This is a genomic window from Candidatus Accumulibacter similis (assembly GCA_013347225.1).
GTDB classification, from domain to species: Bacteria; Pseudomonadota; Gammaproteobacteria; order Burkholderiales; family Rhodocyclaceae; genus Accumulibacter; species Accumulibacter similis.
Genome location: CP054595.1, coordinates 287,615 through 345,285, shown reverse-complemented (window position 1 = coordinate 345,285; position 57,671 = coordinate 287,615). Strand labels below are relative to the sequence as shown.

Below are 57,671 nucleotides of genomic sequence, written 5' to 3'. Positions count from 1 at the left end.
AGAAGCAGGACCCCTGCGTGAATTGCGGTCGGGCCTTCGTAGCGGACAGGCGTAACGCGCGGCACCAGCGTTATTGCGGGGCGGCGGCATGCAGGGCGGCGAGCAAACGGGCCAGCCAAGCCGGATGGCTCGCCAAGAACCCCGACTATCACCGTGGACCGGAAGCGGTGGCGCGGGTCCGTGCCTGGAGGCAGGATCACCCGGGATACAGCCGGGGCACGCGTGCGCCGGCTGCCGAGGCCGCGAGACAGGCCACCTTGCCGTTCGAGCCCGACGCCTCCGCACCGCTGCCAGCAGAGGCCGAACTGCTGGTGAAGACATCTTGTAACGCTGCCGAGGCCGACCCGGCGCCCCCGCCACAAGATTTCTTGAACGCCCAACCGGCTGTTCTGATTGGCTTAATTTCTCATATCTGGGGGAGCACGTTACAAGATGACATCGCCTCGGCACTGACCCGGCTGCTACAACTGGGACAGGACATCCGAGGAGGCACACATGAACAGTCCGACGAAGCGGCCATTGAATCCGCAACGCCAGCGCCAGGTGCCCGCGCACTTCAGCTGGCTCGATCATCGGCTGGTGCGGGAACACTACATCGAGAAGGCTGACGTCTGCGCCTGGGCGCTGTACCTGTTTCTCGTCACCGTCGCCGACGCCTGCGGTCTTTCCTACTACAGCGAGGCCAGCCTCTGCCGTCGGCTGCAGATCGATGCCGGTCGGCTGGCCCGCGCTCGCCGGGACTTGATCGCCCTCGACCTGATCGCCTACGACGCACCGTTGTACCAGGTCCTGAGCGTGCCCGAGTGTGTGCCGGTCAGCACGCGTCTGGCGCGGCTGCGCGCTGTTCTGGAGAGCCGGCCATGATCGACTATGCCACGTGGTGTGCCATTCGCCAGGGGGTGGCCAGTCATCTGACGGCCCCACAGCTCGCCGCCAGCCTGAACCTGGACGTCAAGACCGTCCGCCACTGGATCGACCGCCCGTATGCTCCGCGGGCGCGCGTCCCGCGGACCAGCAAGCTCGACCCCTACAAGGGGCGCATCGTCGGCTGGCTCGATGCGCACCGGCTCACCGCCCAGCAGGTGTTTCAACGCCTGCGGGATGCTGGCTACGAGGGCGGCATCAGCATCGTCAAGGACTACGTCCACAAGATCCGCCCGCCCCGACGCGAGGCCTTCCTGACCCTGGCCTTCGCGCCTGGGGAAGCCGCCCAGGTCGACTGGGGAGAATACGGCACGATCGCCGTCGGCAACACCCGCCGCCGCCTGTCCTTCTTCGTCATGGTGCTGGCCTGGAGCCGGAAGATGTACGTCGAGTTTGCGCTCTCGCAAACGATGGAACACTTTCTGGCGGCACACATCAAGGCCTTTGCTGCCCTGGGGGTGCCGCGCAAGGTCATGGTCGATAATCTGCGCACTGCGGTTCTGCGCCATGTGCGTGGCGAGCCGGTGCAGTTCAATCCCCGCTATCTCGACTTCGCCCGCCATTACGGCTTCGAAATCGTCGCCTGTGCGCCCCGAAAAGGCAATGAGAAGGGACGCGCGGAAAGGAGCGTCGCCTATGTCAAAAGCAATTTCCTGGCCGGCCTGGAACTGCCCGACTTCAGCGTGCTCAATCCGGCCGTCAGGCTGTGGCTGGAGACGGTGGCCAACGTCCGCCAGCATCGCGAAACGCAACGCCGGCCGGAAGACCTCTGGGTCGAGGAACGCGCTCTTCTGCAGCCGGTCAATCCCCGGCTCTTCGATGTCGGCCGCGTCCTGAGCGTTCGTGCCAACCGACAGTTCCGGGTCACGCTCGAGAGCAATCGCTATTCGGTTCCCGCCCGCCTGGCGGGACGACCGGTGACGATGAAGGTCTATCCGGATCGCGTCTGTGTCTATCACGACGGCGAACTGGTCGCCCGCCATGGCCGTTCGTTCGAGCGCCATCAGGACATCGAGGATCCCGATCATGCGAAGGCCTTGATCGCTCAACGTCGTCATGCCCGCGATGCGCTGGTACTGAAGCGCTTTCTCGGTCTGACGCCACTGGCCGGGAAGTATCACGCCGGCTTGCTCGACCGCCGCGGGAATGCGTTGGCGCATGTGCGCAAGATCGTGGCGCTGGCCGAGATCCACGGCGACGATGCGGTCGTGCGGGCGATGACCGATGCCCTGGCCTTCGAGGCGTTCAGCAGCGAATACATCGCCCATCTGATTGACGCACGTCGTCGCCAATTGCCCGAAGCGAGCCCGCTGCTGCTCATCCGCCGGCAGGATCTCCTGGAGCTTGAACTGCCACCGGCAGACTTGTCGGCTTATCCAGACATCCCCACAGGAAGCGATCCGCAAGACGAGGCAGGAGGTCATCATGGCCATGACTGAGGCCATTCTCGCGAAGCATCTGGGTCGTTTGCAGTTGCCGTACTTCGTTCAGCACGCGCCGGACTTGATGGCTCAGGCGGCTCGCGAGTCGTGGTCTCATGGCCGCTTTCTCGAAGACCTGGTGGCCGGCGAGGTCGCTCGCCGCGACGAGGCACTGATTGCCCGCCGCATCAAGGCCGCGCGCTTGCCCGGCATCAAGACGCTCGACGGTTTCGACTGGTCATGGCCGAAGAAGATCAATCGGGCGCAAATCCAGCATCTGTTCCGCCTCGACTTCGTGCCGTCCCATGGCAACGTGATCCTCCTCGGCGCGGTCGGCGTCGGCAAGACCCATCTGGCCATCGCTCTCGCGCATGCTGCCTGCCTGCAGGGCCTGACGACGCTGTTCACCACCGCCGTCGACATTGTCAATGCGCTGGCCGCCGCCCAGGCCACCGGCGGGGTCAAACGCGAGATGGCCAGACTGCTCAAACCCGCCATCCTCTGCGTCGACGAATTGGGCTATCTGCCAATTGACAAGTTTGGCGCCGATGCCCTCTTCCAGGTGATCAGTCAGCGCTATGAGCGCGGTTCGACCATCATCACGTCGAATAAAGCCTACAAACAGTGGCCGGAGATCTTCAACAACGACAGCACCCTCACGGCCGCCTTGCTCGACCGCCTGCTGCATCATGCCGAGACACTGGTCATCGAAGGAACGTCCTACCGGATGCGCGAGCAGCACGACGCCTGACTCAGAACCCGTCCTCGCCCAAACCCTGCACCGACCGCCTCTGCCCACGGGCCGGGCAGCCCTCTCTTTGCGCGCTCTGACCAACGTTCCAGACGACCGCTCCTGCCTCCCTCGCACCAGATTTATGTCGGCTTGTGGACACCGCTTTGACTCCGGCGCCGACAGCTCGCTCAGGGTCCAGCCGTGCAGCGCCAGCAGACGGGAGGCTACGTTTTTCAACATTCGCGTACTGTCGCTCAGCATGCGATTGCCCGCATGGTAGCGGAGAAGAATCGTCACGTCCGAGCATCACCATGGCGATGCTATGCTCCGCTCTGCTCCAGCGTGCTCCGGCGGTGGCCAGCCGTCATGGCCTTCCGCAACCGGATTGCCAGACCAGGCCCCCAAGTGCACAGGAGTACAACCATGCCGCTTCGGCTCGCTCCCCCGCGAGCGGGCGCGCGGAAGGGCATCGGCAAGGCTTGGAATCGGGTTTGTGCCTTGCCGGGGCGATTTTCACCGTGACCGTCGAGTTATGCATGCCCACCCTGGGAATCAATCATTACAATCTGCGCGCCCCACGCCTACTCATGGAGGAGTTGCGCAGCTTCTACTGCGACGTCGTTGGCCTGATCCATGGCGCGCGACCGCCTTTCGGCAGCTTTGGCTACTGGTTATACGCCGGGGGCCAGCCGATCCTGCATCTCTCGGAGGCACGGCCCGGCGAGCCGCCCGGGACGGGGGCGGTATCGACCTTTGACCACGCGGCCTTCAGCTGCTGCGGGCGCACTGACTTCGAACGCAAGCTGACCGGGTTGGGAATCGCCTTCACGACGGCGCGCGTGCCGGGCACGACGCAGGTCCAGCTCTTCATCAGAGACCCGGCAGGCAATGGTGTGGAACTCAACTTCGCCACTGAAGACGCCTGAGGGGGCTCGCCAAGGATTCCTTGCTCCGCGTCACGCTGTGGGCGCGGCGACCGGCTGCCTTCGAGTCCGCCATGCCGTTCGCCTGCAACGTCGCGCAGCGTGCGGCAAGCGCGGCGCTCAGCTCGGCATGGCTTCTTGCCTGGTCCCGCCCGCCCGACCGGACGGAGCAAGACAGCACAGGCATTGCCGGAGGGCTTGCAGGTCACTCTTCTTGTCGTAGAAGGCATGGGCTCCGGCTTCCAGGCACCGCCTGCGGTAGACGTCCTCTGCGTGGTTGGTGAAGACCAGCACTTTCGTCTCCGGATGGCTTGAGCCCACCGCGCGCAGAATCTCCAGACCGCTGCCATTGACGAGTTGGATGTCGAGCACGACGACATCCGGCGGGCTGCTGCGAATGCTTGCGATCGCCGGACCCGGACTGGCAAACTCACCGACCACATCGGCACCCTCGACATTCGCGAGCATCTCGCGCAGCATCCGTCGGACAACGGCTGAATCATCGACAATCAGGATTGACAGCATGGTCACGGGAAGAAATCGACAACGGTCTCGCGAGAGATGGGCGTCACCGGAGTGGTTTCCGTCCGCCAGCCCGCCAAAGCCACATTGCCACGGTCGGCAGGAGCCTGCGCCGGCGACGGCGGCGTCAGTGCGGCAGCCCGCGGGAGTCGGCAGATGCTCGCCGGAGCAGCAGCTTTGCGACCTGGTCATGCACCACCAGTGCGACGTTCGGCAGTAGGCTGAGGGAGATCAGCCCCGGAACGCTGGTGATTCCCCGGCGCAGCACGATGACCACCAGCGGATCGGGCACGCTCGCGGATCGGTTGGCCAGGGTGGCATGGACAAAGGCTCGCGACGCCGTGCTCCAGCCAATGACGATGACATCAGGTGTGTGCCTTGCCGCACAGTCGTAGGCATCTTCGATCGAACGAGCGGTCGCCACGACGACGAGTCGTTCATTCGCGCGCAGGGCACTGTCGACGTCGGCCAGAAACAGGTCGTCGGTGTCGACCAGGAGGAGACGGGTGCAGTCTTGCTGCAGGGGGGGCGATGCACAGGCGTTCATGGTGATCTCCGGCACTGGGCCGCGTGAGGAAGGGGCTCCTTCGTGCGCGGTACGATGTGCAGATAGGATCATCCTCCAGCGGCCGGAAATCGACCATCGGCGCCGGACGCATTCTTGCTGTAGGTGCTGGACGACATCGCCGCAGCAGGGGAATCCCTACATCACACGTCTGACGGTGCGTTGTCCGCCAGCGGCGTTGCCGGGCGAGGGTCAGACGGCGACACGCTCGCTGCTGCCAGGGCTCACCGACGGCCCGGTTGCCGGCTTCGGGTGTGCCCGGTTCAGGAGAGCATCCCCTTCTCGAGCGCGTGCCGCGTCAGTTCCGCGTTGCTCTGCAACCCGGTCTTCTCGACGATTCGGGCACGATAGGTGGTCACCGTCTTCGGGCTGAGATGCAGCGCCTCGGCGATGTGGTTCAGGCTCTCGCCGGCGGCAATCCGCCGCAGCACCTCGATCTCGCGGTCGGACAGTGCATCGGCCCCCGATTTCCTGCCCTGCCCCACCTCGAAAGCCAACCGATCAAGCAGCGCCGGGCTCACATGTTTGCCGCCGCCGGCGACCTTGGTGATCGCCGCCAGGAGCGTCGCCGGCGCGCTGTTCTTCGTCAGGTAGCCGGCAGCGCCGGCTTTCAGTGCGCGCACGGCATAGACCTCCTCGGCATACATGCTCAGCATGAGCACGGCGAGCCCGGGGCGCTCCGTCCTGATCTGCTTCAAGAGGTCGAGGCCGCCCTTGCCCGGCAGGCCGATATCGACCAGGGCGACATCGAATTCGTTCTGGCGGACCATCCTGATCGCCTGCTCGGCGCTCTCGGCCTCGCCCGCCACTTCCATGCTGCCGCTCTGCGCCAGCAGCAGCCGCAAGCCTCCACGGACCACGGCATGGTCATCCACCAGCAGGATCTGCAGCTTGCGTCCGCTCATAGCTCCTCAAACCGGCATGCGCAGAGCCAGGATGGTGCCCCCTGTGGCGCCGCGCGAAAGCTTGATCTCGCCACCGAAGCGGGCGGCACGTTCCTGCATTCCCAGCAGGCCCCAGGACTCCGTCTTCCTCAAGGCGCCTTCGTCGCTGCCCACACCGTCGTCCTCGACCGCAATCATAACGGTAGCCGCTTCGCAACGTACACGAATCTGTGCGTGTGTCGCGCGGGCGTGGCGAACGACGTTGTTCAACGCCTCCTGAACGATGCGAAACATCGCGGTTGCCCGCTCGGCGTCGACCTCGACTGTTGCAACCTCCGGGGAAAGGGCGACGTCGCATCGCAGACCGGTCCGTTCGCCAATCTGACCGGCGTACCACTCGATCGCCGTCCATACTCCGAGGTGGTCGAGCACGCTTGGTCGCAGATCGCTGATGATGCGACGCATCGTATCCACCGCCGAATCGAGCAACTGCGACGCGTGCGCAAGCTGAGCGTCGCCGGGCACTGCCGCCGCGTGCGCGCGCTCGATTGCCATCGCGATTGCCCACTTGACCCCCGTCAGGGTGCTGCCGAGGTCATCGTGCAGTTCGCGTGCGATCCGCACCCGTTCCTCCTCGCGTACCCGTTCCAAGTACCGGGAAAGCTGTCGCAGCTCTTCGTTGGACGCCAGCAGCGCATCCTGGCTGTGCTTCAGCGTCGTCATGTCGACCACGTTCACCAGGACGCCGTCGATGTCGCCATTGACGTTCCGATGTGGCGCGTACGAGGACAAGGTCCAGAAGAGACGCGGATCGTCGTGCCGCTCCGCCACCGCCTCCGCAGCAAGGAGTTCCGTCGTGCCGCGCAGGCGCGGCACGAACTCGTCGGCGACGACCACTTCTCCTGCCAGCGCGCGTTCCAGGTGAGCGTGTATGCCGAGTCGTCGTGCGTTGGGAAACAGGTCATCGAGGGGCCTGCCGATCGCCGCGGCGCGCGGTAGACCGATGGCGCGTTCGAGGAAGCGATTCCAGACGACCACCCGCAGCGCCCGATCATAAACCACGAACCCTTGATTGACATTGTCCAGAAGTTCCTGGGCGAAACCTTCGGCCTGCAGCCTGGCCGTGATGTCCTGGACCGTTGCGACGAAGAAGTCCACGCGGCCATCCTCGTGCCGCACCGTCCTGACGTCTGCAGTGACGTTGACGACCCTGCCATCCTTGCGCACGAACCGCTTGTCGGTCTGAAAGCCGTTGCTCGTGCCCTTCAGCATGCGCTCGAACTGGATCCGCTCGCCTGCGAGGTTGTCGCGGTGGGTAAGCTCGATCCAGGTCAGCTCGCGCAATTCCTCGCGCGGGTAACCGAGGATCTCGCAGAGACGATCGTTGAAACGCAGCCAGCGCCTGCTGTCGGCCGCGAGGGTGGTCATGCCGACGAAGGGAAGATCGAAGAACAAGCGCACCAGGCGGTCCTTCTCCATGCTCTGGGCTTCCAGTTCGAGCTGGTGCGTTCGCAGTTGCTGCCTCCACAGCAGGACGATCAGGAGGGAGACGACCAGGATGGCGCAGGTGGCGACCAGGCTGACCCAGAACACCAGGTTGCGCAGCGGTGAGAGGACTTCGTCGCGATCGATCTTCGCCACCAGATGCCACGGCGTACCGCTGACCGGGCGCGTTGCCGCCAGCACGCTGACCCCGCGGTAATCCCTGCCCTCCAGGACCTGTGGGGTGCCGGCGACGACGGCACGGGCGGCCGGCAGATCGAGGTCATGGAGAGGCTGACTGAAGCGCAGTGCGGTGGCGGTACGATGACGCAGCTCATTGAGGTACAGCACGGTGTCACCCTGCCGGCGCACCAGCAGTGTCTCGGCACTCGGGCTCGGCGTCGGCCAGCTCTGGATCAACGGGAAGACGACCCGTTCGACGGGCGTATCGAGGATGACTGCGCCCACCGTGCGCCGCTGGCCGTCGATTTCCCTGACCAGCGGTGCAACCCAGTCGAGGTGGACACGGCCCGAAAGGCTGCGATAGAGATCCGTCGTTGTCACTTGGCTTGTTTCGAATGCCTTCCGCAGGGCTCCTTGCACCGGCGCTTCGGCGTTCGCTCCGTCCGCTCCGACGGCGAGGACTGGTTGGGCGCTGTTGTCCACCAGCACGAAGCCGTCGTAGGAGTGCGCCCGTTGCAGCGTTGCCAGACGCTCCAGGATGCGCTGTCGTGCACCCTGGTCCCCGCTGGGTGCCGTCGCTCCTGAGGCATCCTCAATGAGACCGGGGCTGGCACTGAGGACAACGGCGTCGCCACGTCTCTCGTCCAGCCAGGCTTCGATCTGGCCCGCCTTGAGGATGGCGATCGCCTGCAGATCAGAGAAGGCCCGCTCCTTGAGGCGCGGGGCTTCCAGGCGGTAGATGCCCACGGCAAGCAGCGGCACGATCGACAGCAGGCCCACGATGACGGCGGCGACGGCACGCAAGCGTGACTGGTGAAGCAGACCGGCTGCGGGGGAGTGGAGGTTCGCTGGCACCGGTCGAGAATAACCAGCCCCTCACCGGCGGTCAATCCAGCACTCGGCTCTGCAGCTGTCGTCGGAGGCGGATGAGGGTCTGTGCGGACTGATCCGGATGGTTCGAGTCCGCTCACAGGCCGGCTGCAAAACACTGCCCCGAAGCTGCAGGCGGGGCGGCTTGCCGGGGTTTCTGGTGGTGATGGGTGGAATCGAACCACCGACCTAAGGGTTATGAATCCATGCTTCAAACCATTTATCCCCGTTGATCGGGATGAATGACAGGCGCACAAATGTCGAGAAAACAGTACGTTGCGTCAAGTATGCGTTGCGCAACGTTGAAGGGCGTTGCTATAATCTGCTTACTATTCGCTTACTGGAGTCGTCGGTGAGCAAGCTTGGAGGGTGGGCGATGAGCATGAACAGGGTAAGCTTCACGGCGGGCAGAGTCTCGCAGTTCGCGTGCGAGGCCGGCAAGGCAGCATCCTTCCTGTGGGACACGACAACGCAGGGGCTGGGCTTGAAGGCGTCAGCAGGCGGGGCGAAGAACTACGTTCTGCAGAGTCGCTTTGGTTCTGGCGCGACGCTGCGCTTGACGATCGGCAGCACCAAGACGTGGACGCTGTCCGCCGCTCGCGAGGAAGCGCGCCGGCTGCAAGCGATGGTCGACCAAGGTGTAGACCCGCGCCAAGAGAAGCGCGACCGTATCGCCGCCGCCGAGGCCAAGCGCGAAGAGGAGAAGCGCATCACGGCGTCCGCAATGGAAGCGTGGCAGCAGTACATCGAAGCGCGCAAACCGCGGTGGAGCGAAAGCCACCTTGCCGACCATGCGACCGTGAGCAAAGAAGGGGGGAAATCGCGAACACAAGGGCGCCGACCGGGGGAAAGCGACAAGACCTTACCGGGTATTCTGCGCCCGCTGCTTGCCCTTCCTTTGAAGCAGATAGACGCTGACTGCGTGCGCGCATGGCTGCAAGTCGAGTCCGCCAGCAGACCCACACACGCCCGGCTTGCCTTCGGGTTACTGCGCGCGTTTCTCAACTGGTGTAGCGACCGCCCCGAGTACCGCGACCAAGTACATGCTGGCGCTTGCAGCACACGGCTGGCCCGCGACGAATTGCCGAAGAAATCCACCAAGGACGACTGCCTGCAACGCGAGCAGTTGGCGGCGTGGTTCGCCGCCGTGCGCCAGATCGGCAACCCCGTCATCGCCGCCTATCTGCAGACCGCCCTGCTGACCGGTGCCCGGCGCGAAGAAGTGGCCGGCATCCGGTGGGAGGACGCCGACTTCACTTGGAGATCGCTGACCATCAAGGACAAGGTCGACGGTGCGCGCACGATCCCGCTGACGCCCTACGTCGCGTCGCTGTTGGCCGGCTTGCCGCGCCGCAATCAATGGGTGTTCAGCAGCCCGACAGCAGCGTCTGGAAGGCTTCAGGAGCCGCGCATCATGCACAACAAGGCGTTGGCTGCGGCCGGCCTGCCAGCACTGAGCATCCACGGTTTGCGCCGCTCGTTCGGCACGCTGGCGGAGTGGGTTGAGTGCCCGGCCGGCGTATCCGCGCAGATCATGGGCCACAAGCCGAGCGCGACCGCTGAGAAGCACTATCGTGTGCGCCCGCTCGATCTGCTGCGCATGTGGCACACCAAGATCGAGTGCTGGATTCTGGAGCAGGCAGCCGTGCCGCAACCGGCGGAACGTGAGCCGGGCACCTTGCGAGTGGTCAAATCCGGCTGAACGCGCCGGCATCGACCGGCGTGGCTTCGTGTTGATGGCCGTTAAGTTACGGCTTACAATGTTGCCGTGATCAAGACCTTTCGCCACAAGGGACTAGAAGCCTTCTTTCGCACAGGCAGCAAGGCGGGCATTCAACCTCACCATGCTGGAAAGCTTCGTGTGCAGCTCACGACGCTGGACTGGGCGCGAAGTCCTGACGACATGAATGCATCAGGATGGCGGCTGCATCCGCTCAGTCATCATCTGGCGGGGCATTGGTCCGTGTGGGTCAGCGGCAATTGGCGCCTGACCTTCACGTTCGATGATGGCGATGTGATCTTGGTCGACTACCAGGACTACCACTAGGAGAAACGCATGAGCAGGATGCATAACCCGGCGCACCCCGGCGAAGTGCTGCGGGAATGGCTGCCGGAAGACATGACGGTGACGCAAGCGGCGAAGGAGTTGCAGGTTTCCCGCGTGACGCTTTCCAAGGTGCTGAACGGCAAGGCGGGTGTCACCGCGGGTATGGCACTGCGTCTGTCTGCCTGGCTGGGCACCTCCGCCGATCTATGGATAGGGATGCAGAGCCAGTGGGATCTATGGCAAGCCGAGCAACTACCAAGGCCGAACATCAAGCCGTTGGAAAGACTCGCCGCCTGATCGAGTCTTGCCGCGCCTATCCCCAGGCTGATCACCGGCGGAGAGCACCGGGTACCTTCACCCGGCTGGCGCAGCACCCCGTTGAAGGAGCGCGAGAAGGAGCGCCAACATGCACGTCGTGGTCCTCATCAATGGCCGCGAGGCCATTCCGGTTCGGGCGATTCCGCTGGTGGCCCCGGTCCCTTATGGTGTCAGGTATCTGGTGGAAGGATTGATGTGCTGCGACCGCTCTAACGCGATGCACGGACTGACAGCCTACCAGTGGTCGCCGGGGAAAAAGCAACCGCTTGCGGTTCCGCCAACGCAGTGGATGCAAGTCGATAGCCGACTGCGCGCCTTGAAGGCATCACTTGAACGCCAAGAGCGCACTGAGCTTTTGTCGCGCGAGGAAGGTGAAGACAGGTATAAGAGAGAGTCCATCAGTATTCTGCCGGCTGGGGTGTTTGTCTGGAAGGACGACTTCGTCGAGGCTCGTACGCGAAAACTTCGGCGAGTCCCAGAGCACGAAATTGTTGCTCTTGAGGATTCCTCGCGTGACCACCTCAAATTCCTGCAGCAGCAATTGGAACTGCCGGCGAACGATCCAGCTGCCGATCAGTGGGAGTACTCCCTCGGGGAGAACTGGCGAGAGCAGCTTGCCGCTTACATTGCTGAAGAGCGTGCCATTGATCCTTTTCAGTCAGAGTCGATTATCTTGTACGAGCGAAACCGTTGTGGTCAAGCTCCGCTGACTGATGTCAGTTTCTCGCCATTGGTGGAAGCTGATCTGTGCAAGCGTGTGATGGAAGGGTTCGAATCTCTTTTACCTGCTGAGGCACCCGATCGGACGCCCACAGTGCATCGGCGGGAGAGCCAGCGCCCCGTGTCGAGTACGTCTGCAGCCGATCTGCCTCAATCAGTAATCGACGCGATGGCCGTGGGCTACAAAGACCTAGAGAAACTCTGCAACGTCGACGATGACTTCGGCGGGTACGTTGTCAAGAAGACTGGCCTCTACGTGAAAAACCATAAGAAAGAAAACAAACACGCATGGCGCCTGCTAGCGCCAAGCGAACGATCCGTTCTCGCGTGGCATCCGACCGGGAAATACGACAAGCCTGCTCTCTCTCTCCCTTGCTCCTTTGGCGAGTTGTGCGCATTTCTCGAAGAAGCCGGCTTAAACGGCGCAATTGACCAGTTCGCGGTACCAGAATGGCTGAAGGAGGCAGCGCAGAGCGCTTTGGCGAAAACACAGACCACAGGAGAAAGCACAGAAGGCGTCTCGTTCGAGGACCGCGATATCCGGGCCAGGACACCGGAAGATCGGAACGTCAACGATGCAACGAAGGACAGGTTTACAGAACGCGCGTTCAAATTCGGCTTCGACATGGTTGCGAGAGCAAGGAATGGCGAACACAACTGCATGGCGAAGTGCGCCTTGGCAAATCTGAACGACGAGAAGTGCATCCAGCTTGCACATTCGCATGAACTGCGCATCGCAGACTGGACCGCGCTGACCGGGGTCGGCTGTGGTGAGCTTCCGTCGTACCTCATCACTGCCAAGGGAGTCGCCTTCAGAAATTGGACTGAGCGCGAGATCAGGGAAGCGTCTGTTGACCAACAAATCGATATGCATCGCGATAACGAGGCCGAGCCTTTGCGATTCCCCTGCACGCCCGTGAGGTTCATGCAGTTCATCGACGCAGCGCCGCCAGGAAGCCACAGCTTCACCGTCCCTGAGGCTTTCAGACGGGCCCTACTAGCTTCAGAGCGCTCGACAGATGTTGCGGTCGAGGCCATCCGGCAGGTGAGTCAAGATCAGGGTTGCAAATCGTCGGAAGCGAATCCTGAAAACGAAGTGTCGGCCAAGAAGCCAGCCGAATGTGGCGGCAAGGCCGCCCTTGTATCAAGCGAGGCGTCGCAAGAATACAGCAGCACGGCCGGTGACGTGTCAGGAAGGCCGCCACGGCGAGGGTTCCAAGAGAGAGAGGTTCTTCGAAAGAGAGACGCCCTCATCGCGGAGCTAGAGCCAATATGGCCAACCATTAGGCAAGATCTGAGCGACGCATCCCGACCGTCTTCGGGTTTATCCGCTGCCGCCAGGTCCGAAAAGTATGGATTTTGGAGAGTCTTTCCGGCCTTGGAGTGGGCGTCGCAGAGAGGGAAAATAGTCAAGAAGGATGCCGAGGCCTTTATCAGACAGAACGATGAGAGCGAACTGGCATTCATACTCAAGACCATTCTCCAAGCCTCTTGACTTACCGCATTCTTACCGCAGTCCTGCCGCAATTATTCGGAAACCTTCGGAAGCAATATAAATCCACGCGCCAGCATCCATTGGTCTCGCAATCCCGCGGGAAGATCGGTGCGGGTTTTCCACTCAGGAGAACCAGCGAATGGAAAATAAGAGTACCCGTGAAGAGCGGATCCCATACGATCAGAGCTGTGACCAGTTCGCCGCCCTCAACCAAGTCAAGGGGCAGTCGGTCCGGTCGAGGATCTGCCGCACCGGAAGCTATTTCGGAGTAGTTCCGAGGAAGCTTGCCAACGGCCGCCTGGCCTTTCCCGCAGTGCAGGTCGAGCGATGAACGCGCGCTTGCTCTCTACCGCATCCCATGGCTCGACGGCGGACGATCGTCCCATCGAACGGTTCCGCGAAGCAATTGCCTCGACCGGCCTAGCTCCGCCGGAGCACATCGAGTCCGACGGCAGACTACACCGTTTCCATGTCGCGGGTGACAAGTCGGGCAGCCGCAACGGCTGGTACGTTCTGCATCTCGACAGGCGCCCCGCCGGCGCGTTCGGCAGTTGGAAGCTCCGGGGCGGTCACACCTGGAGCAGCGACCAGACGACGGTCTCCGCGGTGCAGCGACGGCGCTTCACCCGGCTCGTCGAGGCGGCCCGGGCTCAGGAACGGGCGAAACGACAGGACGAGCAGCAAGCGCTGGCGGTCAAGGCACAGAGGCAATGGGAACTCGGCTCGGACCCCGATCGGCTGCACCCCTATCTGGTCGCCAAGGCTGTCACGCCCCATGCGTTGCGCCAGCACGGTGTCGCCCTGCTCGTGCCGCTCGTCGATGAACACTTCCGCCTCTGGAACGTCCAGAGGATCTTCCCGAACGGCAGCAAGCTGTTCAATCGCGGCCGTGCAGGGGGCCTGTTCTGCCCGATCGGCCGTCTCGAACAGCCCAGCCAGCTGCTCATCTGCGAGGGCTGGGCTACCGGAAGTACGCTGCACGATTCCACCGGGCACGCCGTCCTTTGCGCGATGAGCGCCCACAACTTGGTTGTCGTCGCGCGCGCCGCACGAGCGACATGGCCAGACGCCGAACTGACGATCTGCGCCGACAACGATCGGGGTACGCCGGGGAATCCGGGAATCGCCGCGGCGACCGCCGCCGCAAAGGCCGTCGGCGCCCGGCTGGCGATTCCCGAGTTTCCGGACGGCACGAGGGGGTCGGATTTCAACGATCTCGCGCGCATTCTCTCCGAGCGGAGGACGGCATGAGCTACGACGAACCCCCTGCAGACCCGTCGCTACCCATCCCGAGCATTGGAGAGATCGTTGCCGACGCGCCAGAGGTGAGTTCCTTTGCAGATGACGACGCCGCCTTGGCGGACCGCATCATTGCCGTGTCGGCCGCCAATCCAGCCGCCTACCTTGAGGAGGATGCCATCGCTGCCTTCACCCGGATTCGCGAGGCGGACCCAGCAGAGTACGAGACGCTGCGGATGCGACTGAAGCAGGCCAACAGAGCGATCCGGGTAACCGCTCTGGACAAGCTGACGTGTTCAGCCGGCGAAGCGAACGGTGTCCGTGACAGCCTGGCGTCACAGCTGACCGATCTGGCGGCGGAGCGCTGCGAACTGTGGCACGACGCGGACGGCAACGGCTACGCCAGCTTCGACGTTGCGCACGACGGCGGGGGAACGCATCGTGAGCACTGGCCCATCGAATCGCGCGGGTGTCGCGAATGGCTCGGCCGGTTGTGTCACACGGAGCTCGATGGCGTGCCGGCCTCCGAGGTCATCAAGGCGACGTGCAACGCTCTCATCGGAAAGGCGAAGTTTGACGGCGAAGAGCACGAGCCCGCCAAGCGCGTCGGCCGCACCGAGGCGGGTTACTGGCTAGACCTCTGCGACGAGGGATGGCGCGCGATGCTGATCACGGCGGCCGGGTGGACGATCCGCGAGGCACCTGAGCCGCGGTTCGTCCGCAGCAGGGCGATGCGCCCGCTTCCGCACCCGGTGTGCGGAGGCAGCCTCGACGCCCTTTGGACGCTGCTCAACATTCCCGAGGAGGAACGTGGTCTGCTGCTGGCCTGGGTGATCGAGTGCTACCGGTGCGACACGCCGTACCCGGTCCTCGAACTGGTCGGCGAACAGGGCAGCGCGAAGAGCACGGCGCAAGAGACGCTGCGGACGTTCATCGATCCAAACAAGGTAATGTTGCGTGGCCGGCCGAAGAGCGTCGAGGATGTCTATGTGGCCGCCGGAGCAAATCACGTGGTTTCGATGGAAAACCTCTCTGGTATCTCGCCGGAGATTTCCGACGCCCTGTGCACGATCGCCACGGGTGGCGGTGCAGCCAGCCGGCAGCTGTACACCAATGGCGAGGAGCACATCATCGAGGCGCACAACCCGGTGATGCTCAACGGCATTGGCGCGGTGATCACGCGCTCGGACCTACTCGACAGGGCCATCGCGATCTGCCTGCCGAAAATCGAACAGCGGATGACCGAGGCAGAGCACGGCGAACTGCTGAACAAGACCGCCGGCGAGATCATGGGTGCGCTACTGGACCTCTTCGTCAGGACGCTGGCCAAGCTGCCCACGGTGCGCATCGACCCGGCCAAGCGTCCGCGCATGGCCGATTTCGCGATGCTCGGCGAGGCCATGCACCAGTCGTACGGTGGCACGCCGGGGGCTTGGCTGGAGCGGTACGTTGCGCACCGGCAGGAGGCTGTCCGGCGCACGATCGACGCCTCGCCCGTCGCGGCCGCGTGTCTCGAATTCGTGGCCGGCGGCAATCGCTACGCCGGAACAGTCAAGGGCTTGCTGGAACGGCTGAACAGCCTGGCTTCCCGCCACAGCATCGAGCGCGGCGACTACTGGCCGAAGTCCCCCAAGGGTCTTGCCGACGCGCTGCGCCGCGCGGCCCCGGCCCTGCGACAACTCGGCGTTCATGTCGAAATCGACAGCAAACCGAAGCGTGACGGGGTCCATTGCGAACTTCGACAAGGGGAAGGATACATCGCCGCAGATGGGGCAAACAATGGGACAGCACGTTCACGAAGTTCACCATATTCACGGACCGAGCCTGACGAGGAGGTGGAACTGTGAATCCCGCCGACCTGCGAGCTCTGGGTGTCGAGGTCAGCTTGAGTGAGGAGGGGAAGGTGCGCCTGCGCGCGGCACCCGGCGTACTGACTCCGCAACTCAAACAGGCGATCGTCGAGGCCAAGCCCCGGCTGCTCGACGAGCTGCGAAGGCATCGGCAAGAAGCGGTGAACGTGGTGAACATGGTGAACTTCGATGCCCATTGTTTGACCACAGGGATCGGACCATCACCCGCGAGCAGGAACGATCACCGCGCGCCGGCTGCGGAGACGGTCACCGACCCCAAGCAGTCCGGCGCGCTTCTCGACGGCGGCCTGAGCAGCGAAGGGGAAACGGCCGTGCTCGCCTGGCTGGCGCAGATCGGCGAGTCCGACGAAGCCATCGTCGGCGATGTGCTCGCGCAGTGTCGGCACGATGCGGACGCACGGCAATACTTCCTTGGCCGAGCGGGCGAGATTGCGTTACCTCCGGGATGGACGAGCGGCGGTGCTGTGGTCTACGTGGCAACTTGCGCTCTGGCGTCCGCATCGTCACCAAGCCTGGCGGAGTCGGCTCGGCCATCCGCGGATACCGGCCAGCGCTGGGAACCCTGCGGCACTGACCGTGCCGACCGCGCACACAGAAATCAGTAGCTACCGGAACAAGCTTAACGGCCGTTGCAGCGGGCATTTGCTTGCTGCTGCCCCTGGATCGCGATCTGATCACATTCCGCCTCGCCCCCTCGTACGCGCTATGCCGTCGACGCTCTCACCGCTTGTCGCGGGCCGACAGCGCCCAAGTAGGGCAAGCCATGCTGCCGCATGTCGACCGTCATGTCGTCGGACAAGTACACGGCGGGAATCCTCTCAACCGCGGGGACCTCCAGCGATCGGCGAAAAACTTCGGCGGTATCCTGATCGAAAAACTCCTCGTCACTGGGCCTCCCTGACTCGCGATGGAAGACCCGCCATCTCTTGGTGCTCGCCACCTTCCGCACCTCGAAGTTCCGACTCAATGTCGGCAACGGCGCCTCAGCCAACTGCGCGCCCCATGACCTTACGAGTTTCTCAACCGCGGCCGGGACGATTCGGTCATAGAATGCTTTCAGGCCGTCGGCATTTGCCCAGGGGAAGCGCTCGGCGTGCAGTCTCCCCGGCAACCAGGCTATTCCCGAAAACTCCCGACTTGCGGCAAGCAGCAGCATCATCCTCAGCGCGACTTCCAGCCAATGGTTGAGGTAAGGATTGAAAGGGGGCGGCTGCAGGTCATCGTCCCAGTCGAAACTGTCGACGGCCGCATCATCGATCGGTTGTCGCCTCCTCGCCTCCTGGATAACCGCCCGAAGCTCCTGATTCCAGTCACTCTGGATCTCTTCGAGGACGAGCAGACGCGCGCCCGCAGGCGTCGTGCGCTCGGTGCTCCGCACATGGGCAACAATATTGGGAAGGTCGAAATGTGGTCCCCAGTACTGCGCGGAAAGGTTGGGCGCGGTAATGAGCCATTCGGTGTAATTCGCGCCTCCGGGGAGTACGTAACGCGTGAAGTGATTGCGGCTCCTGGTTTGGCCGACGAATCCTTCCGTGGCAAGGCGCCGCGCCATGCGCTCAACCAGCATCCGGCCATACGCCATCGCCTCTTGAGCGGTGGCAAAGCGCCGTTCCACCGGGTGCGACGCCAGTTTCTTTCGTCCACGCGGAACCGAGAACGACCAGTACCGATTCCGGCCAAACAGACCGGCGTCGACTTCCACATGCAGCCAGATGCACAGCCCGAAGCTACGATCCGCGTAATGCAACAGACGGACCTCGCGTCGCCCTCGCCGGACGACGATGGCCGGAAGTTCGCTGGGGCGCTGTTGTTTTTCGTAGCGGACGAGCGGCAGATACTCATCGGTGACATGGCGTTGAAGAACCAGTTCGCAGGGAGGATCGTGCTTCAGGAAGGCGAGCAGCTCGTCCAGGTGCAGAGGGCGTGCCGGATGCTTCTCAAGCGCCGGGATGATGTTCGACCACTCGATCTCGACCGCAGTGACGCCCTTTTGCTGCAAGTTGCGAATGGTGCCAATCCACTGTTGCGGCGTTCCTTTCGTCTGGCCAGTCGCCGCAAGCCGCCGCTGTAGCGGCGACCATAGTTTGATCGGTGAAAGCTCGTATTCCTCCCCTGTTCGCTTTTTCATGGCGTTGAACTCGGCCCTGCCCTCGTCACTTGATCGACATCGCCGTTCAGCGCGCGAAACCGCCGGCGCAGGCAGCGTCGATCATGCTCCTGATGTAGCTGTCGCTGTCCTCCTCCTGGAACAGGATGTGCCGCCTCTGCATCTCGCTCTTCTCCATGTTCCACAGCATCGTCATCGTGTGCGAGTGCGTGTTCGAGACGATGAACGACTGCAGGCGCACCGTGACATCGCCGAGGCGTTGTTCGATCTCCTTGATGCTCTCGTGAAACTGGATCTTTGGATCGCTCGGCCCGAGATTCCGGATACCTTTGGGGTCCACGAAGATCACGTGTTGCATGCCGTCCGCGAGTAGCCAGAGGATGAAGTCGGGGTGGAAATTGCCGGCCTCGAAGAATCCCACACCACGGCCCTTGCTCAGGTTGCGCAGCAGGTAGAGTTCTCTGGTTTTGAAGAAGGCGGCGTTGGCATCGTGGAACGTCTTGAGATCCTCGACGAAGCGGCGCTCGCCCTTGTTCAGCGCGGTGGGGCTGATCTCGACGACCTTCGTGTCGAGATAGAGCAGTGGCTGATACAGATGCTGGCCGAACCAGATCGCCTGCATGCCCCCGAATGCCCACGACTTGAGCTCGCCTTTCACGATCGCGGCCTTCAGTTCTTCGAGCTTGGTGACAATCTCCTCCTGCGACTTGTCGATCAGGATGCGGTAGCCGCCGCTCTGTTCGGGAGATTTCTTGACGCTCAGGAAGTTCGGGTCGTCCTCGGCGAGGTCACGATACTCCAGGTGCGGCAGTTCCCAATCGCGTTTGCGGAACGTGTAGTAGCGCTCGGTGTACTTCCTGAGCAGGGAAACGGCGATCTCCTCCCACAGACGCACTCTCTCGAAAGAATCGGAGGCCAGTTCTTCAGCCGGAATCTGTAGCCGGTACCAGCTCTGATCGGCGAGCAATCGCTCGATTGCCTGTCGCGTCAGGTTCAGGTTGTACCAGCCGCGCTCGGCTTTGAAACGCTCCAGCTCGAAGGTCATCCGGTCGAGGTCGAGGAAGGCCACATGCCGCGCGCTGAGGTGGGTCTCGTTGAGCGCGGCATTCGCATCGCCGCCAATCAGACCACCCGCTTTCATCGCCTGAATCTTCGGGTACCAGTTGAGCACGACCTGGTTTTTCTGCAGGTACGCCGTGCTCGGGTCACGGGACGGGTCCGGCCGGGCCAGCGTCGGCACCGGCCCGAGCTTGCGGAACGCGTCGCCGAATTCGGTGCTGACGCCGTTGATCGTCCTCTTGAGGCGGACGGTCTTGAGCTTCTGCGTGCCGAGGTTCCTGATCACCGGCAGCAGGAACGGAATACGATCGTCGTTGGCAGGCAAGCCCTCTTCTTTGAGGAAATCGCGGAACTGCGCCATGTAGTCGGCGTGGATACCGAAGATGCCGAGGGTCTCCAGCACGCTGAGGTGCCTGGGGCGATCGACGCCGTCGGGTAGGCGCGCCCTGCTGCTGCGCTTGAGGCTCAGGTCGTAGCCCTTGAGCCGCACGCCGCGTCCGAAGAGCTGGATGATCTGCGCGCCTTCCCCTTTGCCGACGTTCATCAGGCCCATGGTGGACACGCGCCAACTGCTCCAGCCCTCGGTGAATTTTTTCGAGCCGATCAGGAGATTCACCGTCGACTGCGGCTTGTTGATCTCCTGAAACAGCGAGCCCGAGAATTCGCGCTCGCCGGTCGCCAGGCGATGCTGCTCGCACAGCTTGACCAGCTTGGCATCGTCACCGACGTTGATGACGCCGAAGTCCTCGTTGTCGGCGCCGAGTCGTAGCGCCACTTCGCCGGTCGCTCCCTTCAGGTTCTCGACATAGAGCTGCCCGCCGCCCGGCGCGTTGAAGAGCGTTGTGAGCGTCTCATCGAAAACCTGCGCGGGCGAAAGCCCGCAGGTGTTGAGATAGGCGAAGCGTCCGGCAAACAGGTTCCTGCCCGTCGCGGTGACCAGGCCCTGATGCAGGACACGTTCGATGTGCTGGATGCTCGCCGCGCGGTTTGCCACATAGCGCGAGAGGAACTGCAGGATCTCCACGATGTCCGCCGCGTCGCGCGTGGCCAGCGTCGCCGTCACGCTGCCACCGACGAAGATCCACAAGGGTTTCTCGACGTGGAAGGGCCGGAAGTTCGCGCCCTGCTCGCGGTAGAGTCGCTGCTGCTGGAAGAACGACAACAGGCACGCCACCAGATACACTTCAAGGTGCTCCCGCTGTGTCCCTTCGTCGAGGTTCAGGATCTGGTAGTCCTTGCCGAAACCGTCGCCGTAGAAGTAGCGGTACGAGTAATCGAACAGCGTGCTCCTGGCGTACAGATCGATGAGCCTCGGCCAGCCCTTGACCGCCTGCCCGAAAGTGGCCGAGTACTCGAACGAAAAGCCCTTCTCGCACAGCGCGTTGCGAAAGCGCATCCACGCGCCCTCTTCGCCGCTGCTCGTGCCGCGGTGGCCCTCGTCCACCAGTACCAGATTGTTGCCCTCGAAGGAGTCGATGGCGATGGTCCTGTCGCCCATCTCGTCGCGCAGCCGGGTCACTTCGAGGATCTCCACCGCCTGACCGGTGAACAACCCGCGCCCATCCTTGTTGAACAGTTCGGCGTCGATGCCCGCCGCCGCGAACTCGCGCAGGTGCTGCCGGGAAAGACCCTCGTTGGGCGTCAGCAGCAGGATGCGGTTCAGTTCCCAACGCCGCCCATGCGTCTGCAGCGCGTGCTGGTACTGCAGAATGTTGGCGTGCATCAGGAGCGTCTTGCCGCTACCGGTGGCGCTCCAGTAGGCCAGCTTGTTGAGCTGCGGCCAGGCTTCGGCGGTTTCGTCGAAGGGCGCAATCTGGTCAGCCTCCGGCTTGTCGGCGTTGTAGATGGCGATCTGCGCGTTCAGCGCGGCAAGCAGCGCCTGGGGATCGCGAAAGTAACGGTCGAGATAAATCTCGGTGAACAGGAGGGTGAGGTACTGGAAGTACTTCCAGACGATCGGCCGCTCGCCGTGCGTGAGACGCCGCTCGTTCAGCCGTTGCGTGTGCCTGACGATGTTCTGGTCGTATTCGAGCAACAGCTCGGTTGGCAGTTGCGTCAGGTTGAAGAGCTGCGCCGTGAGCGCGTGGTGAAAGTGGTGGACCTGGTTCTCATCGAGACCTTCCAGGCTTTCGTGGCGCAGGTGTTCGGCCAGTTCCTCGAAGTGCTTGACGTTGAACAGCGACAGCAACCACTGATTCAGCACCAGCTTGTGGGGGAACGGTATCTGTGGCTGCCTGCTGGTGCGGCTTCGCGGCGCGGCAGGGGTTGCGGCCGCTGGATTGCGGGGGCGTGGCATCAGCGGTCTCCCTCGGCGAAACCGGATTCGCCAACCGCAGGCTCGCCAACGGTCGTTTCGCCGAGTACCCCCGCCGCCAGTTGTTCCTCGATGAAGCGCTGCATCTCTTCTTTCTTCGGCAGTTCCAGCAGGTACTTCGATACGAACAGCCCGTTGTCGATGCCGGCCAGCGCGTACTCCACCAGGGCGTGATCCTTCTGCGTGCACAGCAGGATGCCCACCGGCGGATTGTCGCCGGTCGTCATCATGTTCTTGCGATACCAGCTCACATAGGTGTTCAGTTGGCCGATGTTCTCGTGGCTGAACGCGGCGACTTTCAGTTCCAGCAGGACATGGCATTTGAGAATCCGGTGATAGAAAACGAGGTCCACGAAGTTGTGGCTGTCGCCGATCAGGATGCGCTTCTGCCGCGCCTCGAAGCAGAAGCCGTGGCCGAGTTCGAGCAGAAAGTCGTGCAGCTTGTCCAGGAGCTGATCTTCAAGGTGCGATTCGCTCATCACCTCCTGTGGCTTCAAGCCCAGGAACTCGAAGACATAAGGGTCGCGGATGGCCAGCGTCGGCCCGGCGCGCTCGGCACCTTCCTGAGCCAGAGCGGCCAGCTTCGCCTTATCCTTCGAAAGCCCGGATCGCTCGTAGTAAAGGCTCGCAATCTGCCGCTTCAGCTCACGCACCGACCAGTTGCCACGAATGCACTCCAGCTCGTAAAAGGCCCGTTTGGGCGCGTCGTCGCATTGCAGCAGCTCCGCGATGTGGCTGAACGAGAGCCTGTTCAGGAGATCACCGGCGGCGACACCGAATTCGGGAGTCGGTGACTCCCGATTGTTGGTCACATTCGTTTGCGGCAAGAGGGTGATGCCGAATTCGGGAGTCAGCGTCTCCCGAATCTGCGGATAGATCAGATAGAACTGGCGATAGCGTCGCAGCTCTCTCGCCTCGGCGCGGCTGACACCCGCCGCCGCCAGCCGTTCCGACAAGCGCTCCAGCAGCGTGTCACCGTACCGGGCGCGGTCCGCACCGTCTTGCTCGTACTCCGCGATGTACAGGCCGATCAGCCAGTTGCGCAGCGTGAGGTGGGTATTGACCGCTCGCGACGCCTGCGCGGCCAGCCTGGCGTGCGCCTGCTCGATGGTCGCCACCAGCCGTTCGAAAGACATCGCGGTGGTCGCCGAGGCGGTCATGCTCATACGCCCTCAGCCTCGAACATCAGCCGATGGAAGTCCTCCTCGATCAACCGCACCTTCCAGAGGTCGTCGGGCGTCTTGAGGTTTTCGAGGTTGTTGCCGCCGTTGACATAGATGAGGTCGAACTCGCTGTCCTTCGCCGAGTAGCCCTGTTTGGTGAACCACTCGTCGAGCACCAGATTGTCCTGCTCGGGTTCGCCGGTGAGCTTGCGCCAGATGATCAGCGTCCTGCGGCCGTCAGGGGTGGTGCCGGTGACGGTGCGGAACCAGTACGGGCCGAGGGCATCCTGCTTGAGTCGTCCGTCGAGGCGCAGGCGCTTCTCGCTATCGCGCTCGAACGACGTACTGAAAGTCTGCGGTGCGGCGATGTGCTGGACGGTCAGGCCGATGAGCCAGTTGAAGGTTTCCAGCAGATCGACGTTGACCTCGCGGCTTTCGTCCGATCCTGGCCGCTTGACCTTGAGCCTGTAGGCGGTGGGATCGCTGAACGCCTGCACGTTGAGCAGCGACTGGCTGCCGCGAGTCTCGACGTCGAGCATGTAGCGCAGCATGTACTGCTCCTTGAGCTTGCCCGCCCCTTGTGCTGGCGCGAGGTCGAGCAGGCTCCGCTGCTCCTTAGTACGTTTCAGTTCCAGGTTGTTGAGTGTGTCCTCATAGGACTCGAGGCGAATGATCTTGATGCATTGACTGATACCCTGGCGCGAAACCGGCTTGCCCGCGCGCCAGTCTCGCGAATAGACGGCTTTAAGGACACGAGGTTTAAGGATCGCGTCGAAATAATCCGCGATCTCAATGAGGATGAACTTCCGCCGACCCCTGTCGCCGCGGTTTAAGTTAATGACCGCATGTGCCGTGCTTCCAGAGCCGCCGAAACAATCCAAGATGGCACTGGTGCTTTTCGCAGCATGCAAAATGAACCGAGACACGAAGTCGGCATGCTTCGGCGCCAAGAACATGCCTGATCGACCGAACATTGCCGATGTCTGCTTTTCGCCATCGGAGTAGTCCACGATTATGCTCTTGCCGACGTTTGTCCCCACCTCATGTAGAAAGCGCTTCAGGCGCGGGACGTTGTTCTCATTGGGGCCCCAAACGATTCGACCATCACGATCCAAATGCACGAAGCTCCGCGCATCTGGCGAGTCATCATGATAGGGCAAATTCCAGCCACGACTGGGGCATGGACAATACCTCCCGGTGACGGGGTGTGGTGGCTTGTAAAAGCGGTAGTTCTTATGGCTGGGATCGCGAGTCGTGGGTGACTGCTTGGTAGCTGGCATTGAAATGTTGTCGCTCGCCCAGATCCAGATGCGCCCTTCCTTGGCCTTGGCCTCAACCTCGGGCACGATCTTCTCATGGGCGTCGCGATACTCTGCATGACAGTAAGGATAGATGCCCTTCCAGGGGTCGTTGCGCTCTTCGTCATCCCAGAGAAGCCCTTGTGCCTCTATTTCCTCCCGGTATGCAATTTGGTGCTTCTGATACAAGCTACGCAGTTCGCTTTCGATTTCATTAACTGTAGGGTAAACGGGGTTGAGCGTCGAAACGAGGTCTAAGACCTCTTCGTAACCGGGCTTGGGTTCGCGAAACATGCTGCGATCCTGCTCAGCCGTGGCGCGGTGCTTGGCATACACTAAGACGTACTCATGGTTCGTCGAGTAATTTGGGGCTTGGCTGTTGTTGGTGTTCATCGCCCAGATTAATTCCTCGACGCGGTTGTCTATGCCAAAAATCTCATCAAGGACGTGCTGAACGACCATCCGCTCGGCCTTGTCGATGCTGACAAATATTGCTCCATCCTTCGTCAGTGTGCGCCAAAGCCCCTCCAACCGATCGTGCATCATCGCGGCGAACGATGAGTGTTTGTAGTCATTTTTGTATGGGATTGCGCTGCTCGCGGTGTTGTAGGGAGGATCGATGTAGACGCACTTTACGCTGTCGTCGCAGCGAGCTTCTAGCAAGCGCAGGGCTTGGAAGTTGTCGCTGTGGATCAATACCCCGTCTACGTTTGCGTCCAACCCGTCTGACGCGTTCAACAACCTCTCGCTGAAAATGGAGCTGAAGAAACGCGTGTCCAATGGAAGGCTGGCATGTGCCTTGAGAAACCCTGGGGTGAGAGGCACAGAGTAATCAACGGCCGGTTCGGGGAAAAGTCCGTGCTGAGCATCCCGATTGGCTATTGTGATCTCATCAATCGCAAACAGTTTCACCCATTCCTCGCGCTGCCCGTCATTCGCCGCGACCTCCGGATAGAACTCCTCGGGAATGCGGTCGAGGGTGATGCACCACGACGTCTCTACCACGAACTTCTTCTTCAGCCACAGCTTCTTCTGGAAGTCCTCCAATTGGGCGAGGAAGTCGATGATCTTGCCGGCGATCCTGCGGATGACCTTGATCTTGGAGAGGTACTGCTCGACGCGGGGAACCGTCTCGTCTTCGACGTCGTCGAGGTGCATGACCTCGTTCTTGATGTAGAAGTCCAACTCGCGCCGCAGGAAGCCACCGAGATCCTTGTGGATGAAGTAGTCGAAGGTGTTGCGTGCGGTGTAACGCTTGAGGTGTGCCTCCAGCCTTGTGTAGTCAGCCCCTTCGCCGCTCGTCGTAACGTGCGATCTGCCCAGATCTGCTATCCACGCGGCCAGCGATGGGTCCGCCACCGCCAGGACGCGCTTGACCGCGAGCGCGATCAGGTCCTTCTGCGCCGGCGGTTTGGTCTTGCCGTCGCGAGCATCGTCTGCCCAGTCGATGGCGGTCGCCGGACGATACTCGAAGCGGATGGTCAGTTCTTTCCCCTGCTCGCCATCTTCCTCGGCGATGAAATCACGGCCCGAATCGCCGGCGGCTGCCAGGATGAACACGCGGTCCTTGCCTTCGGCGGCCTTGACGTTGCCGTGCTCGCCCTCGACAGCGTCCACCAGTCGAAAGTGCACCCTTCGGCAGTTTTCAGTTTTCAGTGTTCGGTTTTCAGTCTGAACACTGAAACCTGAAAACTGAACACTACTGCTCCCCTCCAGCCGAAAACAGTAATCACGCAAGTACTCGCTGGTCTTGATGTAGTACTGGTCCTTGTTGGCCCAGTGCAGCGTGACTTCCTCGCCCTCGTAGGGGATGGCGTACACGCCCGGCTTGTACACGCGCTTGGCGAGAAAATCGCCCTCGGAGTAGTAGCGGCGGAAGAAACTGTAGAGGTGGTCGTAGACCTCGCTCTCCAGCGCACCGATGTCCACGGCGTCATTCTTGATTCGAGCACGCAGGTCCTTGACCTTGGGCAGCGTCTCGGGGTCGGCGCCGAGTGACTGTGCCTGTTCAATGGCCTTGGCCAGCTCCTTCTCGATCTCGGCCTTGTCGGCGGTCCGGTATTGACCGAATGCCGCTTGTACCTGCGGCAGCAGATCCTTGTCGAGGAACTGCGACACCTCGGCGCTCTTGGCGTGCATGACGCGGTAGAGGCCGAAGTCCAGGTCTGGCTGGTCAAGCTGGAACAGCTCGTGCAGGAGGGTCTTCAGCTTCTCGTATTTCTGGCTCATGGGAGTTTTCAGTGTTCAGTTTTCAGTGCGGGGGGTGATGGAGCGGGCGAGGCCGGTGAGCATTCTGGAGATCTCTTTTAGTTCGGATACGAGCGGGCTCATTTCTTCGGGTTTGAGAATGCCAATTTTGCTGGCAATGTAGCATTGCGTTCGCAATTCGGCGGCAGAACCGCGCGCAATGGTCAGGAAGCGAGCGAAGTCCCGTCCCCCACGTTCAGCCCCTTCCGCAATATTCGAGGCAATCGAAACCGCCGCACGCTGCATCTGGTCCCGAAGTCCATATTCCCGGCATTCCTGCAGCAGCTCATAGACCCGCACCGCAAGCTGACACGCCCGTTTCCAGACTTCCAACTTCTCAAATGACTGATACATGACCCACCCTCAGAGAACTGAACACTGAACACTGAAAACTCACTCAACACCCCATCGTATGGTGAAGAGCGCCTCGGTCACGGAGCGCTGGGCGAGGCGTCGTTCCAATGATTCGATCAGGGAATCGCGCTTCTCCATGATCTCGTCCTCGGCCTTGAAGATGTCCTGACGCTGGCGGCGCTGCTGCTTTTCCAGCTTCTGCAAGTGTTGCTGAATTTCATGCTGCTCTTCGAGCGTCACCGCCTGGCGCGCCTGCCGCCGTAGGGCCTTGATCTGCTCCTTGGTCGCTGCTAGCGCCTTCTCCGCCGACAGCACCATGTCGTCGGCCCACTTCTCCAGCTTCTCGCGCGCCTGGTGGAAGTGGACGTTGTTCTGTTCGAGCGAACGGCTGATGGTCGCCTTGGCGTGCCTTTCGGCCTCAGCCCCCAGGCGTTGCTGCACGCTGGCCGGAATTTCCTCATCACCCTGCAGACGCCCGGAACAGCCGAAGAGCTTCTCCATCGTCTCCTGGTCGAGCGAGGCACCGCCATCGGCAAGTCCTGAGAACAGCAGGTACTCCTCCCGCTCATAGGACTCGACCACGAGACGGGTGAGTGTCAGGAAACCCCTCTTCCCACGAAGTGCTTCGACCGCATGGATGCGCGTCGGATGATGTGAAACATCGAAGACGATTCGCACCGGAGGTGTCGCGATCGCCTTGGCGCTCTCGACTACATACTCGCCCAGCGGATGCGAGAGCCGATAGAGATACTGGCAGCGCGCCTCGCCGTCATCCTCATCGGCAGCCTGTGCCGACCGGCGCTGGTTCTTCGAAATCAGGTGGTAGCGACCCGGATGAACGGTGCCTCCGCTTCCCGACTGAACACTGAAACCTGAGCACTGAACACTTTCAAGCAACTCGAACGCCAGCGCGCCGTCGTCGAAGCTGGCCCGAGCGTCGAGCATGAAGCGTGTCAAGGACCAGAAGCGCTGGCCAAAACGATCCAGCTGCGCCTTGGCGTCGTCAAGCTGCAGCCGAAGGCGATGGTGCACATCCTCGTCGAAGTGCTCGAACAGTGTCCGGCGTGTATCGTCCATGCGGGTGCGGATCTGCTCGTCCATTTCCTCTTGCAGGGTGCGAAACGCCGCATCGATCTCCTGGGGCGTTCGGCATCTCTGGTAGATGGCGAGGATGCGCTTCTCGAAGTCGACGCCGGACTCGATGGTTCCAAGCACTTCGTCGGAGGCGCCGAAGACGCCGTTGAAGAGGTTGAACTTCTCGCCCAGCAATGCCAGGACGCGGCGGTCGGCCTCGTTACGTTCGTTCAGGAAATTGATGACGACTACGTCGTGCTTTTGCCCGTAGCGGTGGCAACGACCGATGCGCTGCTCGATGCGTTGCGGGTTCCACGGTAGGTCGTAGTTGATGACCAGCGAACAGAACTGCAGGTTGATGCCTTCGGACGCAGCCTCGGTGGCGATGAGGATCGTGCCTTCGTCGCGGAAGTGTTCGATGAGCGCGGTACGCACATCGACGGCGCGGGAAGCAGAGGAACGGCCGCTGTCCCGGCTTTTTTCAACCCAGCGCTGGTAGATGGCGTTGGCTTCCGGCCCGCTGTTATTGCCGTTGAAGAGCACCACCTGTCCGCGGTAGCCGTGCGATTCAAGAAAAGTCTTCAGGTATTCCTGCGTGCGGCGCGACTCGGTGAACAGCAGCGCCTTGCGTGCCGCGCCGTTGGCTGTCATCTGTTCGAAGCCGATGTCCAGTGCGGTGAGCAACGTCCTGGTCTTGGTGTCGGTGCCGATGCTGCGCGCCCAGTTGGCGAGCCGTTGCAGAATCTCAATTTCTTCCCGCAGCTTCTGACGGTCAATCGTGTGTGGCGGGTTTTCGGCGTCGGCGTCGGCAGACTCCCCGAGAATCTCGTCGAGCAGGTCGTCTTCGATCTCCTCGGAGTCGATCAGACCCTCGGTAAACTCGGGGTCGTCGGCTACCTTGTCGTCACTCAGCTTTTCGAGACGCGTACGCAGAGTGTCAAGAGTGGCAGCGATCGCCGGCGAAGAGGATGCCAGTAGCTTGCGGAGGATCAGCGCGGTCAGATGTCGCTGGCGCGTGGGAAGCGCGTAGCTGTCTTCGCGTTGCAGGAATCCGGACACCGCCTCGTAGAGCGCGTGTTCGTCGTCGCTGGGCGTGAACGGTCGCGTGATCGGTCGCCGCTCGGTGTAGCGGATGTACTCGGTGACCTGGTTGCGTAGCGTGCGCTTGCAGAAGCCGGACAGGCGCTGACGCAACTCGCTGACGCTGCTGCCGGCGCTGGCATACTGGGAACGGAAGGAGTTGAGATCCCCGAACAGATGCTCGTCAATGAGAGTCGATAGCCCGTACAGTTCGAGAAGGGAGTTCTGCAGGGGCGTTGCCGTGAGCAAGAGCTTGCGGCAGTCTTCGGTTGCCCAGCGTATGCCTTGACCCACCTTGTTGCTCGGTCGGTAGGCATTGCGCAGCTTGTGGGCTTCGTCGATGACCACCAGATCCCAGGCGAAGGTCTTCAGTTCCTCACGCAAGGCGTTGGCGTAGTTCAACGACAGGATGAGTACGGCCTTCTCGCTCAAAGGCGCGCCACCACCCCGTTGTGATTCGCGATAGGCTTTGGCGTCGAGCACCCGCGCGGGCAGGTTGAACTTCTCCTGCAACTCCATTGCCCACTGCTTGCGCAGCGATGCCGGGCAGATCACCAGCAGGCGGCGCTTGCGTTCTGCCCAGAACTGACAGAGCACGATACCCGCCTCGATCGTTTTCCCGAGACCAACCTCGTCGGCCAGGATCACTCCTTTGGATAGCGGCGACTGCAAAGCGAAGAGCGCCGCCTCGATCTGGTGCGGATTGAGATCCACCGCCGCATCGAAAAGCGACATCGACAGACGATCCATGCCACTGGTTGCGCGCCGGGTTAGGTCGTGGGCGAAGTACTTGGCGTGGTGCGGCGTCAGGATCATCGGTGCAGGATACGGGTCTCTCGGAGGCAGGTGTCGAGGCGCGTCTTGTGATTCCTGATTCTCACTGGCTGTCGACGAGTATCGTGATGCCGATGCCCACGGCGACGATCGCGCAGCTACCGCCTGAGAACACGGATCGCACATGGCTGTAGCGCATCCCGTAACACTGCTGGTTTGAAGCGTCGGGAGGGCGGTACGCGGCAGATTGTACGCGACCATCATCCCTTGTCAAAAGCTCGAATTCGCCATCGCCTGAAGGTTCCTGCTCTTCCAGTTCGAGGTACGTGACCTTCTCGGTGCGCCCGCGTGACCGTGTTCACCTCTTCTCGTTATCGACACTTGCGAAACGCTTCCTTTCGGTGGACGCGCCCAACCCCGGTCGATCTGGTATTATCGTGAACGTCACGTAAATAAAGAATGATCGATGACAGATTGGCCTGCAATGGTCACGAAACGAGGCAGGCCACCCAAGGGCGAGCGCCCGATGAGTGCCGGCGAGCGCAAACGAGCACAGCGCCAGCGTGACAGCCAAGCGGTGATTGCCGCGACCGGGGATGAGAGGAACGCGTCACTACGCGTGCTGCTGGCAATCTTGGCGCGTGTCGAGGCGTCAGAAACTGCCCGGTTGTCTGCTGAACACGCTTGGGCAGAAATCGGCCGGCGCTATGGTTTCGTGAGCGTCACAGAACAAGCCCGCGTTGAAGAAACACCGTCGAGGAACAAGGAATGAGCGAAGCGACCGGAACTGAAAAGCTGCGCCCTGGCTGGAAACCCGGCCAGTCTGGCAACCCGAACGGACGCCCCAAGGGCAGTCGCAATCGGGTCACCCTTGTGGCCTTGGCGGCGATGGACGAAGGCGCCGACGCGATTGCGCGGAAGGTAGTCGAGATGGCCAAGGGTGGTGACATCAGCGCCGCACGACTGGTGATCGAGCGTCTGGTTCCGGTGGCAAAAGAGCGCCCGATCTTCCTGTCGCTGCCGGACACGGGGTCTGCGGAAGGCGTCGCGCAGGCTCAGGCTGCCATCCTGCAGGCTGTTGCCGCCGGCGACATCCTGCCTGGCGAAGCGGCGACACTCGCCGGCATCGTGGAAGCCCGCCGCAAGGCGCTGGAGACCCAGGAGCTTGAGCAACGCATCAGCGCACTGGAAGGGAAGAAATGAACGGGTTGCAAAGGCGGCTCAGCAAGGTGGAAAAACTCAGGAACCGCAACGACGGCGAGAGGGAAGTCGACATCGAGCTGGAACGGATGGGGACGAGCCGTGCCGCTTTGCTGGCCGATTTCGGCAGCCTGTTCGCATTCCGCGACTGGCTGGATGCGCGCATGGCTGCGGAGGACCATCCAGCCGGAGTGCAGCCATCAATAGCCGCGCCTCATCGGAAGCGTCCCATCGATCCCGCAGTCTCCGCGAAATGGAATGCGATTCTCGACCGGTACGAGGCGCTACAGCCCGCGGATACGGGCGCGTGATTTTCTCTACCCGAGGAGGTGGCAATGAGCAGAACGCTGGAGCGCCGCACGGCCAGACTGGAGGCACACCACTCGAACGCCGACGAGATCGCCCTCATCATCCGTCGCATCGTCGGCCGCCCGGTCTTCCGCGCGGTCATCGGTGACGATGTCGTCGACCGCCGCGCCGACGAAGCCGAAGACGACTTCGTCGAACGAGCGAAGGTCGAAGCGCTGGCTCGCACCGATCGCCGTCCGTGCCGCGTGCTCCTCTTGCCCCAGAAAGTACTGCAATGAGTACCCTGGACCGTCGCTTGGCACGACTGGAAAGCGTGCTGCTGCCAAAGCCACAGCTATCCGTCTGCATGCTGCGCGAGCCCGCGAGCGATGCGCCAGCCGAGGAATGGGCGGAATACCGGCGGCAGGTTGACGAAGCGGAAGCTCGTGGAGATTTCCTCATCCTGCTGGTGCCGATGAAGCCGACCGAAAGCCCGCGAACCGAGAACGGTGTGACCTACTGCGGTACGGAACTGGACGCGCTGGCGTTGAAGGCGTCGATGCTTCCGTCCAAGCTCGGCAACAAGAGCGCGCTGGACGACGTGATGAAGAGTTTGTCAGGTAACGTGTTCTCGCCCGTGCCCTGAAACGAGGCATAGGCGGCCGATGTCGTGCCGGCTTTCGCCGGGCACCAGCCGCTGCTGCGTTCATGCGGTAAGGGTGCCGGACGTCTCGCGCCTGGCAAAGGGAGGGTAGCCCCGACACTCGCGGCAACGACGCACTGCTGGCCAAGGCCAACCGTCGACACCGAGGCCATTCTGCGATGCCAAACTCTGAAGGCGCAACTTGAAGAGAACTGCCATGCCCGAGCCTGACCATCGCCGACACCATCACCCGTCAGGACGCTGCAGGGCGGTACTGTTTGACCGATCTGCACCATCCCGGAGCACGGGATGACGGACGGCAGGTGGTGTGACCGCGGCTCTGCGCGGCACGGTTGCGGCACGGGCGGGATCCGTTGTACGTCAAGACGCGTTGCAACTCGCCGCTCTGGTCGATGACTCTCGGCGCGTTGCCGGCGCCAAGCGCGTCGTATAGAATGGGTTCGTCAGAGGTCGCCTTGACTTGAGACTGCTGGGAATTGGACCCGGCTGAGTGCTTAAGCCATTCGCGGCCTTTGGCTTTTTCGAGGCCGAGCAACAGCCCATCGGCGATCCAGTTCGCGATAGTCGCATCGCGCTTCGGATGGATGATGCAGAGGTTTTTTCCGGGGCGCCTGGAGGTCCATTGCCACAACGACTTCGCCTTCGAAGTGCCGGTCTTGCGTGACGACAACCAGATGGCCGGGTTCTGTTGCTTGAGCACCCCCTGGCCATCTGCTATGCTTTTTGCGCTGTTCTGGTCCGCAAGAGTTTCTCGAGGTTGCTTCGAAGATGTCTCGGCATCACGCAACTGATCGGTTCGGGCGGACGGGCTTTTCGATTGCCCGGTAGTGGCGGTCATGGCTACCCCGGCCATGTCTCCCGACCCCATGGAGCTAAGGTGTAGGCTGCGACCACTCCAGAGCAGCTTTCCTTCCGGCCTGCCCTTGAAGACGTTCAGGACCGAGGAGGAATCCCCGCGGTCCACGCGCTCGACAAGCGCCGTTCCTTTCGGCGTCCCGACGCTCTGCGGCACCAAGCGCCCCCCCTGCCGGCGTCGTAGATCCCCATGATGTTGCGGACGACGACCGCCTAATTGGCCGCTGAGCAAGCGCTGCGGTCCTTCAGTGCGCGGCTCAGACACGCGCTTGCACAAGGCAGCGTTGATGTGGATTGGCCCAATCTGCTTACCATTTGCTTACCGAAGACCCAGAAAGCAAAAAGCCCAACCTTGTGAGTTGGGCTAACGTATTGATTTCGTTGGTGGTGATGGGTGGAATCGAACCACCGACCTAAGGGTTATGAATCCTTCGCTCTAACCGACTGAGCTACATCACCAGCGGGCGCCGGATTATAGGTTCTCTCGCCTTGCCGGTCAACACGTGGTCGATCGGGTCTCCCGGGCAACGGCCGTCGCAATCTCGTGCCGGATCCGATTTGGGCGGGACGAAGAGGGGGGTTGGCCCGCTGTCGTTTCGATCGGTTGGTCTCTTGCCTTCAGGGCAGCCGCTGCCGCTTGCGCGTGCCAGGGGTGGCGAGGCGAGAGGATCGACCGGAGTGCCGGACCGGGCGTGCTGGTCCGCGCGCGATAGGGCAGAAGCTGGTACTCGCGCGGGCCCGCCCTGCCATTCCTGAAGTCCCCCGGAACTTCGTGCGCAGAGCCGTGACCGTCCCCAACAGCCCGGCCCTTCGGGGTGGAGGCAACGCGGCCGGCGCGGCCGGGGTGAGGTCAGGTGGCGGCAAATTTGCGTCGGCCGCGAGGCGTTGACGATTGCCACCGGCGAATCCCGCGTCGTCGAGAAGAGGGGCCGCCTGCCGCTACGCTGGCTCAAGGACTGCGGGCCTACCCGTCCCGTTTGCGCCCGGTGGCCGAGGCGATGCGCTTCGCGGGCAGCTTGGCGGCGGGAAGCGTGCCGTGGCCGCCGTCGTTCGCAGCGCAGTCGGCTGGCGAGCTGCGTCTCGGCCACGGACCAGCTGCCGAGCGCGCGCCGTGCAAGACATCCACGCGGCGCGCCTGTTTCTCGGTGAGAGCCCCGAGGATGCCGGTGCGTGACGGATGAGCGGGATCTTGCCGGGCTGACCGCACGTCATTCGTCGTCCGTGGTCGTCGATGGGCTGCTCGCCCTGTCGGCTGCCGAGCGCCGCGCGGTGGAAGGCGGCGGATGATCCACGACTGGCTGCTGCTGGTCCCGGGGCCGGGACGACGAAGGAAGGCAGCAGCGTCGGTCTCCACTGGCGTGCGCAGCTTGACTCGCGACGGCATCTGCGCCTGTCCCGCTGACGAAGTGGCCTTCGCCGGTCATCGCCGCCTGATGGTCTATCAACTGGGGCCCGCGGTGCCTCGCCGAGGGAGCCCCGGCCGGCCAACGGCACAGTAACTGCTGGCCGCGCTCGTGTCGCAGGCCACGGCAGGGGCCATCGCGCTGCCTGTCGGCGACGCCGCTGCCGTGTCGACGTTGGCTGCCGAATCCTCGGCGGTCGGCCTGCGCTTGCTGCCGCGACGGCTGCGCCATCCGAATCCACGCCTGGTGCTGCCGACCTGCCTCCCGCACGAAGCGATGCCGCATCGCCCGCTCACAGCGAGTACGAGTGCGGCGTGGATGGTCGATTGAAAGCGCACTCGACGTCTTCCTCGCGCAAGGCAGCCGGGCTGGCGCGGCGCTCGGCCTGTTGCACGGGTCCCTGTTCGTGCTGCAGTCTGGGCCGTTGCCCTTGCCGTAGCCGTAGCCGTAGCCGTAGCCGTCGACCCCCGACAGGCTGGCCGTTATTGGCGGCGGCAAGGCGGGCAGTGGCGCATGGGCGATCCGTAGCCTGGTCGAACGAGCGCCGCCGACCCTCGTACTGGCGTGGCAGGCGCGCTACCGCAGGCTGCAGCGCAGCGCGTTGCAGGAGGCGCCGGCAGCAACCGATTGCTCCCCATGTGTCAAACATATGTCCTGGACAAACGAGCATGAGCGAGTTACGATTGAACAATCCGCGCCTCCCGAACTCGGACGCTTCTTCGTTTGCTCAGGACAATATGACAAATCGCCCCGTGATGAACATCAGCGCCGTCGAGCGCGACACCGGTCTCGGCAAGGACACACTGCGTGTCTGGGAGCGTCGTTACGGGTTTCCGAGTCCGGCGCGCGACGATCACGGGGAGCGCGTGTACGCTGCCGAACAGGTTGAACGGTTGCGGTTGATGAAGCGCCTGATCGATCAGGGACACCGTCCTGGGCGGTTGTTCGCCAGGAGTGACGCTGAGCTTGCCGAGCTCTGTTCTTCCCGCCGGTCGCCCGCCGTCGCCAGCGACGATCCCGCCGCGTGTCTCGTGGCCCGCACCATGCAACTGATCCGGCGGCATGACTTGGCAGAGCTGCGGCAGACGCTGAATCAGGCGATGCTGCGACTCGGTCTGCAGCGCTTCGTCATCGAGATCGTCGCGCCGATGAATCACGCGGTTGGCGAGGCCTGGATGAACGGCGACTTCGAGGTTTTCGAGGAGCACCTCTACACCGAACAGATCAAGTCGCTGCTGCGACAGGCGATCGGCAGCCTGCCGGCGGGCAGCGGGCGGCCGCGCGTCCTGCTGACCACCGTTCCCGATGAGCCGCACGTCCTCGGCCTGCTGATGGTCGAGGTATTGCTGACGCTCGATGGTGCAAGCTGCATCTCGCTCGGGACGCAGACTCCGGTCTTCGACATCGAGCGGGCTGCGACCGCGCACCAGGCCGACATCGTGGCACTGTCCTTTTCCGGCGCCTTTCCGGGCCGGCAGCTTGCCGGTGTCAGCAGCCAGTTGCGGCAGCTGTTACCGGCATCGATCGATCTGTGGCTGGGAGGCAGCGGCGTGCAGCGCCTGCCGGCGCCGCCCGGCGTCGTCCTCGTGTCGTCGTTGCACGAGGCCGTGAACGCGCTTGCCGACTGGCGCAGCGGACGGGCCGCCAGCAACTGAACAGCTGCCGGCGTGCCTGGCGTCAGCGCCCAGAGGGCCAGCGCGGCTGACCGTTCGCAGCGCCGGTCAGCTGCCTTGGCAAAGCCGTGCACCGCTGCGGCGAGACGCGCCATCCGGCGATCGGCGCCCGTGTCTGCGGCCGGAATCCGTCCGGACAGAGCGTCGGCATCGCGTCGAATGCAAAAAAATCCAGCATTTGTGTTGCGATGGCTCTGCCAGGGAATACGATGTCCGCTCTGGCGATCGTCGTCTTGCGCTTCGCGCCATGTGGACTGCCTGCCGTCACCGGTGTGCCGCAGCTGACGGCCGCGGCGACGCCGACAGGCGATGGCAAGGCGACAGGTGTCTTGCTTCTTGCGGACAGGGTGGGAAATGGTCAATCCAATGGACTTACCGGCAACCAGGCTGCTGCGGCGGACGATGCGCAGCGCGTTCAACGCTCTGCCGCGCGACGGTCGGCTGGCCGTCTATCGCAACTTCGTCGATTGTGACCCGGCGCCCACCGACCGGCTGGTGCTCAAGATAGCCGAAACCCGTGAGGAACTCGAGGCCTGCTTCCGGCTGCTGCACGACGCGTATGTCAGCAGCGGGCTGATGCAGCCGCAGCCGTCCGGCATGCGCGTGACCATCTATCATGCCTTGCCGACGACGACGACGCTCTGCGCGAAGTATGACGGCGAGGTGGTGGGTACCCTGTCGCTGATCAGGGAAAGCGTGCTCGGCTTTCCGCTGCAGCGGATCTTCGACCTCAACGCGCTGCGCGAGAAGAGGGGCAACATTGCCGAGGTATCGGCGCTGGCGATCGCCCGCCGCTTCCGGCACACGGGAGGCAGCATCCTGTTCCCGTTGATGAAGTTCATGTACGAGTACTGTACGACCTTCTTCGATACCCGACATCTGGTGATCGCGGTCAATCCCGCACACATCGAAATGTACGAGTCACTGCTGTTCTTTCAGCGGCTGAGCCAGAACGTCGTCGAGAACTACGACTTCGTCAATGGCGCCCCGGCGGTCGGAGCCACGCTCGACCTCGGCACGGCGCCCGAGATCTTTCGTCAGCACTACGGATCGAAGCCACCGAAGCGCAACCTGCATGCCTTTTTCACCGAGATCCGGCTGCCCAACATCCAGCTTCCAGCACGGCGTTTCTATACCACCAACGACCCGGTGCTGACACCGGAACTGCTGGACTACTTCTTCAACGTGCGAACGCCGGTCTTCAGCCTGTTGAGCGAGCGCAAGAAGGAACTGCTGCACGCGATCTACGACCTGCCTGCCTACCGTGCCGTTCTGCCGCCAATCGTGCGCCCGGCAGCCGATGGCGGCGAGCGGCGGCGGCATCGGCGTTTCTCCGTCCGCTGCCCGGCCGAGTTGTCGCTGCGCTGCGGGGTTGGCGATGCGAGCCGGGTAAGCCTCGAAATCGTCCAGCTCTCACGCTACGGATTCCAGGCGCATGCGCCGATCGAGGTCCCGATCGATGTCTGGGGCGAGGTGACGGTCCAGCTCGGGCCGGCCGAAGTGTCACGCATCCAGGTGGCTGCCTCGCGGGTATCCGGGACGGGATTCTACGGCTTCCGCCTCGGCGAGCCCGACCTCGTCTGGCGCAAGTTCGTCACCGCACTGTACGGCAGCAGCACGCAGGCCGACCTGCAGAACGCGACCGCCTTCCTCAATGACCGTTAGCGCCGGCCTCTTGCCGGCCGAGCCCGGCGACCGCTGGCTGGCGTCATTGCGCTGCTGCCGCTGCGGCGCGCCGTTGATCAGCAGCGTCGCCAGCGGCCAGTAGTCGCCGGCGGTAATGCGCCGGCGCGACGCCGGTCCAGCGCAGGAAGGCGCGATAGAATGCCGCCGTGTCGGCAAAGCCGAGTTCGGCGGCAAGCTGCGCCAGGCCCTGGCGGCTCTTCGCCAGGCGATCGATCGCCAGGTCGCGGCGCAGGGCATCCTTGATTGCCTGGAAGCTCGATCCCTCTTCCAGCAGGCGGCGGTGCAGCGTCCGCGGCGACAGGTGCAGCGAACGAGCGACCGTGGCCAGCGACGCGGACTGTGGCAGCGCGTCGCGCAGCGCATTGCGGACGCGCAGGAGCATCTCCCGGTCTCGGCGGTAGAGTGTCGTCAACTTGCCCGGCGCACCGTCGAGAAAAGCGAGCAGCGCGGCTTCGTCGCGGCGGATCGGCAGGTCGAGCAGGTTGGCGGCAAAGCCGGCGGCGAGTTCAGTGGCGTCGAAGCTCGACTGTGCGGTATAGATCAGCGCGTAGTCGGCTGCGTGCTGCGGCCGCGGATAGGGGAAGGCGACGGCATCGAAGACGATGCTGCGGCCGACGAGCCACGAGAACAGACCGTGCAGCAGACGCAGCAGCCACTCGAAGGCGAACACCCGGCCGATGGCCAGCGGCCGGTTTTCGCCGATGCGCAGGCACGCCTGGTGGTCGTCGCGGCAGTCGAGGCGAACCGCCAGATCGGGCAGGACCAGCCGCAGGAAACGGGCACTGCGGTCGATCGCCGCCGCCAGTGTCGGTGCGGTGATGACGCTGCGGCAGAGGAACTCGAAAGTGCCGGTCCGGATCGGTTGCGAGAACAGACCGAAGCCCTCATCATCGAGTTCGCGGTTGATCAGGTTGTACAGCTCGGCGTACCGTTCGATGGGCACGCGCGCTTCCGGATCGTCCAGCATCTGGCTCGGGATATGGGCCTGCTCAAGCAGCGGCGCCGTATCGCGGCCGGCGGACACGAGACCGGCGAGCATGCCCTGCACGAAGGCGATCGCCACGGTCGCGCGCGCCGGCCCGCCGGCAGCCGAGCTGCGGCGGCCGGGTTTGGCGGTCTTCTCAGGGTATGGCATTGGCTTCCCGCAAGGCTGTGTATTGACAGGATATTTCAAGTTGGCAAGATTTGCATTGTTGGCGGCATCTTGGGTAATGGCTTTCCCGGCGTCAACTTCCTACCATGTGGGTCCCTGTACGGCAGCCGCTGACCTCTGCCATTCCGATCATCCTGGAGCGCGAACGACATGACCGATCTTTCCATTGCCAAGAAGCTTCTACCCTACAAGCCCAAGCACAAGGTGCGTTTCGTCACCGCCGCTTCGCTGTTCGACGGGCACGATGCATCGATCAACATCATGCGCCGCATCCTGCAGTCGACCGGCGCCGAGGTGATTCACCTCGGCCACAACCGTTCCGTACAGGAGATCGTCAACGCGGCGTTGCAGGAAGATGTGCAGGGAATCGCCATCACCTCCTACCAGGGTGGCCATGTCGAATTCTTCAAGTACATGATCGACCTGCTGCGGGCGGGCGGCGGCGAGAACATCAAGGTCTTCGGCGGCGGTGGCGGCGTCATCGTGCCGAGCGAGATCGAGGAACTGCACGCCTATGGCGTGACGCGCGTCTATTCGCCCGAGGACGGCCAGTCGATGGGTCTGCAGGGCATGATCAACGAGGTCGTCGCGAAATCCGACAACGACCTGTCGTCGCTGGCACCGCAGGACACCGACGCCGTCCTCGCTGCCCTGAAGAGCGGCAGCCGGCGGCAGCTGGCACAGATCATCACGGCGCTCGAGAACGGTGCCTATCCGGAGGCGTTGCGCAAGAAGCTGCTGCACGCGGCCGCCGGGCTCAAGGTGCCGACGCTGGGCATCACCGGCACCGGTGGCGCCGGCAAGTCGTCGCTGACCGACGAGCTGGTGCGGCGCTTCCGGCTCGACCAGGGAGACGGCATCAAGCTGGCGATCATCTCGATCGACCCGTCGCGCAAGCGGACCGGTGGGGCATTGCTGGGTGACCGCATCCGGATGAACGCCATCGAGCATCCGAACATCTACATGCGCTCGCTGGCGACGCGCGACACGGGGTCGGAAATCTCCGCCGCGCTGCCGGAAGTGGTCTCTGCCTGCAAACTGGCGGGCTTCGATCTGGTCATCGTCGAAACCTCGGGAATCGGCCAGGGAAACGCCGCGATCGTGCCGCTGGTCGACGTCTCGCTGTATGTCATGACCCCCGAGTTCGGCGCCGCATCCCAGCTCGAGAAGATCGACATGCTCGATTTCGCCGATTTCGTGGCGATCAACAAGTTTGACCGCAAGGGCGCCGACGATGCGCTGCGTGACGTCCGCAAGCAGTATCAGCGCAATCACGAGGCCTTCAACCAGAGTCCCGACGAGATGCCGGTGTTCGGCACGATGGCCGCGCGCTTCAACGACGACGGCGTCACGGCGCTGTACCAGGCGATCGTGCCCACGCTGCACGCCTGCGGCCTGAAGCTGAAGAAGGGCCGGCTGCCGCTGGTGGGCGTGCGGCAGTCGTCGAACCAGCGCGCCATCGTACCGCCGCAACGGGTCCGTTACCTTGCCGAGATTGCCGACACGGTCCGTGCCTACCACGCGCACACCGCCGAACAGGCCGAGATCGCACGCCAGCGGCAGTCGCTGCGCACTGCCAAGGCGTTGTTCGAAAGCTGCGGCAAGCCGGCAGCGGATTTCGACGAGCTGATCGGCTGGAAGGACGGCCAGCTCGACGCCCGTTCGCGCAAGCTGCTCGACATGTGGCCGAAGACGGTCGAGCTCTACGCGCAGGACGAGTACGTGGTGAAGATCCGCGACCGCGAGATCCGCACCCGCCTCACCGGCACCTCGCTCTCCGGGTCGCGCATCCGCAAGGTCGCGCTGCCGACCTACAGGGACGACGGCGAAGTACTGCGTTTTCTGCTGCGCGAGAACGTTCCGGGCTCCTTCCCCTTCACTGCCGGCGTCTTCGCCTTCAAGCGCGAGAACGAGGATCCGACACGGATGTTTGCCGGCGAAGGGGACGCCTTCCGCACCAATCGGCGTTTCAAGAGGGTCTCCGAGGGAATGCCAGCCAAGCGCCTGTCGACTGCCTTCGACTCGGTCACCCTCTATGGCTGCGACCCCGACGCTCGCCCGGACATCTACGGCAAGGTCGGCAACTCCGGCGTGTCGATCGCGACCCTCGACGACATGAAGGTCCTCTTTGACGGTTTCGAACTCTGCGCCCCGACGACCTCGGTTTCGCTGACGATCAATGGGCCGGCGCCGATCATCCTGTCGATGTTCTTCAACACCGCGATCGACCAGCAGGTCGACAAGTTCCGCGTCGACAACGGTCGCGAGCCGACCGAGGACGAGATCGCCAAGATTCGCACCTGGGTGCTGGCCAACGTCCGCGGCACCGTGCAGGCCGACATCCTGAAGGAGGACCAGGGACAGAACACCTGCATCTTCTCGACCGAGTTCGCGTTGAAGATGATGGGCGACATTCAGGAGTTCTTCGTCCACAACCAGATCGGCAACTTCTACTCGGTATCGATCTCCGGCTACCACATCGCCGAAGCCGGCGCGAACCCGATCTCGCAACTGGCGTTCACGCTCGCCAACGGCTTCACCTACGTCGAGACCTATCTCGCGCGCGGCATGCACATCGACGACTTCGCGCCCAACCTGTCGTTCTTCTTCAGCAACGGCATGGACCCCGAGTACTCGGTGATCGGTCGCGTTGCCCGTCGCATCTGGGCGGTGGCGATGAAGAACAAGTACGGCGGCAACGAGCGCAGCCAGAAGCTGAAGTATCACATCCAGACCTCCGGCCGCTCGCTGCACGCGCAGGAGATGGCGTTCAACGACATCCGCACGACGCTGCAGGCGCTGATCGCCATCTACGACAACTGCAACTCACTGCACACCAACGCCTACGACGAGGCGATCACGACCCCGACCGAGGAGTCGGTCCGCCGGGCGATGGCGATCCAGTTGATCATCAACCGCGAGTGGGGCCTGGCGATGAACGAGAACCCGAACCAGGGGTCGTTCATCATCGACGAGCTGACCGATCTCGTCGAGGAGGCCGTGCTGCGCGAGTTCGAGGCGATCGCTTCGCGTGGTGGCGTTCTCGGCGCCATGGAAACCGGCTACCAGCGCGGCAAGATCCAGGAGGAATCGCTCTACTACGAGCACAAGAAGCACGATGGGTCGTTCCCGATCGTCGGCGTCAACACTTTCCGCAACCCGCACGGAGATGCCCCGATCGAGATCGAGCTGGCGCGCTCGACGGAGGAGGAGAAGCAGTCGCAGCTGCAGCGCCTGCAGGCCTTCCAGGGCCGCAATGCGGCCGCCGCCGGAGCCATGCTCGAGCGCCTGCAGCGCGTCGTCATCGACAACGGCAACGTCTTCGCGGTCCTGATGGACGCTGTTCGCGTCTGTTCGCTGGGTCAGATCACCAACGCACTCTACGCGGTCGGTGGTCAGTATCGGCGCAGCATGTAGGAGCGACGGCCCGGGCGTGCTGCCGCCACGCCCGGGGCCGACCATCGCCGCGTCGCGAAGGTCGTGCGCCGCGCGGGGGGTCGCGCAGAGTCCGTGTGCGGCACTTCCTCTGTTGCAAGTTCTTTCCGATTGGTCCAGCATGGCTGTCTGGCAGAAAACGGGGGGGAGTGAAATGATTGCAGCGCTGCGCCGCCTCAGTCTGATGAACCGGCTTTCGCTGACCGCGATCCTGGCCCTGCTGGCGATGCTCCTGATCGTCTGGGAGGGCCTGTGGTCGCTGCACGGCCTGCTCTACAGCGATCGCCAGGTGAAGACCCGGCACCTGGTCGAAACGGTCGTCGGCGTTCTCGAGCATTACCACGACCTGCAGAAGGCCGGCACGCTGGGCGAGGAAGAGGCCCGGCAACAGGCGATCAAGGCCGTCAAGCGGCTGCGCTACGAAAAGGCCGAGTACTTCTGGATCAACGACCTCGGCAAGCCGGTGCCGCGCATGGTGATGCACCCGACGGTACCGGCACTCGACGGCAAGGTGCTCGATGAAGCGCGCTTCAACAAGGCGATCTCGATGCAGGCGGGCGTCAGTGGCGAGAGACTTCCGATCGACGGGAAGAACCTTTTCGTCAGTTTCAACGACGTGGTCGAGCAGGCCGGCGAGGGCTTCGTCGAGTACCTGTGGCCGAAGCCGCTGGCCGGCGGCGGCGTGACCAGCGAACTGTTCACCAAGCTTTCCTACGTCAGGAAGTTCGAGCCCTGGGGCTGGGTGGTCGGCTCGGGGATCTACATCGACGACGTGGATCGCATATTCCGTGAAGAGGCGCTTCACAGCGTGTCGTTGGCGGTTGCCGCGACGCTCGTGCTGCTGCTCGGCGGCTGGCTGGTCAGAACGAGCATCGTCAGTGAGTTCGGCGGTGAGCCACGCGCTGCGCTCGCCGCGACAAGCAGCATTGCCGATGGCGACCTGACACATGACATCCCGCTGCAGCCGGACGACAGGAGCAGTGTCCTCTTCGTTCTGTCGCACATGCAGAGCAGTCTGCGCGAGATGCTGCGCGCCATCTTCGGCAACGCCAGCCGTGTACAGGCCAGCATCGAGCGCCTTTCGGCGGAGTCGAACCAGATCAACCTGGCAACGCAGGTACAGGCCAGCGCCGTCACCGAAACGCGCGCGGCGATCAGCGACGTCTCGGCGAGTGTCGATGTCGTAAACGGTCTGGTGCGGGCCACCGAGGACGGCGCACACGAGGTCGCCCGGCGGGCGCACGACGGTGCCGGCGTCGCGGCGCGGGTGGCGCGCGAGATGCAGGCGATTGCCGATACCGTTGCCGTTTCGTCGGATCAAGTTTCACGGCTGGTCGCAAGCACCGGCGAGATCGGCCAGATGGCCCGCGTCATCAAGGAAATCGCCGATCAGACCAATCTGCTGGCCTTGAACGCGGCCATCGAGGCCGCTCGCGCCGGTGAGCAGGGGCGCGGTTTCGCCGTCGTTGCCGACGAGGTGCGCAAGCTTGCCGAGCGTACGAGCAGGGCGACGACCGAGATCGGCGGTGTCCTGCAGGGAATTCGCGCCGACACGGAAAGTGCGGTCAGCGGCATGCACGCGGCGGCGCCGGTGATCGCCAGTGGCGTTGAGCAGGCAAATTCCGCGGCCGAAACCCTGCACGCCATCGAGCAGCAGGCGCAGGATACGCTGCAGAAGATGCAGGCGCTGTCACAGGCGACGCGGGCGCAGACGCAGCGGATCGAAGACATCGTCGGCAACGTCGATGCGGTGATGAAGGCTTCCAGCCAGACCGAGAGCGTCATCAGGCAGTCGTTGCAGTCGGCGGCCGATCTCGAGCAGGCGTCGAGCGAGATGTTCTCGATGGTGCAGCGTTTCCGCATAGGCGACATGCCTGGCGGCAGTTTGCCGGCGGCTCGCAGCAGCGAGGCGGCGGTAAAGCCGCTGATGGAATGGTCGAGCGCGCTGGCCGTCGGCCACGCCGAGATCGACCGCCAGCACCAAGTCCTGATCGGGATTGCCAACCGACTGAACGCCGCGATGCGCTCGGGCGCCGGCCGCGCCGCCTGTGGGGCGATCCTCGACGAACTGGTGAACTACACGGTGAACCATTTCGCCTTCGAGCAGAGACTCATGGAACAACATCAGTATGGCGATCGCGACGCCCATCTGGCGGCGCACCGCAAGCTGGTCGAGGAAGTTTCACGCTTCAAGCGAGAGTACGACGCCGGCGGTACGATCTCGGTCGAGCTGATGGGTTTCATCCGCGACTGGCTGGTGAACCATTTCCTCAAGGTTGACCGTGCTCTGGCCCGTGATCTCGCCAGTCGTGGGCTGGCCTGAGCGCCCGCCCGGCTTGCCGGCAAGCATCGAGCGGGGCCGCCGGTGAGTGATGCGGGCGGTCCGCCGACGCGACGGCGCCGGCTGGCACTGGCCGTCGTCGTTGCGGCGTATGTCCTCTCGTTCTTCCAGCGTTTCGCACCAGCCGGGATCGCCCCCGATCTGGTTGCCGCGTTCAACACCACGGCTTCGTCGCTGGGAGTCCTCGCGGCGACGTACTTCTACGTCTATACACTGATGCAGGTGCCGACCGGAATTCTCGTCGACACCCTCGGGCCGCGCCTGATCCTCCTCGTCGGCGGGCTCGTCGGCGGCGCCGGCAGTCTGCTGTTCGGCCTTGCCGCCACCCTGGACCTGGCGCTGCTCGGAAGGACGCTGATCGGGCTCGGGGTGTCGGTGACCTTCATCGCCATGCTCAAGATCATCGCCGTTTCCTTCGACGAGAGACGCTTTGCCAGCCTCGTCGGAGTCGCCATGCTGATCGGCAATCTCGGCTCGGTACTCGCCGGCGCGCCCTTGTCGTGGCTGGCTCAGGTCACCGGCTGGCGGGGAGTTTTCGTCGGATTGGCGGCGGTCTCGCTGTTGCTCGGACTGGCCTGCTGGGGGCTGCTGCGCGAAACCGCAGTGGGCAGCGCTGGCGCGGCGGCGTCGCCGTCCGGCAACAGGCCGCGTTTCGACCGCACGGTGGTCCTCTCGGGCCTGCTGCTGGTACTCAGGAACCGCGATACGTGGCCTGTCGTCTGCGTCAACTTCGGCATCTGCGGCAGCTTCTTTGCCTTCGCCGGTCTCTGGGCGACGCCGTTCCTGACGCAGGCCCACCAGATGTCGCGCAGCGTCGCCGCCAATCATGTCAGCCTGTATTTCGCCGGTTTTGCGTTGGGCTGCGTCGTCGTCGGCACGCTGTCCGACCGGCTTGGCCGGCGCAAGCCGGTGCTGCTGGCCGGCAGCCACCTTTACGCGGCGATCTGGTTCGTCTGGCTGTCGGGGACCACCCTGCCGTTGCTCCTCAGCTACGCACTGTTCGCTCTCATGGGTCTCTTGACCGCCAGTTTCACCCTTACCTGGGCCTGCGCCAAGGAAGTCAATCCACCGCTGCTTTCGGGAATGTCGACCAGCGTCACCAACATGGGAGGCTTTCTCGCCGCAGCCATCCTGCAACCGCTGGTAGGGTGGGTGATGGACCTGAGCTGGCAGGGAGGCGTGAGCGATGGAGGGGCCCGGCTGTACAGTACGGCCGATTTTCAGGCCGGCGTTCTGCTGCTCGCCGTGACCGCGGCTTTCGGTGCGCTGGCAGCCTGGCGAATCCGCGAAACCCATTGCCGCAACGTCTGGCAGCCGCCGGCCTGATCGACCGGCGCTGTTGGTCGCGCGGCGAGGGGACTCAGCGCCTTTCGTACACCAGGTCGACACGGCGCATGCTGTGCCGGCAAGCCTCGCTGTCACACTTCTGCTTGCTGCTCTCCTCGCTGCCGAGTGGCAGGCGGCGTATCTGGTTGCGTGGCACGCCGAGCGAGCGCAGCCGCTCGCTCACCGCTTCCGTTCGCCGGTCGGCGACCGCCAGGTTGTAGGCGGGGCTGCCGAGGTTGTCGGTGTGGCCGACGAGAACGACGATCAACTGCGGATCCTCCTTCAGTTTCTGGGCGTTCTGTCGCAGCACCTCGAGGCCCTGGATATCGACCGTCACCTCGCCGGAAGCGAAATAGACCGTTCTTGCCGCCTCATCGTCGGCGAATGGCGTCGGCTTGCCGGCGCCGGGTCGGCCGGTAGACAGCGGCGGGCGGGCGGGCTTCTGCTGTTCCGTCCCGGGTCTTGCCGCGTCGACTGCGACGGATGGCCTGTCGGCGGTCGCGCAGGCGGCGAGGAGGAGGGTGGCGGCCAGACCGAAGGGCAGGAAGTGGCGTTGCGACGACATTGGCGATCTACCGGCAGGCAAGACGGGTGCACAGGGACAAGACTGCCTCGGTCCGGCGATGATGGTCGTCGGGCGCTCGGTCCCGACAGTTCAGGCGGTTCCAGCGCCTGGCGTGTCCGACGCGTGCGCGGCGACCATCTGGCGGAGTTCCGGCAGGCAGGAGCCACAGAAGGTACCGCAGCCGCGCCTTTCCTGCAAGGCCGCCAGGCCCGCGCCGCTGGCGAGGTCGGCGGTGATCTCGGCCGCCGTCACGTCGGCACACCGGCAGACGACGGGGCTGCGCAGCGGCAGTCTCCCCGGTCGGTGGCCGATCGGCGCCACCGCCCAGCGAACGAGTTCGGCGTCGAGTGAGTCGTCGGCCATCACCTCCTTGAGCCAGCCCTGGGCGAGCGTTTCCCCGGCGAGACGGACGCCGATCAGGCGGCCGCCGGGAGCGACGGCACGCTTGCTGACCTGCCGCTGCCCATCCGCATAGACGATCGCTGCCGCATCGTCGGTGAGACCGAACAGCCGGTCGATTTCGCGCAGGCGGTCGTCCGGCAATGGCTGCCGGTGGGCGGCGCGCAGGATCACCAATGGCTGGCGGCGGCCGTACAGCCCGACGGTTGCGAAGTCGAAGTCGCCGAGCAGACGCCGGGCGGACGCGAGCAGTCCGGCCGTGCCGGCTTCGCCGCCATCCGCCAGGCGCAGGACGACCAGTTGCCAGGGCAAATCCGCCTTGTCGACGGCGACAGCGGCGTGCTTCAGTTCCGGCTGCTGCGAAAAGGGGTCGCGCGCCGGGGTCGTCAGCGCGTTGACGCCGGCACTGTTCATGTATCGGCTGCCCCAGTGCATCGGCAGCCAGGCACACCCGCGCGGCAGCCCGGCATCAGCGGCGACGCGGACGATGATGCTGCCGCGCGGGTTGCGCAGGCTCGCCAGATCGCCGCCCTGCAGGTCGCGCTGCTGGAGATCGGCCGGGTGCATCGTCAGCAACGGTTCGTCGTCGAGATTGAAGAGGCGGGCGACGGTTCCGCTGCGGCTCATGCCGTGCCACTGGTCGCGCAGCCGCCCGGAGAGCAGGCTGATCGGCAACGAGGAGTCGGTGACTTCGGCCGTCGGCCGATGTTCGGCGACGACGAAACGGGCGCGCCCGTTCACCGTCGGGAAGACGCCGTCCGCGTAAAGGCGCTGCCGGCCACTGCTCGCGCCGACGGGAAAGGGCCACTGTTGCGGGCCGAGCGCATCGAGCAGAGAATAGCTCAGACCGCCGATGTCGAGGTCACGCCCCAGCGTGCTCTCCCGGTGCTCTTCGAAGATCTGCTCCGGGTGCTCGTAGGGAAACAGGTTGCCGGCCAACGGCTGCGCCAGTCGCAGGCCGAGGCGGCGCGCGAAGTCGACGGCGATCCGCCAGTCGTGTCGGGCTTCGCCCGGCGCTGCCACGGCCGGCACGAGATGGGTGATCCGCCGTTCCGAGTTGGTCACCGTTCCCTCCTTCTCGCCCCAAGTGGTCGCCGGCAGCAGCAGGTCGGCAAAGGCTGCGGTATCGGTGTCGGCGTAGGCTTCCTGGAGGACGACGAAGGCCGCCTCGCGCAGGGCTTCGCGAACCTCGGCCTGCGCCGGCAGTGATTGTGCCGGGTTGGTGCAGGCGATCCAGACCGCCTTGACCTCGCCCGTCCTCAGGGCGGCAAACAGCTCGATGGCGGTCTTCCCCGGTCTCTCTGGTACCGACGGTACGCCCCACAGACGGGCGACTTCGGCGCGGTGCTCCGGGTTGGCGAGGTCGCGGTGCGCGGAGAGCAGGTTGGCGAGGCCGCCGACCTCGCGGCCACCCATGGCGTTCGGCTGCCCGGTCAGCGAGAACGGGCCGGCGCCGGGACGGCCGATCTGCCCGGTCGCCAGATGCAGGTGGATCAGCGCCGCGTTGTTGTGCGTGCCATGAGCTGACTGGTTGAGCCCCTGGCAGTACAGGGAGAGGGCGGCACCGGCGCCGCCGAACCAGCGTCCGGCGCGGATGATGTCGGCCTCGGCCAGCCCACACAGGCGCGCGACGACAGCCGGCGTGTAGGTGGCGACAATCTTCTCCAGTGCCTCGAAACCTTCGGTATGGCGGGCGATGTAGTCGCGGTTGACCAGCCCCTCGGCGAGCAGGATGTGCAGCAGGCCGTTGTAGAGCGCGATGTCGCTGCCCGGGGCCAGCGGCAGGTGGAGATCGGCGATGGCCGCGGTTTCGCTGCGCCGCGGATCGACGACGATGATGCGCAGCCCGGGATTGGCTGCCCGCGCATCCTCGATGCGCCGGAAGACGATCGGATGGGCGATCGCCGGGTTGGCGCCGGCGATCAGCAGGCAGTCGGCAAGCGCGATGTCCTCGTAGGAGCACGGTGGTGCGTCGGCGCCGAGAGTCTGCTTGTATCCGGCCACTGCCGACGACATGCAGAGACGCGAGTTGGTATCGACGTTGTTGGTGCCGATCAGCCCTTTCGCCAGCTTGTTGAAGACGTAATAGTCCTCGGTCAGCAACTGACCGGAGATGTAGAAGGCGACACTGTCCGGACCGTGTGCGGCGATGATCGCGGCAAAGCGGTCGGCGGCGTGATCGAGCGCCTCGTCCCAGCCGACACGCTGCCGGTCGGCGTCGCGTTGCCGCCGCAGCTGCGGATAAAGCAGGCGGTACTCCGGGCGGGTGCTCAGATGCAGCGACGCACCCTTGCTGCACAGGCGGCCGTGGTTGGCAGGATGCGCCGGGTCGCCGCGGACGCCGACGATGCGGCCGTCGCTGGTCTCGATCAGCAGCCCGCAGCCGACGCCGCAGTAACAACAGGTGGACCGGACGATGTCGTTCATGATTTTCACTCCCGGCTCTCCAAAGCAACACGCGTGCCATGACCAGCAGCGGGCGGTCGGGCCCACAAAAGCGTGCGCCGCCGATGTTGGCGCGCGCGTAGCAAGCCGTTGCGCGCACCAGTTGCTTGCGCGGTCACCCGTTTGTGCGCCGCAGTGGTGCGTCGCAGTCGCCGCTGCGCGGCGACATGGAGGCGGATGCGGTGGCAGACCGGGGTTGTGGGAGTACTGGCACGCTGCTTGCTAGGAGATGGGCATCACGGTTCTTTGACAGGAGCAAGAGACGAATGAGCAGGAAGAGACTCGTCATGGTCGGCAACGGCATGGCCGGCGTGCGTACGCTTGAGGAACTGCTGAAGCTGGCGCCCGACGAGTACGAGATCACCGTCTTCGGTGCCGAGCCACACCCCAACTACAACCGCATCCTGCTGTCGCCGGTGCTGGCCGGCGAGATGAGCATCCAGGACATCATCCTCAACGACCATGGCTGGTACGCGCAGCACGGCATCATGCTGCACCTCGGGAAGAAGGTCGAGCGGATCGATCGCCTGCGGCGGCGGGTGATCGCCGACGATGGCACCTGCGCGGACTACGACCGCCTGCTGTTGGCGACCGGTTCGAATCCCTTCATCCTGCCCATTCCCGGCAACGATCTGCCGGGGGTGGTCTCCTACCGTGACATCGCCGACACCGACGCGATGATCGATGCCGCACAGCGCCACCGCCATGCGGTGGTCATCGGCGGCGGTCTGCTCGGACTCGAGGCGGCGAACGGCCTCAGGCTGCGTGGCATGGACGTGACGGTGATCCATCTCGCCGATTGGCTGCTCGAACGCCAGCTCGACGAGACCGCCGGCAGGATGCTGCAGAGATCGCTCGAGGAGCGCGGCCTGAAGTTCCTGCTCGGCAAGCAGACCGAGATGCTGATCGCCGGCGCGAGCGGTCGCGTCGCCGGCGTGCGGCTGAAGGACGGGCTGGAACTGCCCGCCGAGCTGGTGGTCATGGCCGTCGGCATCCGCCCGAACACGTCGCTTGCCGAGGCGGCCGGGATCCACTGCCAGCGGGGCATCGTCGTCAACGACACGATGCAGACCTACGATCCCAAGGTCTACGCCGTCGGCGAGTGTGTCGCGCACCGCGGCATCGCCTATGGGCTGGTGGCGCCGCTTTTCGAGCAGGGCAAGGTGGCGGCGAACCATCTGGCCAATTTCGGTATCGGACGCTACACCGGCTCGGTGACCTCGACCAAGCTCAAGGTGACCGGCATCGATCTCTTTTCGGCCGGCGATTTCCTTGGCGGCAAGGATACCGAGGAGATCACCCTCAACGATGCCGCCGGCGGCGTGTACAAGAAGCTGGTGATTCGCGACAACCGTCTGGTTGGCGGCGTCCTCTATGGTGATACGGCCGATGGCCCGTGGTATTTCCAGCTGCTGCGTGACAGCCAGGACATTCACGAGATCCGTGATCACCTGTTGTTTGGCCAGTCGCATGTCGGGGATGTCGGTCATCAGGGCCACAGCAAGGCGGCGGCGATGGCCGACAGCGCCGAGGTCTGCGGCTGCAACGGCGTCAGCAAGGGTGCGATCGTCAAGGCGATCAAGGAGAAGGGCCTGTTCAGCCTCGACGATGTCAAGCAGCACACCAAGGCGGCGTCGTCGTGTGGCTCCTGCGCCGGCCTCTGTGAGCAGATCCTGTCGGCGACGATCGGCGGCGCGTACACGCCAGCTGCCTCGAACCGCAAGCCGGTGTGCGGTTGTACCGATCATTCGCACCAGGAAGTGCGCGATACGATCCGGGCGCAACACCTCCTCAGCATCGACCGCGTCATGCGCTTTCTCGAGTGGCGGACCGAAGACGGCTGCGAGAAGTGCCGTCCGGCGCTCAACTACTACCTGATCTCGACCTGGCCCGGCGAGGCCCGGGACGACCCGCGTTCGCGTCTGATCAACGAACGTGCCCATGCCAACATCCAGAAGGACGGAACCTACTCGGTCGTGCCGCGGATGTGGGGCGGGCTGACCAACGCTGCCGAGTTGCGGCGTATCGCCGACGTCGCCGAGAAATACCAGGTGCCGACGATCAAGCTGACCGGCGGGCAACGCATCGACCTGCTCGGCATTCGCAAGGAAGATCTGATCGGCGTCTGGCAGGATCTCGGCATGCCATCCGGGCACGCCTACGGCAAGTCGATCCGTACCGTCAAGACCTGCGTTGGCGCCGAACATTGCCGCTTCGGCACGCAACTGGCGATGGACATGGGCGTCAAGCTCGAGCGGATGCTCTTCGACATGTACTCGCCGCACAAGGTCAAGCTCGCCGTTTCGGGCTGTCCGCGCAACTGCGCCGAGGCGGGCATCAAGGATGTCGGGGTGATCGGCGTCGATTCCGGTTACGAGCTGTACGTGGGCGGCAACGGGGGCATCAAGACCGAGGTCGCGCAGTTTCTCGTCAAGGTGAGGAGTGACGAGGAGGTCCTGGAGTATGCCGGTGCCTTCCTGCAGCTCTACCGCGAGGAGGGTTTCTATCTCGAGCGGACCTGCCACTGGCTCGAGCGCGTGGGCCTCGAGCACGCGAAGAACCGCGTCGTCGAAGACGAGGAGAACCGCAAGGCATTGCACGCCCGTCTGCTGGCCGAACTGCAGGATGCCCGGGACCCCTGGGCCGAGCGCGTCGCCGGCGTCGAACGCAACGAATACGAGGCGCTCATCGTTTGAACGCCTGTCTGACTGGAGAAGGAAAGAGCAATGGGTGAATGGAAATCGATCTGCATGCTGGAAGACATCCCGCGACTGGGCAGCCGCATCGTCCGCTCGACGGGCGGCGACATTGCCGTCTTCCGCACTTCGGCCAACGCGGTCTTCGCCTTGCGCGACCAGTGTCCGCACAAGGGCGGGCCGTTGTCGCAGGGGCTGGTGCATGGCAATCAGGTGACCTGCCCGTTGCATGGGTGGAAGCTGCGCCTCGACTCGGGCGAGGCGGTTCCTCCCGACGAAGGCTGCTCGCGCCGTTACCCGGTGCGGGTCGAGAGCGGTACCGTCTTCCTGCAACTCTGACGCGAAAGGAAACACGACATCATGAACAGTTCATTCTGGAAGGCCGGTCATCGACCGACGCTGCTCGCAGCCTTTCTTTATTTCGACCTCGCCTTCATGGTCTGGGTGATCCTCGGCCCGCTGGGTGTGCAGATCGCCAAGGATCTCGGCCTGACACACGCACAGAAGGGAATGATGGTTGCCACGCCCGTACTTGCGGGTGCCATCCTGCGCATCTTCATGGGCATCCTGGTTGACCATCTGAAGCCGAAGATGGCCGGCGCCATCGGTCAGGTGATCGTCATCGCCTCGCTGTTCTTCGCCTGGTACTTCGGTATCGACAGTTACGAGCAGACACTGATCCTCGGCGTCTTCCTCGGCGTCGCCGGTGCGTCCTTCGCCGTCGCCCTGCCGCTGGCCTCGCGCTGGTATCCACCCGAGCATCAGGGTACCGCCCTCGGCATCGCCGGTGCCGGCAATTCGGGCACGGCGCTGGCGGCGCTGATCGCGCCGAGTCTGGCGATGGCCTTCGGCTGGAGCAATGTTTTCGGGCTGGCGCTGATCCCGCTCGTTCTGGTCTTCGTCTTCTACTTGGTGGCCGCCAGGGATGCGCCGGAATGTCCGCCACCGAAGGCACTGCCGGAATATCTCAAGGTGCTCAGGGACAGCGACGCGTGGTGGTTCATGTTCTTCTATGCGGTGACCTTCGGCGGCTTCGTCGGCCTCGCTTCGTCGCTGACGATCTACTTCAACATCCAGTACGGGCTCGACGCCAAGACCGCCGGTTTCTTCACCGCCGCCTGTGTCTTCGCCGGTTCGCTGGTGCGGCCGATCGGCGGCAACGTCGCCGACCGCATCGGCGGCATCAGGAGCCTGTCGGTGATGTACGTCCTCGCCGCGATCTTTCTCGCGATTGCCAGCATCGGCCTGCCGGCGGCGTGGATGGCCCTGCTCGCCTTCGTCGGCGCGATGCTCGCTCTCGGCATGGGCAATGGCGCCGTCTTCCAGCTCGTGCCGCAGCGCTTCCGCAAGGAGATCGGTGTCATGACCGGGCTGGTCGGCATGGCCGGCGGAGTCGGCGGCTTCTACCTGGCGTCGTCGCTGGGCTACGCGAAGCAGATCACCGGCAGCTACCAGCTCGGCTTCCTGATCTTCGCCGGCCTTGCGCTGCTCGCGCTGGCGGGCTTGTCCGCCGTCAAGACCCGCTGGCGGACGACCTGGGGTGCGGCCCACCTGACCGCAGCCCGCATCTGAGCCAGCGATCGAACCCCCGGCGGCGGCAGGTCAGAGTGCGACCTGCCGCCCCCTTCCCTTCCGGAGCCGTGTCCGCATGCCGCTGCGCGTCGATGTCGGTTATTCGTCGCTGACGGGTCCACGTGATCGCAACGAGGACTTCTGCGGCATGGTGACGCCACAGGGGCCCGAGCTCGACAACAAGGGGCTCCTCGCCGCCGTCGCCGACGGGATCGGCGGTCATCTCGGAGGGCGCGAAGCCGCCGAGTACACGGTCCGCGGACTGCTCTCGGACTACTACGCGACGCCCGATACCTGGAGCGTGCCGCACGCGCTCGACAAGGTCGTCGGCGCACTCAATCGCTGGTTGGTGGCCGAAGCGTCACGGCAGGCCGAACTGGCCGGCATGGCGACGACGCTCACGGCGCTCGTTCTCCGTGGTCGTCGTTACGTCTGCGCGCATGTCGGCGACAGCCGGCTCTACCTGCTGCGTGGCGGCATCTGCAGCCGCCTGACCAGCGACCACGTCTGGGAACATCCGGAGCTCAGCAACGTGCTGTCGCGTGCGGTCGGCCTCGATCGCCATCTGCAGCTCGATTTCTTTGACGGTGACCTGCAGGCCGGCGACTGCTTTGTGCTCTGCTCCGACGGCGTCTGGGTGCCGCTCGGTACGACGCGGCTGCAGGCCGCGCTGCTGGCGCACCCGGATGCGCAGCAGGCGGCGGCGTCGTTGGCCAGCCTGGCCCTCGCCTGCGACGGGCGCGACAACGCTACCGCCATCGTGCTGCGGGTGAAGGAGGTGCCGGCCGAGAACCTGCGCGATGCCCTGGCTGACAGCGCACGGCTGCCGCTGCCGCCGCGCCTGAAGCCCGGCCAGGAGCTGGACGGGCTGACGATCGAAGAGCAGTTGCACGATTCGCGGGCGACGCTGCTGTATCGCGTTCGGGATCTCGTCTCCGGGCAGAACCTGGTGCTGAAGACGCTGCTGCCGGAACTTGCCGACGACGCCGACGAGGTGCGTGCGCTGGTCATGGAGGAGTGGCGCGCGCGGCGGATCGTCTCACCGTTCTTCCCGCAAGTGGTACCGGCCGAGCGGCGAAGCTGTCTCTACTACCTGCAGACCTGGCACGAGGGTGCGACGCTGCAGCGCATGCTCGATGCCGGCCTGCACTTCAGCGTCGGCGAAACCGTGCAGCACGGCATCCGGCTGATGAAGGGTCTCGCGGCACTGCACCGGCTGCAGGTGGCGCATCGCGACATCAAGCCGGCCAACGTCCACCTTGGTCGTGATGGCCGCCTGCGCATCCTCGACCTCGGCGTCGCCGTGAGCGAGGCGGAAGAAGACGAGTCGGCGGGCAGTCCGGGAACTCCGAGCTACCGGGCACCCGAGCTCTTCGCCGGCGAGCAGGTCGTACCGGCGCACGACCTCTACGCCGCCGGCGTCACCCTGTACCACCTGCTCACCCGCAAGTACCCTTACGGCGAGATCGAGCCTTTTCAGCATCCGAAGTTCGCCGTGCCGCTGCCGCCGACCCGCTACCGCCCGGACATTCCCGGCTGGCTCGAGAACGTACTGCTCAAGGCCGTTGCGAGGGATCCCGGCCAGCGCTTCGAAACGCCGGAGGAGTTCCTCCTGGCGCTCGAGCGGGGAGCCTCCCGGCCACTCAGCCGGCCGCCGGTGACGCCGTTGGCGATGCGCAATCCGTTGCTGACCTGGCGCCTCATCGCGGCACTCTCGCTGTTGTTCAATCTCGTTCTGTTGATGCTGCTGACGCGCGGCTGACAATCTGCGGCATGCGTACACGCCGCTGCAACGAGTGGGCGATCGCGGTCGATGTCTTCCTCACGGCGGCCGGCACGCTGCTAGAATTCGGACTCATCCTTGCGCAGGGGCGATCATGCAGATCACCATCACCCGGCCTGACGACTGGCATCTTCATTTGCGGGATGGTGCGGCGATGGCGGCAGTGCTGCCGCATTCGGCGCGCCAGTTTGCCCGGGCCATCGTCATGCCGAACCTTCGCCCGCCGGTCACCACGGTCGCCGTTGCCGGTGCGTATCGCGCGCGCATTCTCGCCGCGCTGCCGCAAGGGGTGTCGTTCGCACCGCTGATGACGCTGTACCTCACCGACAGCACGCCACCGGAGGAGATCAGGCGCGCGGCCGCGAGCGGCTTCGTGCATGCGGTCAAGCTGTATCCGGCCGGCGCGACGACCAATTCGGATTCGGGAGTGAGCGATATCGGCCGCTGTGCGGCCGTCCTGGCGGTGATGGAAGAGTGCGGGCTGCCGTTGCTCGTCCATGGCGAGGTGACCGATCCGGCCATCGACGTGTTCGACCGCGAGAAGGTCTTCATCGAGCGCATCCTGCAGCCGCTGTTGCTGCGGCATCCCCGTATCCGGTTGGTGTTCGAGCACATCACCACCAGCGACGCGGCTGATTTCGTTCGCGACTGCGGCGACAACGTCGCCGCGACGATCACCGCCCACCATCTGCTGTACAACCGCAACGCGATCTTCGCCGGCGGCATTCGCCCGCATCATTACTGCCTGCCGGTACTGAAGCGGGAGCAGCACCGGCAGGCACTGCTCGGCGCAGCCACTTCCGGCAACCCGAAGTTCTTCCTCGGGACCGATTCGGCACCGCATTCGCAGGCGAGCAAGGAAGCGGCTTGTGGCTGCGCGGGCTGCTATACGGCAGCGGCGGCGCTTGAGCTCTATGCCGAGGCCTTCGAGTCGATGGCAGCACTTGATCGGCTCGAAGCATTTGCCAGTTTCCACGGCGCCGATTTCCATCGGCTGCCGCGGAACGCCGGCAAGATCACGCTGCGGCAGGAAGAGTGGCTGTTGCCGACCGCCTTTGCCTATGCGGACGGCGAGGCGCTGGTGCCGCTGCGTGCCGGCGAGCGGTTGCGCTGGCGGTTGCTCGACTGATGCCGGCGGCCGCTCGCTGCGCCTTCTTGGGGAGCTTGCCTGTGTTCTCGGGCAGATTGCTGCTGTCAGTGCTGCCATTCCTGGTCGCCTGTTCGGATCAGCGCGCGGCGTTTGAGATCGAGGGTTCACGCCAGCATGCGCTGACGATGATTCGCGTCCAGACCCTGCCTTGGGACAAGACGGCCAGATACTCGATTGTCGCCGCGCGCATGCCGGACTGCCAGCGGCGGCACGAGATCGGTACCGGTGGCGCCGACAGCCGGGTCGAGGTGTTCGCGCCCGGCAACGGCGCGTGGATTCTCAAGCAGGGCAAGCGCATGTACGTTGTCGAGACGCGTACCTGCGAGGGATTTGCCCGGCTTGAAGCGGAACCGGAAGCTGGCATGGGTTCGCTGCAGGGAAGTTTCCAGATGCGCGACGGCACTCTCGCCTGGGTGGCGGAGCCGGCGGCGGCTGGTGGCGCCCCTGCCGAGCGGTGAATCCGATGCGGCTGCCGTCGGTGGGTGGCCTGTTTGCCCCGCTGCTGCCGCTCTTCGATCGGCGGCCGCTGGTGCCGGACTTGGCGGCGCTGGCAGCTCTTGCCGCGGCGCGCGAACTGCGCAACGCTGCCGGGCGGCGGATCGCCTTCGTGGCGCCGCCGGCGGACGGCCTGGATTACGAGACGCGCATCTGGCTGACCGGCGAGGTCGCGACACGGCCGGACAACTGGCACGATTTCTTCAACGCCTTGGTCTGGTTTGCCTTTCCGAACACCAAGGCGACGCTCAACGCGCGGCATGCCGAGTTGTTGCGGCAGGCGCCTGGAGTTCGCTGTCGCGAGCGCGACACGTTGACGCATTTCGACGAGTGTGGTGTCGTCGTCGTCGCCTGCGACCCCGAAATGCTCGACCTCGTGCGCGGTTTTCATTGGCGCAGGCTGTTCTGGGAACGGCGAGCTGACCTGGCACAGGGGTTGCGCTGCCTGGTCTTCGGCCACGCGACCTACGAGCAACTATTGCGACCGTTTCGTGGCCTGACGGCCAAGGCCGTCCTCCATCAGGTGACTCCGGACTGGCTCGACCAGTCGCCGGCGGCGCAGGTCGCCGCTGTCGACCGTCTCCTGGCGGCCGATTTCGCCGTCGGCCGCTACCGGGAGCCGCGTGTCTGGCAGCCTCTGCCTTTGCTCGGGTTGCCCGGGGTCACGCCGGAGAACGAAAATGCCGCCTACTATGACGATCAGTGGCAGTTCCGGCCCGGTCGTGGCCGCTGCCCGGTATAATCAGTGCGGGAAGTCGGTCAGGCAGCCGCTGGGCAAGAGGTGCAAACCTGGCGCCGAGAGGAAAGTCCGGGCTCCACAGAGCACGATGCCGGTTAACGACCGGGCACCGCGAGGTGACGGAAAGTGCAACAGA

At 64.0% G+C, this 57,671-nt stretch carries 43 protein-coding genes, 1 tRNA gene and 1 other RNA gene (1 of these 45 cut by a window edge); 30 read left to right on the top strand and 15 right to left on the bottom strand.

The window, feature by feature from the left end:
• Window positions 1-495 precede the first annotated feature (495 nt).
• From HT579_01525 to HT579_01510, 4 genes are all read left to right on the top strand, one after another.
• A complete protein-coding gene (locus HT579_01525) occupies window positions 496-864 on the top strand; it encodes a hypothetical protein (protein ID QKS27757.1) in 369 nt (122 codons plus the stop codon).
• Window positions 861-2,363, top strand: a complete 1,503-nt coding sequence (locus HT579_01520) for an IS21 family transposase (protein QKS27756.1) — start codon at window positions 861-863, stop codon at window positions 2,361-2,363. Before HT579_01525 ends, HT579_01520 begins: the two co-directional genes overlap by 4 nt.
• Window positions 2,350-3,096, top strand: a complete 747-nt coding sequence (locus tag HT579_01515; protein ID QKS27755.1) for an ATP-binding protein — start codon at window positions 2,350-2,352, stop codon at window positions 3,094-3,096. Before HT579_01520 ends, HT579_01515 begins: the two co-directional genes overlap by 14 nt.
• Window positions 3,097-3,614: 518 nt before the next feature.
• Window positions 3,615-4,004 carry a diguanylate cyclase gene (locus HT579_01510; GenBank protein QKS27754.1) on the top strand — a complete coding sequence of 130 codons (390 nt, stop codon included), beginning with the start codon at window positions 3,615-3,617 and terminating at the stop codon, window positions 4,002-4,004.
• A gap of 117 nt (window positions 4,005-4,121) precedes the next feature.
• Here HT579_01510 and HT579_01505 read toward each other — a convergent pair whose 3' ends face one another.
• The 4 genes from HT579_01505 to HT579_01490 all read right to left on the bottom strand — a co-directional run bounded on the left by HT579_01505 (window position 4,122) and on the right by HT579_01490 (window position 8,441).
• On the bottom strand, window positions 4,122-4,532 hold the full coding sequence (locus tag HT579_01505) for a response regulator transcription factor (protein ID QKS27753.1): 411 nt from the start codon (window positions 4,530-4,532) through the stop codon (window positions 4,122-4,124).
• Window positions 4,533-4,650: 118 nt separating this feature from the next.
• Entirely contained in the window at window positions 4,651-5,070 is a 420-nt protein-coding gene (locus HT579_01500) for a response regulator transcription factor (protein ID QKS27752.1), read from the bottom strand.
• Between the two features lie 281 nt (window positions 5,071-5,351).
• Complete coding sequence (locus HT579_01495; protein ID QKS27751.1) at window positions 5,352-5,993, bottom strand: response regulator transcription factor; 642 nt, start codon at window positions 5,991-5,993, stop codon at window positions 5,352-5,354.
• Window positions 5,994-5,999: 6 nt separating this feature from the next.
• A complete protein-coding gene (locus tag HT579_01490; protein QKS27750.1) occupies window positions 6,000-8,441 on the bottom strand; it encodes a PAS domain S-box protein in 2,442 nt (813 codons plus the stop codon).
• Window positions 8,442-8,889: 448 nt separating this feature from the next.
• Here HT579_01490 and HT579_01485 point away from each other — a divergent pair, with 448 nt between their 5' ends.
• From HT579_01485 to HT579_01450, 8 genes are all read left to right on the top strand, one after another.
• Window positions 8,890-10,209, top strand: a complete 1,320-nt coding sequence (locus HT579_01485) for an integrase family protein (GenBank protein QKS31434.1) — start codon at window positions 8,890-8,892, stop codon at window positions 10,207-10,209.
• 66 nt (window positions 10,210-10,275) lie between these two features.
• Window positions 10,276-10,554: a type II toxin-antitoxin system RelE/ParE family toxin gene (locus HT579_01480; GenBank protein QKS27749.1), complete on the top strand. Its 279-nt coding sequence runs from the start codon at window positions 10,276-10,278 to the stop codon at window positions 10,552-10,554.
• Between the two features lie 9 nt (window positions 10,555-10,563).
• Window positions 10,564-10,851 (top strand): HigA family addiction module antidote protein, encoded by a 288-nt coding sequence (locus tag HT579_01475; GenBank protein ID QKS27748.1) that lies wholly within the window; start codon window positions 10,564-10,566, stop codon window positions 10,849-10,851.
• Between the two features lie 109 nt (window positions 10,852-10,960).
• Window positions 10,961-13,087, top strand: coding sequence for a hypothetical protein (locus tag HT579_01470; GenBank protein QKS27747.1), 2,127 nt, complete (start codon window positions 10,961-10,963; stop codon window positions 13,085-13,087).
• Window positions 13,088-13,226: 139 nt separating this feature from the next.
• Window positions 13,227-13,418, top strand: a complete 192-nt coding sequence (locus HT579_01465) for a hypothetical protein (GenBank protein QKS27746.1) — start codon at window positions 13,227-13,229, stop codon at window positions 13,416-13,418.
• Window positions 13,415-14,338 (top strand): toprim domain-containing protein, encoded by a 924-nt coding sequence (locus HT579_01460; GenBank protein QKS27745.1) that lies wholly within the window; start codon window positions 13,415-13,417, stop codon window positions 14,336-14,338. The genes HT579_01465 and HT579_01460 overlap by 4 nt, the downstream gene beginning before the upstream one ends.
• Complete coding sequence (locus tag HT579_01455) at window positions 14,335-16,173, top strand: hypothetical protein (GenBank protein ID QKS27744.1); 1,839 nt, start codon at window positions 14,335-14,337, stop codon at window positions 16,171-16,173. Before HT579_01460 ends, HT579_01455 begins: the two co-directional genes overlap by 4 nt.
• Window positions 16,170-16,802 (top strand): hypothetical protein, encoded by a 633-nt coding sequence (locus HT579_01450; protein QKS27743.1) that lies wholly within the window; start codon window positions 16,170-16,172, stop codon window positions 16,800-16,802. The genes HT579_01455 and HT579_01450 overlap by 4 nt, the downstream gene beginning before the upstream one ends.
• 98 nt (window positions 16,803-16,900) lie before the next feature.
• Here the strand turns inward: HT579_01450 and HT579_01445 are convergent, their stop codons facing one another.
• The 6 genes from HT579_01445 to HT579_01420 are packed head-to-tail and all read right to left on the bottom strand — an operon-like array spanning window position 16,901 to window position 29,709.
• Window positions 16,901-18,325 (bottom strand): hypothetical protein, encoded by a 1,425-nt coding sequence (locus HT579_01445; protein ID QKS27742.1) that lies wholly within the window; start codon window positions 18,323-18,325, stop codon window positions 16,901-16,903.
• Window positions 18,326-18,371: 46 nt separating this feature from the next.
• A complete protein-coding gene (locus tag HT579_01440; protein ID QKS27741.1) occupies window positions 18,372-21,659 on the bottom strand; it encodes a DEAD/DEAH box helicase family protein in 3,288 nt (1,095 codons plus the stop codon).
• Window positions 21,659-22,813, bottom strand: coding sequence for a DUF1016 family protein (locus tag HT579_01435; GenBank protein QKS31433.1), 1,155 nt, complete (start codon window positions 22,811-22,813; stop codon window positions 21,659-21,661). Before HT579_01435 ends, HT579_01440 begins: the two co-directional genes overlap by 1 nt.
• A 26-nt stretch (window positions 22,814-22,839) precedes the next feature.
• Window positions 22,840-26,367, bottom strand: a complete 3,528-nt coding sequence (locus tag HT579_01430) for a site-specific DNA-methyltransferase (protein ID QKS27740.1) — start codon at window positions 26,365-26,367, stop codon at window positions 22,840-22,842.
• Window positions 26,368-26,382: 15 nt separating this feature from the next.
• The gene (locus tag HT579_01425; GenBank protein ID QKS27739.1) at window positions 26,383-26,739 is read right to left on the bottom strand and encodes a four helix bundle protein; all 357 of its coding nucleotides are present in this window, start codon (window positions 26,737-26,739) and stop codon (window positions 26,383-26,385) included.
• A gap of 39 nt (window positions 26,740-26,778) precedes the next feature.
• Window positions 26,779-29,709 carry a DEAD/DEAH box helicase family protein gene (locus HT579_01420; protein QKS27738.1) on the bottom strand — a complete coding sequence of 977 codons (2,931 nt, stop codon included), beginning with the start codon at window positions 29,707-29,709 and terminating at the stop codon, window positions 26,779-26,781.
• Between the two features lie 484 nt (window positions 29,710-30,193).
• Here HT579_01420 and HT579_01415 point away from each other — a divergent pair, with 484 nt between their 5' ends.
• From HT579_01415 to HT579_01395, 5 genes are read left to right on the top strand one after another with little or no spacing between them, the layout of a single operon-like run.
• Window positions 30,194-30,439 carry a hypothetical protein gene (locus HT579_01415; protein ID QKS27737.1) on the top strand — a complete coding sequence of 82 codons (246 nt, stop codon included), beginning with the start codon at window positions 30,194-30,196 and terminating at the stop codon, window positions 30,437-30,439.
• Window positions 30,436-30,870: a hypothetical protein gene (locus HT579_01410; GenBank protein QKS27736.1), complete on the top strand. Its 435-nt coding sequence runs from the start codon at window positions 30,436-30,438 to the stop codon at window positions 30,868-30,870. Before HT579_01415 ends, HT579_01410 begins: the two co-directional genes overlap by 4 nt.
• On the top strand, window positions 30,867-31,178 hold the full coding sequence (locus HT579_01405) for a hypothetical protein (GenBank protein QKS27735.1): 312 nt from the start codon (window positions 30,867-30,869) through the stop codon (window positions 31,176-31,178). The genes HT579_01410 and HT579_01405 overlap by 4 nt, the downstream gene beginning before the upstream one ends.
• A gap of 24 nt (window positions 31,179-31,202) precedes the next feature.
• Complete coding sequence (locus HT579_01400) at window positions 31,203-31,454, top strand: hypothetical protein (protein QKS27734.1); 252 nt, start codon at window positions 31,203-31,205, stop codon at window positions 31,452-31,454.
• Window positions 31,451-31,801, top strand: a complete 351-nt coding sequence (locus HT579_01395; GenBank protein QKS27733.1) for a hypothetical protein — start codon at window positions 31,451-31,453, stop codon at window positions 31,799-31,801. The genes HT579_01400 and HT579_01395 overlap by 4 nt, the downstream gene beginning before the upstream one ends.
• A 250-nt stretch (window positions 31,802-32,051) precedes the next feature.
• On the opposite strand, the gene HT579_01390 is transcribed toward HT579_01395, so the two are convergent.
• Both HT579_01390 and HT579_01385 read right to left on the bottom strand, forming a co-directional pair.
• Window positions 32,052-32,834, bottom strand: a complete 783-nt coding sequence (locus HT579_01390; protein ID QKS27732.1) for a hypothetical protein — start codon at window positions 32,832-32,834, stop codon at window positions 32,052-32,054.
• A 222-nt stretch (window positions 32,835-33,056) separates the two neighbouring features.
• A tRNA-Met gene (locus HT579_01385) sits at window positions 33,057-33,133 on the bottom strand.
• Window positions 33,134-34,814: 1,681 nt separating this feature from the next.
• Between HT579_01385 and HT579_01380 the strand changes: the two genes are divergently transcribed.
• On the top strand, window positions 34,815-35,732 hold the full coding sequence (locus HT579_01380; GenBank protein ID QKS27731.1) for a MerR family transcriptional regulator: 918 nt from the start codon (window positions 34,815-34,817) through the stop codon (window positions 35,730-35,732).
• Between the two features lie 372 nt (window positions 35,733-36,104).
• Window positions 36,105-37,415 carry a hypothetical protein gene (locus HT579_01375; protein QKS27730.1) on the top strand — a complete coding sequence of 437 codons (1,311 nt, stop codon included), beginning with the start codon at window positions 36,105-36,107 and terminating at the stop codon, window positions 37,413-37,415.
• 43 nt (window positions 37,416-37,458) lie between these two features.
• Here the strand turns inward: HT579_01375 and HT579_01370 are convergent, their stop codons facing one another.
• Window positions 37,459-38,571, bottom strand: coding sequence for an AraC family transcriptional regulator (locus HT579_01370; protein QKS27729.1), 1,113 nt, complete (start codon window positions 38,569-38,571; stop codon window positions 37,459-37,461).
• Between the two features lie 168 nt (window positions 38,572-38,739).
• Here HT579_01370 and HT579_01365 point away from each other — a divergent pair, with 168 nt between their 5' ends.
• Genes HT579_01365 through HT579_01355 form a run of 3 tightly spaced genes read left to right on the top strand, consistent with a single transcriptional unit; the run spans window position 38,740 to window position 45,691 of the window.
• Window positions 38,740-42,006 carry a methylmalonyl-CoA mutase family protein gene (locus HT579_01365; GenBank protein ID QKS27728.1) on the top strand — a complete coding sequence of 1,089 codons (3,267 nt, stop codon included), beginning with the start codon at window positions 38,740-38,742 and terminating at the stop codon, window positions 42,004-42,006.
• Window positions 41,981-44,347: a bacteriohemerythrin gene (locus tag HT579_01360; GenBank protein QKS27727.1), complete on the top strand. Its 2,367-nt coding sequence runs from the start codon at window positions 41,981-41,983 to the stop codon at window positions 44,345-44,347. The genes HT579_01365 and HT579_01360 overlap by 26 nt, the downstream gene beginning before the upstream one ends.
• A 42-nt stretch (window positions 44,348-44,389) precedes the next feature.
• Complete coding sequence (locus HT579_01355; protein ID QKS27726.1) at window positions 44,390-45,691, top strand: MFS transporter; 1,302 nt, start codon at window positions 44,390-44,392, stop codon at window positions 45,689-45,691.
• A 34-nt stretch (window positions 45,692-45,725) separates the two neighbouring features.
• Here HT579_01355 and HT579_01350 read toward each other — a convergent pair whose 3' ends face one another.
• Window positions 45,726-46,256 (bottom strand): OmpA family protein, encoded by a 531-nt coding sequence (locus HT579_01350; protein ID QKS27725.1) that lies wholly within the window; start codon window positions 46,254-46,256, stop codon window positions 45,726-45,728.
• 90 nt (window positions 46,257-46,346) lie between these two features.
• Window positions 46,347-49,082 (bottom strand): molybdopterin-dependent oxidoreductase, encoded by a 2,736-nt coding sequence (locus HT579_01345; GenBank protein ID QKS27724.1) that lies wholly within the window; start codon window positions 49,080-49,082, stop codon window positions 46,347-46,349.
• A gap of 284 nt (window positions 49,083-49,366) precedes the next feature.
• Here HT579_01345 and HT579_01340 point away from each other — a divergent pair, with 284 nt between their 5' ends.
• The 8 genes from HT579_01340 to rnpB form a co-directional block, all read left to right on the top strand.
• The gene (locus HT579_01340) at window positions 49,367-51,796 is read left to right on the top strand and encodes an NAD(P)/FAD-dependent oxidoreductase (GenBank protein ID QKS27723.1); all 2,430 of its coding nucleotides are present in this window, start codon (window positions 49,367-49,369) and stop codon (window positions 51,794-51,796) included.
• 30 nt (window positions 51,797-51,826) lie between these two features.
• On the top strand, window positions 51,827-52,135 hold the full coding sequence (nirD, locus tag HT579_01335) for a nitrite reductase small subunit NirD (protein ID QKS27722.1): 309 nt from the start codon (window positions 51,827-51,829) through the stop codon (window positions 52,133-52,135).
• 18 nt (window positions 52,136-52,153) lie between these two features.
• The gene (locus HT579_01330) at window positions 52,154-53,368 is read left to right on the top strand and encodes a NarK/NasA family nitrate transporter (protein QKS31432.1); all 1,215 of its coding nucleotides are present in this window, start codon (window positions 52,154-52,156) and stop codon (window positions 53,366-53,368) included.
• Window positions 53,369-53,444: 76 nt separating this feature from the next.
• Window positions 53,445-55,130 carry a bifunctional protein-serine/threonine kinase/phosphatase gene (locus HT579_01325; protein ID QKS27721.1) on the top strand — a complete coding sequence of 562 codons (1,686 nt, stop codon included), beginning with the start codon at window positions 53,445-53,447 and terminating at the stop codon, window positions 55,128-55,130.
• A gap of 115 nt (window positions 55,131-55,245) precedes the next feature.
• On the top strand, window positions 55,246-56,280 hold the full coding sequence (gene pyrC, locus HT579_01320; protein ID QKS27720.1) for a dihydroorotase: 1,035 nt from the start codon (window positions 55,246-55,248) through the stop codon (window positions 56,278-56,280).
• 41 nt (window positions 56,281-56,321) lie between these two features.
• Window positions 56,322-56,759, top strand: a complete 438-nt coding sequence (locus tag HT579_01315) for a hypothetical protein (protein QKS27719.1) — start codon at window positions 56,322-56,324, stop codon at window positions 56,757-56,759.
• Window positions 56,760-56,764: 5 nt separating this feature from the next.
• Complete coding sequence (locus HT579_01310; GenBank protein QKS27718.1) at window positions 56,765-57,538, top strand: DUF3025 domain-containing protein; 774 nt, start codon at window positions 56,765-56,767, stop codon at window positions 57,536-57,538.
• Window positions 57,539-57,547: 9 nt separating this feature from the next.
• An RNA gene (gene rnpB, locus HT579_01305) (RNase P RNA component class A) lies at window positions 57,548-57,671 on the top strand; it runs 242 nt beyond the window's last position.

Excerpts from the sequence above, each read along its gene's own strand:
- HT579_01495 (QKS27751.1), bottom strand. The coding sequence starts at position 5,993 with ATGAGCGGACGCAAGCTGCAGATCCTGCTGGTGGATGACCATGCCGTG.
- HT579_01440 (QKS27741.1), bottom strand. The coding sequence starts at position 21,659 with ATGCCACGCCCCCGCAATCCAGCGGCCGCAACCCCTGCCGCGCCGCGA.
- HT579_01510 (QKS27754.1), top strand. The coding sequence starts at position 3,615 with ATGCCCACCCTGGGAATCAATCATTACAATCTGCGCGCCCCACGCCTA.
- HT579_01475 (QKS27748.1), top strand. The coding sequence starts at position 10,564 with ATGAGCAGGATGCATAACCCGGCGCACCCCGGCGAAGTGCTGCGGGAA.
- HT579_01525 (QKS27757.1), top strand. The coding sequence starts at position 496 with ATGAACAGTCCGACGAAGCGGCCATTGAATCCGCAACGCCAGCGCCAG.
- HT579_01340 (QKS27723.1), top strand. The coding sequence starts at position 49,367 with ATGAGCAGGAAGAGACTCGTCATGGTCGGCAACGGCATGGCCGGCGTG.
- HT579_01400 (QKS27734.1), top strand. The coding sequence starts at position 31,203 with ATGAGCAGAACGCTGGAGCGCCGCACGGCCAGACTGGAGGCACACCAC.
- HT579_01430 (QKS27740.1), bottom strand. The coding sequence starts at position 26,367 with ATGAGCCAGAAATACGAGAAGCTGAAGACCCTCCTGCACGAGCTGTTC.
- HT579_01365 (QKS27728.1), top strand. The coding sequence starts at position 38,740 with ATGACCGATCTTTCCATTGCCAAGAAGCTTCTACCCTACAAGCCCAAG.
- HT579_01500 (QKS27752.1), bottom strand. The coding sequence starts at position 5,070 with ATGAACGCCTGTGCATCGCCCCCCCTGCAGCAAGACTGCACCCGTCTC.
- HT579_01485 (QKS31434.1), top strand. The coding sequence starts at position 8,890 with ATGAACAGGGTAAGCTTCACGGCGGGCAGAGTCTCGCAGTTCGCGTGC.
- HT579_01325 (QKS27721.1), top strand. The coding sequence starts at position 53,445 with ATGCCGCTGCGCGTCGATGTCGGTTATTCGTCGCTGACGGGTCCACGT.
- HT579_01415 (QKS27737.1), top strand. The coding sequence starts at position 30,194 with ATGAGTGCCGGCGAGCGCAAACGAGCACAGCGCCAGCGTGACAGCCAA.
- HT579_01465 (QKS27746.1), top strand. The coding sequence starts at position 13,227 with ATGGAAAATAAGAGTACCCGTGAAGAGCGGATCCCATACGATCAGAGC.
- HT579_01410 (QKS27736.1), top strand. The coding sequence starts at position 30,436 with ATGAGCGAAGCGACCGGAACTGAAAAGCTGCGCCCTGGCTGGAAACCC.
- HT579_01345 (QKS27724.1), bottom strand. The coding sequence starts at position 49,082 with ATGAACGACATCGTCCGGTCCACCTGTTGTTACTGCGGCGTCGGCTGC.
- HT579_01370 (QKS27729.1), bottom strand. The coding sequence starts at position 38,571 with ATGCCATACCCTGAGAAGACCGCCAAACCCGGCCGCCGCAGCTCGGCT.
- HT579_01515 (QKS27755.1), top strand. The coding sequence starts at position 2,350 with ATGGCCATGACTGAGGCCATTCTCGCGAAGCATCTGGGTCGTTTGCAG.
- HT579_01420 (QKS27738.1), bottom strand. The coding sequence starts at position 29,709 with ATGATCCTGACGCCGCACCACGCCAAGTACTTCGCCCACGACCTAACC.
- HT579_01435 (QKS31433.1), bottom strand. The coding sequence starts at position 22,813 with ATGTCTTTCGAACGGCTGGTGGCGACCATCGAGCAGGCGCACGCCAGG.
- HT579_01445 (QKS27742.1), bottom strand. The coding sequence starts at position 18,325 with ATGAAAAAGCGAACAGGGGAGGAATACGAGCTTTCACCGATCAAACTA.
- nirD (QKS27722.1), top strand. The coding sequence starts at position 51,827 with ATGGGTGAATGGAAATCGATCTGCATGCTGGAAGACATCCCGCGACTG.
- HT579_01395 (QKS27733.1), top strand. The coding sequence starts at position 31,451 with ATGAGTACCCTGGACCGTCGCTTGGCACGACTGGAAAGCGTGCTGCTG.
- HT579_01380 (QKS27731.1), top strand. The coding sequence starts at position 34,815 with ATGACAAATCGCCCCGTGATGAACATCAGCGCCGTCGAGCGCGACACC.
- HT579_01375 (QKS27730.1), top strand. The coding sequence starts at position 36,105 with ATGGTCAATCCAATGGACTTACCGGCAACCAGGCTGCTGCGGCGGACG.
- HT579_01470 (QKS27747.1), top strand. The coding sequence starts at position 10,961 with ATGCACGTCGTGGTCCTCATCAATGGCCGCGAGGCCATTCCGGTTCGG.
- HT579_01350 (QKS27725.1), bottom strand. The coding sequence starts at position 46,256 with ATGTCGTCGCAACGCCACTTCCTGCCCTTCGGTCTGGCCGCCACCCTC.
- HT579_01460 (QKS27745.1), top strand. The coding sequence starts at position 13,415 with ATGAACGCGCGCTTGCTCTCTACCGCATCCCATGGCTCGACGGCGGAC.
- HT579_01455 (QKS27744.1), top strand. The coding sequence starts at position 14,335 with ATGAGCTACGACGAACCCCCTGCAGACCCGTCGCTACCCATCCCGAGC.
- HT579_01405 (QKS27735.1), top strand. The coding sequence starts at position 30,867 with ATGAACGGGTTGCAAAGGCGGCTCAGCAAGGTGGAAAAACTCAGGAAC.
- HT579_01520 (QKS27756.1), top strand. The coding sequence starts at position 861 with ATGATCGACTATGCCACGTGGTGTGCCATTCGCCAGGGGGTGGCCAGT.
- HT579_01425 (QKS27739.1), bottom strand. The coding sequence starts at position 26,739 with ATGTATCAGTCATTTGAGAAGTTGGAAGTCTGGAAACGGGCGTGTCAG.
- HT579_01310 (QKS27718.1), top strand. The coding sequence starts at position 56,765 with ATGCGGCTGCCGTCGGTGGGTGGCCTGTTTGCCCCGCTGCTGCCGCTC.
- pyrC (QKS27720.1), top strand. The coding sequence starts at position 55,246 with ATGCAGATCACCATCACCCGGCCTGACGACTGGCATCTTCATTTGCGG.